Here is a 57,671-nt window from a genome sequence, read left to right as displayed (position 1 = left end):
ACTCAACTTCGAAAGGTTCCACGAATATGTTCGACAAGAAGCCAGTCATTGTCTACGGCGTTTCCGGATACACCGGACGTCTGGTGTGTGAATACCTGCGTGAGTTCAATATTCCGTTCATCGCGGCCGGCCGTGACGCTGCGCGAATCCAGGAAGTGCTCGACAAGATTCCCGGGCTCGACACAGTTGACCATGAGGTTGTCGAGGTCGAGCACACGGTCGAGGCGCTCACCGAGTTGTTTACCGGTGCACAGGTTGTCAGCAATATGGTCGGCCCGTTCATCAAGCTCGGCGCTGTTGTTGTCGAAGCTGCTCTCAACGCCGGCTGCCACTACATGGACACAACCGGTGAGCAGGACTGGGTGCTCGACGTCCAGGAGAAGTTCAGTGACAAATACCAGGAGAAGGGCTTGCTGCTCTCGCCGGGGATAGCGCAGATGTACACCACCGGTGAGATTGCCGCCAACATTGCGTTGGAAAATCCGGGGCTCGATACTCTCGATATTCTGGTGCTGTGGAAGGGTTTTCCCACCTACGCGTCGACGCAGACAATCTTCACGATCCTCAAGGCCAATTGGTACTACCTCGAGCAGAACAAGTACGTGCAGTGGGCGCCCGGTCAGACGTTCGACGTCGTAGTGCCCGGTCAACACGAAACGGCGCTCGCGCTGCCTTGGGGCGGCACCAGTCACCCGGTGTGGTTCAAGAACGATCCACGAGTCTCCAACGTCAAGGCGGCGGGCGGAGTATTCGATCGCGCGGTGATGGAAGGTGTTGTCGCGACCCAGAAGATGGTGGAAGAGCAGATCAAGACTCTCCCCGCCGATCAGCAGGAGGCCGCGCTGGCGGAAATTGCCGGTTCGGTGCAGGCCGGTATGCCTCCGCGTGAAAACCCCCGTATCAATACATCTTTGGACTCGGTGTACGCGTCAGGTCCGCTCGGTCGGGCGCACGTCGTGATCCATGGCAACTGCAACTACAAGCAGACCGGGTTGTTGCAGGCCTACGCAGCGCACTCGCTGTTGCAGCAGGCACCCAAGCGCACCGGGTTGGCGTCGGCGTGCCAGGCCTTCGGGCACCGTGAATTATTGGGTGCACTACGTAGTTTCGGTTTAGCGCTCGAACCGGAAGTGACGATCAATACCTAGACAGTTTCTATCTCGTTCACGACCCGAGGGGCTCCCGTTATGCGCTTGACCGATTATCTCGACAAGGGAGCCTCTTTGGGTTCCGCCGCTCCCTGTCTGACGATGGGGGAGCGCACGCTCTCCTACGGCGATGTCCAGCAGTTCAGCCTTCGTTTTTCTGCTTCGCTCGCGACCTCCGGAATTGGGCCCGGGGACAAGGTTGCCATCCTGTCCGGGAACGATCCGGTCTCCTTCTCCTGTGTCTTCGGTATCAGCCGGGCAGGCGCAGTGTGGTGTCCGATCAATCCGCGCAACGAAGCCGCGGAGAACCGGGACTTGTTGGATCTCTTCGATACTCGTGCTCTGTTCTTCCAGAAGTCGTATGCGTCGTTGGTGGAACAGATCAAGGATGCGCTGCCGAAGTTGGTCACGCTTGTCTGTATCGACGGCGATATTGATTTTGCCCAGTCTCTCGAAAGCTGGATGGGCGTCAACGAACTCGATATCGATCCGCCTGATGATGTGACCATGCTCGTCGGGACCGGCGGTACAACCGGTCGTCCCAAAGGTGTCATGCTGACCGGGCACAACATCGAGACGATGACAGCGATCACGCTCATGAGCTATCCGTTCGAGGGGCGCCCGGTGTATCTGGCGCTGGCACCGTTGACTCACGCGGCGGGGGTGTTGTGCTTTCCCATCATGGCGCTGGGCGGGGAAGTGGTGATCATGCCGAAACCGGATCTGGGTGCTTTCCTGGAAAATGTGCAAACCCACAAGGTCACGCATACATTCCTGCCGCCGACGCTCATCTACATGCTGCTCGAGCACCCTGATCTGGAAGACGCGGATCTTGTTTCACTGCAATGCTTCTGGTATGGAGCGGCGCCGATCTCACCGACCCGGCTGGGCGAGGCGATCGGCAAGATCGGGCCGGTCATGGCGCAACTGTTCGGACAAAGCGAAGCTCCGATGATGATTTCGACGATGGCACCGAAAGATCACTTCGGTCCGGACGGAGCTATTGCGACGGAAAGGCTGTCATCTGCTGGTCGGCCGTCGCCATTGGTGACGGTGGGGATCATAGACGACAAGGGGAACCTGCTGGGGCGTGGTGCTCGAGGCGAGGTGGTTATCCGCAGTTCCCTCGTCATGGCCGGCTATTTCAAGAATCCTGAAGCTTCAGCTGAAGCGTCGGCACACGGTTGGCACCACACCGGCGATATCGGATACCTCGACGAGGACAATTTTCTGTTCATCGTCGATCGCGCCAAAGACATGATCATCACCGGCGGCTTCAACGTCTATTCGGTCGAAGTGGAACAGGCCCTCATGGCGTATCCGGGAATTCAGGACTGCGGAGTGATCGGCTTGCCGGACGACAAGTGGGGTGAACGGGTTGTGGCGGTGGTTCAACCGCATTCCGGCGTCGTAATCGACGACGCCGAGGTCATGGCATTCGTGAAGGCGCGCATCGGAAGTGTGAAGACTCCCAAGCAGGTAATCGTCTGGGAAGACTTGCCGCGATCGAAGGTAGGAAAGGTGCTCAAGAACGAGATCAAGGAGGGACTGTTGACAGATTAAGGAAAGCTCCTTAATGTAATGTGATCTGGTTCACTGAGGTTGCATTTGAGGAGTGTTCGATGGCAGTGCTGTTTCCCACCACGATCCACCCGATTCCCACCGATCCGCTTGCTGCCTATGGCCCGTTGGTCGCCCTGCGAAACCCGGAGTCTGTAGAGCCTGAGCCGTATACAAATTTCTCCGTCAAGAAGATCACACCCACTATCGGTGCCGAAATCTCCGGGCTTCGTCTGGGCGGTGACCTATCGGACGAGGTCATGAATGATCTGCGTCGGGCGCTTCTCGAGTGGAAGGTTCTGTTTTTTCGGGATCAGGACATCGACCGCGCTGAGCATCGGGCGTTCGCAGAACAGTGGGGAGCGTTGGAACAGCATCCGTTTTTCAAGTTCTTCCAACCAGGCCAGACGGACGCCGACGTCACGACCCTGGCAAAAGATGCGATGGTCGGTGGTGTCGAAAACAACTGGCATAACGACGTGACGTGGCATGAGTTTCCCTCTTTTGCGGCGGTGCTTCGGGCCGTCGAGGTTCCCGAAGTCGGCGGTGACACACTCTGGGCGGACACGGCTGCGGCGTATGACCTTCTTCCGCAAGGAATCAAGGATCGAATTGATCCTCTTGTTGCCGAGCATGATTGGATCAATTCCTTCGGCAAGTCCATGCCGGCAGAATCTGTAGAGGCGCTGCGCCCGCAGTTTCCGGCTGTGCAGCATCCGATCGTGCGTGTCATCCCGGAGAGCGGTCGACGAGTTCTGTTCGTCAACATGACATTCACTCAGCGAATTATCGGGGTCTCGGAGGAAGAATCGAATGAACTCCTCACGTTGCTCTACCGTCACATCAACCGTCCGGAGTTTCAGGTGCGGTTGAAGTGGGAGCCGAACACCGTTGCCTTCTGGGATAACCGGGCATGCCAGCACTACGCGGCCAGTGACTATTTTCCGGAGCGTCGCGTGATGGATCGGATCTCTATCGTCGGTGATCGGCCCGTGGGAATCGTGTAGCGGTGCCGGGGTCCGGAGACGTCAGTGTCCGGACACCGACCGTTGGCCAGGCAGTCACAATCACGACACCTTCTCCGCACACGATGCAGTAGTTGCACTTGTGAACCTTTGAAGGAGAATTGTGAATTCCCGTCTTATCATTGTCGGTATTGCCGCAGCGCTAACAGTTGGGCTCTCCGGATGCGGACAGTCGGCAAGTAACGAATCGGCAGCTACCACGTCGTCGCAGTCGGCGCAGGCAACGGTCGCAGCAGCGACACCAAGACTGCTTTCTGCCAACAACTTCCGGGATCTGGCGGGGCCGGACGGCGGTTACACCACATCTGATGGACGCCGTGTTCGTGAAGGCGTTCTCTACCGCTCCAATGCTCTGATCACGAACGATGCCGACGCTGCAACGTTGGATGCCCTTGGGCTGAAGGCAGTCTACGATCTGCGAACCGAGGCGGAAATCGCCAAGGGGCCGGACCGCGTTCCAGCCGGGGCGAACTACACGAACGTGAACATCATCGGTGTCACTCCGAGCGCATCTGTCGCGTCGTCGGTGGATCTTTCCACGCCGGAAGGCGCTGGGGCGCTGCTCACCGGCATGAATCGACAGTTTGTGACCGATGCGGCGATGCGTGTGCAGTTCGGCAAGTTACTGACCGAGATTGCCGCAACTGATGGGCCGCAGCTCTTTCACTGCACGGCAGGCAAGGATCGTGCCGGCTGGACCAGCGCAATGCTCCTGAAGATCGCGGGCGTCGACGACGCGACGGTGATGAGCAATTACCTACTCACCAACGAATACTCGAAGGATTCGATCGCGGCGACCGCCGCTCAGGTGACCGCGGCGAAGGGTGAGCAGGCTGGTGCCGCAATGAAGGTAATCGCGGGAGTTTCTCCTGAGTTCCTGCAGGCCGGACTTGACGAGATCTCCACCAATTTCGGCACGTTCGACAACTACCTGACATCCGGCCTCGGACTCTCGACCGACACGATCTCGACGTTGAAGACGAAGCTCACCGTCTAACGGGGAGTGGAGTCAGGATTCCGTTGGCGGATTGTTCAATCGCACGTGTTTCGTGACGATACGGTGAATCAGTCGAGCGGCGGTACGGGCTGTGCGGTTGTCGATATCGAGTGACGGATTCAGTTCGGCCACATCGAGAACCGCCAGCTTTCCGCTTGCTGCGATGCGATCGCACACGAATTGAACAGTCTCCAACGGCACTCCATAGGCCGCCGGGGCGCTGACGCCGGGCGCTACCGATGCAGCCAGAACATCCAGATCGATAGTGAGATAGACGATGTCGACGTCATCGAGGAAGTCGGTGACAAAAGAGTCGACTCCCTCTCGATCGCCGATCCCGCATTCGTCGTCGAGCTGATACGCCACGTCCAGTTCACGAGCGGTGTCGAAGAGCGCAGTGGTATTGCTCGGCTGGCTGACGCCGATGACGCTGTAACGATGTGTAGTCTCCGCAGTGAGTTCGGCTTCCGCGATTTGACGAAAAGGTGTGCCGGAGCTGGCGATCGGATCACCGCGAAGATCAAAGTGTGCATCGAGATTCAAGATGCCCAGACGTGTGTCGGGTGTTCGCAGTACGGAATCTGCCACCCCGAGATACGTCCCGTAGGCGATCTCGTGCCCACCGCCGAGGACTACGGGAAAATGTCCGGAGTCGAGTGCTGCGCTGACAGCGGCGCCGAGGGCAGCTTGGCCGACTTCGAGTTCCTCACCCCGCACGGCGACGGTACCGGCGTCTTGAATTCTCAGGGGTTCTGTCAGCGCCATCGACGCCAGGGCGCTGCGCAGTGCGTCCGGTCCGTCGGCAGCGCCGCGGCGGCCCTTGTTGCGTCGTACGCCCTCGTCGCTGGAAAACCCGATGATCACGCAGCCGCCTGCGGGGGCTTGTTCCGAATACGGCTGCACAGCATGGTGCCAGCGAAGGTGTTCGGCGGTGGTTCCGTCAGACCGGCCGGTCCAGGGTTTCGGTGCGATATCGACAACGATGGTCTGTGACACAACAGCCTCCGGGTAGGTAGGAACTTCAGTAGGTGGTGGTGAGTTGTCCGTGCTTCCACACTTGTCGGACCAATTGCACTCCGGGGCGGTAGGCGAGGTGCAGATAGGAAGGTGCGTCGAGTGACAGCGCGTCTGCACGCATTCCGATGCTCAAACGTCCGATGTCGTTGCGCAGCAATGCCTGAGCGCCACCAGCAGTTGCCGACCACACCGCTTCTGCGGGCGTCATGTGCATTTCGCGTACGGCAAGGGCGATACAGAACGGCAGGCTGGTCGTGTAGCAGGTGCCAGGGTTGCAGTCTGCGCCCAGTGCGACAGTCACGCCGGCGTCGAGCAGTGCCCGCGCGTCGGGATAACTGTTGCGAGTGGAGAAATCAGCACCCGGCAGTAGCGTCGCGACAGTCGAACTTTGCGCCAGGGCGTCGATGTCTTCGGCGGTCACGTAGGTGACGTGGTCTACCGATGCAGCGCCCATCTCGACAGCCAACTGAACTCCGGGTCCTTCGCCTAGTTGGTTGCCGTGGACGCGGGGAATCAATCCAGCTTTGACTCCCGCGCTCAGAACGGCATGTGCTTGTTCACGATTGAAAGCACCGCGTTCGCAGAAGACGTCGATCCACTTCGCGTGCGGAGCGCAAGCCGGGATCATTTCATCGCACGCCATCGCTACATAGTCGTCGGTGCGACCGGCGTACTCGGGTGGCGGAACATGCGCGGCCAATAGTGTGACCTCATCCGTGAACTGGCCGGCGATCAGTGTGCTGCGAAGTTCGCTCTCCGTGTTCTGCCCGTATCCGGTTTTGCATTCGACGGTGGTGCTCCCCGAGCGTAGGGATTCGTCGAGTAGCCGGCGGACGTTGGCCTGTAACTGCTCGTCGGTTGCCGCGCGAGTGGCTTCGATGGTGGTGCGAATACCACCGGCCGCGTATTTTTCTCCGGCCATTCGAGCGGCGAATTCCTCGGCGCGTTCGCCGCCGAATACCAGGTGCGAATGGCTTTCCACGAAGCCGGGCAATACCGCCCGGCCGCCCATATCCTGACCGATATCGGCGGCCGGAGCGTCGGCAGAGTTACCGACCCACGCCACGACACCCCCCTCGAAGACAATTGCCGCGTCGTGGCGTAGGCCGAGTTTGCCCTCACCCAGAGTCGGGTCATTGGTGACGAGGGTCCCGATGTTGGTCAGTGCCGTGGTTCGAGAACCGTTCGTGGTCAATGTTTTTCCTCACTCAGGGTGGCGGTACGGGTTTAGTTCTCGTTCATCGGGATACGTACGCCGCGGGTGGCCGCGGTGTCGATGGCGTGGTCGTATCCGGCGTCGGCGTGACGAATGACGCCCATTCCGGGGTCGTTGGTGAGAACGGCTTCGAGCTTTTTGGCTGCCATTTCGGTGCCGTCGGCGATGCACACCTGTCCGGCATGGATGGATCGACCCATCCCGACGCCGCCACCCTGGTGCAGTGATACCCAGGATGCGCCGGATGCGGTGTTCACCAGTGCATTGAGCAGCGGCCAGTCAGCGATAGCGTCGGATCCGTCGATCATCGATTCCGTTTCGCGGTACGGGGAGGCAACGGATCCCGAGTCGAGGTGATCGCGTCCGATGACAATTGGTGCAGACAGCTTGCCCGAGGCGACCATCTCGTTGAACTTCAGGCCGGCAAGATGGCGCTCGCCGTATCCGAGCCAGCAGATGCGTGCCGGAAGTCCTTCGAACGCAACCTTTTCGCCGGCCATCTTGATCCACCGGTGCAAGTGCTCGTTGTCGGGAAAAAGTTCGAGGATGGCCTTGTCGGTGGCCTCGATGTCCTTGGGGTCGCCTGAGAGAGCGGCCCAACGGAACGGGCCGAGACCTTCTTCGAAGAGCGGACGGATGTAGGCGGGGACAAATCCGGGGAAGTCGAATGCACGGTCGTAACCGGCCTTTCGTGCTTCGTCGCGGATGGAGTTTCCGTAGTCGAATACCTCGGCGCCGGCATCCATGAATCCGACCATCGCTTTGACATGCACGGCCATCGCCTGGCGGGAGTCCTCGGTGAATTTCTGCGGATCCTTCTCGGACATCGTCTTCATATCCGCGAAGGCGATTCCAAGGGGGAGATAGGCGAGAGGGTCGTGCGCGGACGTTTGATCGGTGACAATGTCGATCGGTGCATTCATGGCAAGCATGGTCGGAAAGACCTCTGCGGCATTGCCTTCGAGACCGATGGACAGTGGCTGCTTGGCGTCTCGCGCGGCGACGGCAAGTTCGAGAGCATGCTCGATGCTGTCGGCCTTGGTGTCGAGGTACTTGTGTGCGATCCGACGGTCGATTCGGGTGACATCGCAGTCCACGCAGATTGCGACACCGTCGTTCATGGTGACGGCGAGCGGTTGCGCTCCGCCCATCCCGCCGAGACCGGCTGTGAGGGTGATGGTTCCGGCGAGGGAACCGTCGTAACGCTTCTTGGCGATTGCGCCAAAGGTTTCGTAGGTTCCCTGGAGGATGCCCTGGGTTCCGATGTAGATCCACGAGCCGGCCGTCATCTGGCCGTACATGGTCAGTCCCAGATCTTCGAGGCGTCGGAACTCTTCCCAGTTGGCCCAGTCTCCGACAAGGTTGGAGTTGGCGATGAGCACTCGGGGCGCCCACTCGTTGGTGCGGAAGACGCCGACGGGTTTGCCGGATTGCACGAGCATCGTCTCGTCGTTCTTCAGCGTCTTCAACGTGGCGATCATGGCATCGAACGCTGCCCAACTGCGGGCTGCGCGGCCGGTGCCGCCGTAGACCACGAGGCTGTCGGGGTGCTCGGCAACCTCGGGATCAAGGTTGTTCATAAGCATGCGCATCGCGCCTTCTTGCTGCCATCCCAAGCAGGTCAGCTGGTTACCTCGGGGCGCGCGGACGGGCCGGGGACCGTGTCCGGGTGTCGAGATGTTCGCCATGATGTTCTCCTTCGCTTCGTGGTGATCGCCGTGGCTGGTGTTGATAGCCGTGGTCGCGGTCCGTCCGTGTAGTCGGCGTACTTCCTTCATACCGCAGTTGTGTGCTGGCTCACGTTCGAACTCGATTAAATGTATAGTCCTGTATAGACAACTCGCTGTCAAGACGGCGCCCGATCGGGCCGCCCGGGCATCGCAATTTGTCGGGGGTCTGTCCACAACATCTACGGAAGCGAAATCGCGTCCGATGGAAGGTGCCGATATGAAAGCTGTTCCCGCCCAGATGATCACTAAGCCCACAGTCGACCTCGGGGGTGAGGAGTTCGACGACGAGACGGGATTCCCAGCCTTCGGACGCCTCTATTTCGGTGAGTCGGGCCGTCGAGTAGCGAATGCCGACGAAGTGCTCAGATGCCACTTTGCGCTCGCGAAGGAACGACTGACTGGTCAGTGTCTGATTCAAGTCCTCGGACGGGAATCGCCGATCGGTCATACCGTCCAGATCGTGACCGATGACATGCCGGGCATCGTGGATGCAGTGCTGCTCGCGATATCCCGCGTCCAGGCAGTCGCGGATGTCGTCTTACATCCGATCCTGAACGTCGAGCGGGACGCTGACGGCGTGTTGGCTTCGGTGCTGGGAGCGTCGGAGACGAGTGATGCGGTTACTTCGGAATCGTGGATTCACGTCTCGCTCCGTGGGGATATCTCGCCGGTGGTCGGCCGAGAACTGTCTGTCTGCATCGAAACTGCTCTCGCGCAGATGCGAGTGGTGAATCAGTCTGTCGGCCCGTTGAGTGCGGTTCGCGTCGACGTGGAAGCTGAACTCGGTGGGGAAGACTCGTCGCACGGTGAGCGCGTCCGGGATGCGGTGGACTTTCTTCGATGGTGTGGCAGAGGCAATTTCACTGTCATCGGATACCAACTTCGCGACGGACTCGAGCTACGACGGTCGTTGGGGTTGCTCGCCGGACATTCGTGGATCGGTGCTTCCGCTGCAACTGTGCCGGGAACCCCCGTACTTCGAGTGACGTCGATGCCCTTTCTCTCCGGTATCGAGAAGTCGGAGTACACCGCGGTCGTGACCGTCGAATGGGGTGGGCGGGAACATGCGTTCATCGGTTCGTTCACGTCGGCCGGCCGAAACGCACATGTCTTCGACATTCCGGCGATCGGTCGCCGGGTGCGTGACGTACTTGCGCGTAGTGGGCATTCCGTCGATTCCTTTGCCGGGAGGGCGATGACCGAGATGGTGCAGGCTTTGCCGCTCACCGAACTCTTCACAGCAGATCCGGACCTGCTGTATCGATCATTGACCGAAGTCTCGGGCGTCGACGGTCGCAACAACGTGCATGTGTACGTGCGCCCCCTGCCATCCGGAACCAGCGCGTCCGCGCTCGTATTTGTCCCGCGGGAGCGCTACAGCACCGCCATCCGCACAGCGATCGAAGGCGTGCTGAAATCGGAATTGGGTGCGTCTGCCCTCGAATTCTCGAGTCGAATATCCGAGTTCCCGCTTGCCGTAGTGCATTTCACGATGTCCATCGACTCCCGGGGCGAGGCGGGGATCCCGTCCGCAGTTGCAGACCGGATTCGGGAGCGTGTGGTGGAGGCCTGCCGGACGTGGGAGGACGCCTTGTCGGCCGCCGATCCCGAGCATCTTCGGTGTGACTCGTCCACTCTGGCGCACTACTGCGCAGCGCTACCAGCCGGGTACAAGCACGACTGGAACGTCGATCGTGCCATGCGTGACATCGTCGTACTCGAGCGTCTTTCCGTCGACGGGGTTGAACTGGCATTCTCCGGACGGACAGGTCTGACCCTGTATGTGGGCGGACGATCGGTGTCTCTCGGCGAAGTGTTGCCCATCCTGCAGAGTTTCGGCATCGACGTACTCGACGAGCGTCCGTACCGCGTCGTCAATACTCAGGAAATAGATTGTCGAATCTATGAATTCGGCAGCCGCTATCCGGCCTTGCCGGAAGCGATCTGTCCCGAAGACGCCGAATTCAGTCACCGGTTTTCGGAAGCGTTCCGGGCGATGTGGACCGGCACGGCCGAAGTGGATGCGCTGAACGAACTGATTTCCCGAACCGGATCGACGTGGCGCGAAGTCGTGATGCTGCGGGCGTATGTGGAGTTCTTGCAACAGGCAGGTTTCTCGTACAGTGCGGGCCACATCGCGACGGTACTGTGCGGACATCCGGAGATATCGGTGTTGCTCACCGAACTGTTCGCCGTCCGCTTCGACCCAGAGGGGGGAGGGGAAGGAACCGAGAAAGTTACTGCGGCGGTGGAATCGGCTATCGCAGGGGTCTCGGGAATGGATGCGGATCGGATTCTCCGTGCAATGTTCGGGCTGATTCGCTCGACTCTGCGGACCAATTTCTACGTGCGGGGTGACCGCTTCGGCAGCGTGGGTGAAGGCTGCGTGTCGTTCAAGTTCGATTCGGAATCCATCGACGAACTTCCCTCTCCACGGCCGAAATTCGAAATCTTTGTCTACGGCGCGCAGGTAGCCGGAGTGCACATGCGATGGGGCGCTGTTGCCCGCGGAGGGCTTCGATGGTCGGATCGTCGAGAGGATTTCCGCACCGAGGTGCTCGGTCTGGTCAAGGCGCAAGCAGTCAAGAATGCCGTCATTGTTCCGGCGGGCGCCAAGGGTGGATTTGTCGTCAAGAATCCGCCAACTCTTACCGGCGTAGGCGACCTCGATCGAGAAGCTTTGTCAGCTGAAGGGATTCGCTGCTACAGATCCTTCATCAGTGCGATGCTCGATGTCACCGACAATGTTGATTCCCGGAGCGGCGATGTGGTGCCGGCCGCGAGAGTGGTGCGGTGGGACGGTGACGACACCTATCTGGTGGTGGCGGCAGACAAGGGCACGGCCAAGTTCTCCGACATCGCCAATGCTGTAGCTGCGCAGTACAAGTTCTGGCTCGGTGACGCCTTTGCGTCGGGTGGGTCCGTCGGCTACGACCACAAGGCATTGGGGATCACCGCGAAGGGCGCGTGGTCCAGCGTCACAAGGCATTTCCGTGAGCTGGGTATCGACACTGCGCGTGACGACTTCACGGCGGTGGGAATCGGCGATATGAGCGGCGATGTTTTCGGAAACGGAATGCTTTGCAGCTCGCACATTCGTCTGATAGCAGCCTTCGACCATCGACACATATTCCTGGATCCGAATCCAGCGGCCGCGTCCTCGTTTGCGGAACGACAGCGACTGTTCAGGCTGCCCCGCTCGTCCTGGGCCGACTACGACCCGTCGAAAATCAGTGCCGGTGGGGGTGTCTACGCCCGTTCGGTGAAATCGGTGCCGATCGGTGAGCCGGTACGTCGGATATTGGGTTTGAGTGAGGCGGTGACGGAACTGTCGCCGCCGGAGCTGGTGCACGCCATTCTGAGAGCGCCGGTTGATCTGATGTGGAACGGTGGGATCGGCACCTATGTCAAGGCTGCATCAGAGACCGATTTGTCGGTGGGCGACAAAGGTAATGACGCGGTGCGGATCGACGCGGCAACAGTGCGCGCCCGGGTGGTCGGTGAGGGTGGAAACCTGGGATTCACCCAGGCCGGGCGTATCGAGTTCGCTCGAGCTGGTGGAAAAATCAACACCGATGCGGTCGACAATTCGGCTGGAGTGGATTGTTCCGACCACGAAGTGAACATCAAGATTCTGCTCGACGGTCTGGTCGGCGCGAATGTGTTGGCGGCCGCGGAACGTGATCCGTTGCTGGCCTCGATGGCAGCTGAATTATCGGCATTGGTCTTGGCAGACAACGAATCTCAGAACGAGGTTTTGGGGATTGCGCGGTCGGAGTCCGCTGCACTACTCGGTGTGAACGGCCGACTGATCTCTCGGTTGGAGAAGTCGGGAGCATTGGATCGGGCGTTGGAAGGGTTGCCGAGCAAAGTATCGATGGGGGTGCTTGCAAAATCCGAATCGGGGCTTTCCTCGCCGGAGTTGGCAGTGGTGATGGCGTATGTGAAACTCGATCTGAAACGTAAGTTGTTGGCGGGGAGTCTCCTCGACGACGCGGCATTTGTTCCGACGCTGATCGGCTACTTTCCGCAGCCGTTGCAACAGAACTACGCAGAGTCGATCGAGAGACATCCATTGCGTCGCGACATCATTGCGACGGTATTGACCAACGAAGTTGTCGACCACGGTGGACTGTCGTACGTTTTCCGGATCGCTGACGAGGTCGGAGCCGACGAAGAAGACGCAGTGCGCGCCTTTGTCCTAGCCTGTGCAGTGTTCGACCTGCCGAGGTTGTGGCGGGATATTCGTGCGGCTGACGTTGGTCCGGCGGTATCCGACCAGTTGACGCTGGTGACGCGCAGGCTGTTGGACAGGGCCTCACGCTGGATGCTCACGCGGAGGCCCCAACCGTTGGATCTGGGGGCCGAGACGGCACGTTTCCGGGACCGGGTGGCTGCGGTGGCTGATGTGGTGCCCTATTGGCTGGTCGGGTCCGAGGCCGAGCGTCTACGTGATCGTGTCGAGGACTCGATGGAACGCGGCGCGCCGGAGGCCCTGGCCCATCGCGTGCAGAGTCTGCTCGATCAGTTCGGGCTTCTCGACGTCGTCGAGATTGCGGAAACGTCGGGACGAAATGTGCCGGAGGTCGGCGAACTCTACTTCCGGTTGGTGGAGCATGTCGGTCTGGGGCGACTTCTCTCCGGCGTCTCGGGCCTGGCGCGAGACAATCGGTGGAATACCCTGGCACGCTTGTCATTACGTGACGAATTGTATGCGGCCGTTCGGACTTTGTGCTTGAACGTGCTGAGTGACGGACTTCCGGAGGATTCGGCAGAGTTGATGATTGCGGAATGGGAGGCCCGCAACAGTTCGAAGGTTGTTCGGGCGCGTGCCGCATTTGCGGAGTTCGACGCGTCGGGGCATCGGGACCTTGCGGCACTGTCCGTTGCGACTGGACTCTTGCGACGCATGGTGGCGTAACCCGTCTCCGGTCCGTCCACCGAAAATTGGTGGCCGGAAGCCATTGACGAACTTGTATATACACGACTATACATATAGTCATCGGCTGTGACTCACCACACATAAGGGCGTGCGGTTGTCACCCAGGGAACCACTCACGCAGGGGGATTCGATTGTGAAAGCCAGTACAGATGTTCTGACCAGGGGGCTGACGGCTCGACATATTCGGTTTATCGCATTGGGTTCGGCCATCGGGACCGGACTCTTCTACGGCTCCGCTGCGGCCATTCAGCAAGCCGGACCATCGGTCTTGCTGGCCTACCTCATCGGTGGCCTGGTGATCTACATCGTTCTGCGGGCGCTCGGGGAAATGTCGGTGAGCAACCCTGTCTCCGGATCTTTCGGTGAATATGCGCACCGGTATCTCGGACCCTTCGCCGGTTTCGTGACCGGGTGGACGTATACGTTCGAAATGATCATCGTGGCACTTGCGGACGTCACCGCGTTCGGCGTCTATATGGGGTTCTGGTTTCCGGAAGTGCCACGGTGGATCTGGGTTTTGGCAATCGTGTTCTTCATCGGTGCCATTAACCTGCTGAGCGTCAAGGTATTTGGTGAAGTAGAGTTCTGGTTCACCTTGATCAAGGTCACTGCCATCGTGGCGATGATCGTCGGCGGCATCGCCATCATCATTTTCGGTTTCGGTATCCATGACACCAGCCAGGGTGTGAGTAATCTGTGGTCGGGCGGTGGATTCTTCGCGACGGGGTTCGGCGGATTCATCGGGTGTTTCGCGATCGTGATGTTCGCTTTCGGCGGCGCCGAGATTATCGGAGTTACAGCCGGTGAAGCAGAAAACCCGGAGACGACCATCCCGCGTGCCATCAACACAGTGCCGGTCCGCATCATCCTGTTCTACGTATTGACGCTGGCAGTGATCATGGTGATCAACCCGTGGCAGTCGATCGGTTCGTCCGGAAGTCCTTTTGTGCAGATTTTCCAAGGTCTGGGTATTGCACCTGCCGCTACCGTCCTGAATGTCGTCGTCATCACTGCAGCGCTGTCCGCGATCAACAGTGACATCTTCGGCGCCGGCCGAATGATGTTCGGTTTGGCGCAAGCCGGGCACGCACCGAAGGTCATGGGTCAGGTCTCACGCAACGGGGTCCCCTGGATGACCGTCGTGATCATGACTGTCGCATTGTTGCTCGGCGTCGTGTTGAACTACCTGATTCCGGACGATGTGTTCCTGGTCATCGCATCGATCGCCACCTTTGCCACGGTCTTCGTGTGGCTGATGATTCTGTTGTCCCAGTTGCGTTCTCGTCGGGAATTGACTGCCGATGAGACCGCTGACCTGAAGTTCAAAGTCCCGTTCTGGCCGTATGCGCAATTCTTCGCCATCGGGTTCCTCGTCTTCGTTATCGGAGTACTGGCGTTCATGGAAGACACGCGAATCGCGCTTGTCGTGGGCGTGATCTGGCTGGTGTTGCTCGGTGTGGCGTATCGACTGTGGGTAACCCCGAAACTCGGCAACGCGGCGGCGGGAGACAAGACGGTTGACGATCAGGTGACGGTGGTTGCTGAAGTGAAATAACAGCGACAAATGTTGAAACTAGTTGTACCGATATGAATATGGAGAAGAATATGGCTACAGATACCCTTCGAAACCACGAGGAGCGGACCGTGAACGGCAAAGTTGTGGTCGGAATCGGACCAGTCCTGCCCGAAGCCGTAGTCAACGTCGCACGCCACGGCTTCAGCGTGGAACTGTCAGCAGATTCGCTGGCGATCATCGGTGAGACGCGGTTGAGGATCGAAGCTCTCGCCCAGGCGCCCGAACCGGTCTACGGAGTATCTACAGGTTTCGGCGCCCTTGCGACGCGTCACATTCCGGTCGAGTTGCGAGCGCAACTGCAGCGCAGCCTGGTTCGCTCTCACGCGGCAGGTTCAGGCCCGGAGGTTGAACGCGAAGTCGTTCGTGCGCTGATGTTGCTCAGACTGTCGACGTTGGCGACCGGCCGCACCGGAGTTCGTCCGGTCGTCGCGCAGGCGTATGCCGGAATGCTCTCTGCCGGAATCACTCCGGTGGTGTACGAGTACGGAAGCCTCGGATGTTCCGGAGACCTGGCGCCGTTGTCGCACGTCGCCCTCGCGGTCATCGGAGAAGGCACGGTACGTGACGCGAGCGGCCAGTTGATGCCGGCGGCAGACGCGCTTGCCAAAGCGGGTTTGGTGCCGGTGGTGTTGGAGGAGAAGGAGGGATTGGCTCTCATCAACGGCACCGACGGCATGCTCGGCATGCTTGTTCTCGCCTGCCATGATCTCGACAAGCTCCTTCGGCTGTGCGACATCACTGCGGCCATGAGCGTCGAAGGATTGCTCGGAACGGACAAGGTCTTCGCTGCGGACCTGCAGGCCCTCCGTCCGCAAACCGGGCAAGCTGTATCGGCAGGGAACATGCGTCGTGTACTTGCAAGCTCGGGTATCGTCGCCAGCCATGCAAACGACGATTGCACGGTCGTGCAGGATGCCTACTCGCTGCGCTGCGCTCCCCAAGTTGCGGGAGGTGCGCGCGACACATTGGCTCACGCCCGTCGCGTCGCTGAGTGTGAATTGGCAAGTGCTGTAGATAATCCCGTTGTTACACTCGACGGTCGCGTCGAGTCCAACGGCAACTTTCACGGTGCGCCGGTTGCCTATGTGTTGGATTTCCTGGCCATCGTCACCGCGGATGTTGCGAGCATGAGCGAGCGGCGCACGGATCGCTTTCTCGACAAGTCTCGTAGTCACGGTCTGCCTCCGTTCCTGGCTGCCGACCCGGGCGTGGACAGCGGACACATGATCGCTCAGTACACGCAGGCTGCGATCGTCTCTGAACTCAAGCGGTTGGCGGCTCCGGCGAGTGTTGACTCCATCCCGTCGTCGGCGATGCAGGAAGACCACGTGTCGATGGGTTGGTCTGCGGCACGCAAGTTGCGCAAATCGGTCGACGGGCTCACCCGAGTGCTGGCAATCGAGGCGCTCACAGCAGCGCGAGCTCTCGATTTCCGTAAGCCGCTGGAGCCTTCTCCGGCGACAGGCGCAGTGCATGCACTTATTCGTGAGCATGTACAAGGCCCCGGTCCGGACAGGTACCTCGCGCCGGAAATTGAGGCCGTCGTGGTTCTCGCCGAAACGGGTGCATTGCTCCAGTGCGTGGAAGAAGTCATCGGCGTACTGGACTGACACGACAGAAGAATGCGGCGAACGGACGACATCGGCGTCATCCGTTCGCCGCATCTGCCATATTCTCCGTACTCGAGCCGATAGACTGTGCCCACTGGCGACGCACTCGTCGAGGTATTCGATGGACAGGTACGTGAAGATGGCGATGGCAGAGGTGGACGCGCAGCTTGCTGTGTTGTACCGCAATAGCAGAGCTGATTCGGCGCCGGCGTACGAGCGTGTGAAGAACTTGGTTGTGTCGCAGATTAATTCAGGCCAGTGGCCCGAGGGGTATCAGCTACCTTCGGAGAATCAACTGGTCGGTGCGCTCGGGCTTTCCCGGATGACCATCAATCGTGCACTGCGTGAGCTCACCACCGACGGACTGATCGTCCGAATGATGGGCGTCGGAACATTTGTTGCTGTAGCCAAAGCGGCTTCCCCGCTGTTCGAGGTGAAGAACATCGCCGACGAAATCCAGGAGCGTGGTCACCGGCACCGAACCGAAGTGGTGTTCATTCGCGAGGAGACCACGGACGGCAAGGACTCGTTCATTCGCGATTCATTGGGGCGGAAGGTTTTCCACTCGCTTTTGGTTCACTTCGAAGACAACGTCCCCATTCAGGTGGAGGAACGTTTCGTGAACCCGGCCGAGGCACCCGGTTATCTCACACAAGATTTCACGGCAGTAACACCCAACACCTACCTCAGTGAAGTGGCTCCGTTGGTTCGAGGTGAACATGTGGTCGAAGCAGTGCTGGGTAGTGCAGAAGAGTGCAAGTTGCTGGGCATCGCCAAGTCGGAACCTTGCCTGCTGATTCGCCGACGAACCTGGTCGGCCACAGGATTGGTGAGCGCAGCCAGGCTCATTCATCCGGGATCACGCAACCGGCTCGAAGGCACCTTCGAGCGCTGATCGCACCGGGGAAAAGTGATCTGCGTCGCTCCATCCATCGTGCCGGTATCCGGTTCTGCGACTGAATATTCGGGGTGAGAGTATTGCTGAATGCGTAGCGATTTTCGTGTGTGTTTCATCGGCGACTCGTTTGTCGCAGGGGTGGGTGATCCCGACCATCGAGGCTGGGCCGGTCGGCTTGCGTCGGCTGTGCCGGGTGGTCCGATTACCAGTTACAACCTCGGGGTGCGTCGGCAGACAACGCGGGACATCGAAGCCCGCTGGTTTGCGGAAGCGCAAGCCCGGTTGCCTCGCGACTGCGACGCCCGGGTGGTGTTCTCGTGCGGAGTCAACGATACGACGGAAGAGGGCGGCGCAACTCGGGTCGAACGCGCCGAGTCGGTATCCAACCTCCGTTCGATGACGGAATTGGCGAAACTACAGGGTTGGCAGCCTTGGGTAGTCGGTCCACCACCGGTATTCGATGAATTGCAGAATGAACGAACGCGAATGCTGGACGAGGACTTCGCGGCGATGTGCGAACAGCAAAATGTTCAGTACTGCAGTGTGTTCGACGATCTTCGGGCGACCGAGGTCTGGATGAGGCAGGTGGCCGAGGGCGACGGAGCGCATCCGGGGTCAGGGGGGTATCAAGCCTTTGCACAGTTGCTGATGCCGACCTGGTTGGCCTGGATCGAGGGAAGCTCAGCGACGCCAGCCGCTGGGTCCAGCGCCCAAAACCTCGATGGAGCCGCGAATTCCGTGTGAATGCTTGGTGCGGTGCGTCATTCGCCAGGTGCCGTCGATCAGGGCCCAGGAATCGTGATAGTCGCCGAGGGTGGCGAAGTTCAGATGCGCTTTGCTGCCGGTGCCCAGGTGCATGTCGCTGACATAGGCACGGCTGGTGGCGCGGTCACCGTCGACGTCGACAAGCACGTTGCCGATCAAATGCTGGGTGGGGCCACACTCGTCGAGGAATGATCGAATTGCGGTGACTACCTCGGCAGGCCCGTTCAGAATTCCGGTACCGAGTTCGGCAGTGGCGTCGGGCGTCATGATCCGGTGAAGTTCGTCCCAATCGCGAGCATCCATTGCTCGAGCGAATTCGGAAATGGAGCGGGTGATGTCACGCTCGGCAAAAAGACTGTTGATGTCGACGCTCATCTGCTGTGCGCCTTTCTTAACGTAGGAGGGTTAATAAAGGCGCACAGCAGCGAGTCGAAAATCAGCGGTTGAGCAGCTTGCGCATAGCTTCGGCAGCGCCCTTGACCATCTTGTCGCGAGGGAATCCGCTGCGCTTCTTCGCACCTTCGTAGTTGCCGCCGGCAACCCAGATCGGACCGTCAGCCAAGTGCTCGAGGCCTTCGCGGGCAACATCTTCAGGCTCCGAGACGTTCATGCCGGGGATGTCGAAGTTGAGGCCTGCGCGGACCATAGCCGGGGTACGGGTGACACCGAGAATGAACTCGAGGACGTGAACGCCGTAAGGCTCGAGTTCGAGCCACAGGCTTTCGGCGAAGATGCGACCGAAGGCCTTCGAAGCTGCATAGATGCTCTGATGCTCGGAGCCCATGTATCCGGCCAGTGAGCCGAGCAGCATGATGCCGCCGCGTCCACGTTCCTTCATCAAGGCGCCGAAGTGGTGCGAGAGTTCGAGCTGCTTGTTGATATTGAGTTCGATAACTCCGGCAAACCCTTTCAGGTCACCGGTGACGAACTCGTGGCCGTAGCTGTTGGCGCCGGCGTTGAAGATGAGCAGGCCCACCTCGACGTCGTCGGTGACAGCCTTGATCTGGTCGAGCGCGTCGGGGACGAGCAAATCCAGTGCAAGAGTGCGTACTTCGACGCCGTTGGCGCGAGCCTTCGCCGCGGTCTCCTCGAGCGGGCCCGGCTTGCGGGCGATGAGCACGAGGTTGATGCCGATCTTGCTGAGCTCGTCGGCGAAGGACGAACCTACACCTTCGGAACCGCCGGCGATGACTGCCCAAGGGCCGTAGTACTGAGGATCGATCATTACTACCTTCTTCGAAAGATGTTGCTGGCTAGTGGAATGGAGCGGGTGCAGGTTCGCTGTCGTCGACGATCGGCTTCGGCACCGGAGCGTCGTCGAGTACCTCGATCTCGCCGGCCTTGGCCGCCTCGACGATGGACGCGATCAAAGCACCGCATTGCTTGCGAGGGGCGCCGGGGCGTCCCTCGCGTCGGCCGAATTCACGTTCGTCGGCGATCTCGAGGCAGGTTTCGCGGGCCGTGTCATTCCATTGGACAGTGGTGTGTTCCCAGCTGTTCTTCTGAACGAGGACCTGCGCCTGGCACTTAGTGCACTGAAGCGGCTGCATCTGCTTCGGCCTTCTTTGCCGCAAGGTTGTCTTCGACTTCCTGCTTCCACGCTGCGACGGGACGAGCGGTGTCGAGTTCGAACTCGAAACGCTCGGTCATCTCGGGAGCGACATCGGCGACGTCGACGTAGAACTGCTCGTACCAACGACGCAGCTGGTAAACCGGGCCGTCTTCTTCGCAGAGGAGCGGGTTTTCGATGCGAGTCTTGTTCTTCCAGATCTCGACGTCCTGCTCGAAGCCCTTGGCGATGAAGGTGCCGAAGTTCTTGGCCATCGAGTCGGCTGCGTCGCCCTGGAAACGGTCCGACTTCTTGACGATGATGCCGTACTGGAGTACGAACTTGTCCGCGCTGACCGGGTAGTGGCAGTTGATGAGTACGGAGTCGATGTTGTGATCCTCGTACTGGTAGATCAGGTCGTCGACCATGAACGACGGACCGAAGTACGTGGCTGTGGAGTCGCTGCCGAGCATCTGCGGGGTGCCGGCGGCATGCGGGCGCATGTCGGTACGGGCAGTTCCACGCATGTACTGCGTGGCGGTGTGGCCTTCGAAGACGTTCTTGAAGTACGTCGGGAAGGAGTAGTGCACGTAGAAGAAGTGCGCCATGTCGACGATGTTGTCGACGATTTCACGGCAGTTGGTGTCGACGGTCGTGGTGAACCAGACCCAGTCGCTCCACTCGTCGGAGAGTGCGCCTTCGATGCGGGGAATGGTCACGTCGGCCGGCGGCGGGTTGCCCTCGGGGTCGTTCCAGACGAAGAGCATTCCGTCCTGGTCGAGGGTGTGCCAGGCGCGGGTCTTCGCGAGCGGAGGCACGCGGCGTGCGTACGGGATCTTCTGGCACTTGCCGTTGCCGCCCCAACGCCAGTCGTGGAACGGACACGCGATGGCGTCGCCCTTGATGGTGCCCTGGCTCAGGTCGCCACCCATGTGACGGCAGTACGCGTCGAGAATCTTGACGCTGCCCTCACTGTCGGCGAACACGACGAGCTTGGTGCCGAAGGCTTCGATGGAGTGCGGCTCTCCATCTTTGAAGGACTCCGTGAGTCCAATGCAGTGCCATCCACGTGCGAAGCGAGTAGGTGCGGTTCCGGCTTGGATCTCGCGAACCTCGTCGCGGTCGGACTGATTGATCGTCACGATGAGTCCCGTCCTTTCACGGTCAGTATCTTGAAAAGTGACGCTAGGGGAGCTGTAGTGGCGAACCCCTAGGTCGTCTCACTGGGCGGGACCGCCGGGGCAAGAGTTCGCGGAGTGCAGCCGTCCCGGCCTCCGGGACGTCCGGTCACCGGAACAGTGGTTCAAGATATGGTTTCAGGGCAGCCGTTATGTCTATCTGATCAGGCCTCCCCGATCGGTGCAAGGAGTGTGTCTTCCCATGGTCAACAAGGTTCTGAGCGCTGTTCGCGATCTGCTACCCAAGATTGCCGAGCGAGCCCAGAAAGTGGACGACTCCAGGAAGATATCCGATCGTACGATTCGTGAGCTCGGCGACGCCGGGGTGTTCAAGATGCTGCAACCGAAGCGTTACGGCGGTGCCGAGGGCGATCCAGTTCAGTTCTTCGAAGTTATCCGCGCGATTTCCGCTGCGTGTGGTTCGACGGGATGGGTCGCGTCGGTGGTGGGAGTGCATCCGTGGCATCTGGCCTTGTTCGACGATCGAGCTCAAGCAGACGTGTGGGGCGATGACCCGACGACGCTCATCTCTTCGGCGTACGCGCCGGTCGGTCGATTGACGGCAGTGGAGGGCGGCTATGAACTGACCGGCAGCTGGGGATTCTCTTCGGGTTGTGAACATGCAACCTGGGCATTGCTGGGTGCGATGGTCGTGGGCATGGATGGGCGCCCCGTCGATTTCATGACGGTGTTGGTGCCCCGTTCTGACTACGAGATCCGCGACGTCTGGGATGTCGTGGGCATGCGCGGAACGGCGAGCAACGAGATCGTCGTCAAGAAGGCGTTTGTTCCGGATCATCGGCTGAAGCAAAATTACGAGACGGCCCACTTGGAGGGACCAGGCCAGGCCGTCAATCCCGGTCCGCTCTACAAATTGCCTTTCGGAAGCATTTTCACGTCGGCAGTAGCGGCGCCCTCGGTGGGCATCGTCGCCGGTTGTTACGAGGGCTACCTCGAAGTGATGCGTGAACGTGTCCGCCTCAGCTTGGGCGGTGGACGGTTCAGCGAGGATCAGTTCGCTCAGGTGGCGGTGGCTCGTGCGTCGTCGGAAATCGATGCCGCGATTTTGCAGATGGATCGCAATATTCGTGAGATGTACGAACTTGCTGTGGCCGGCCAGGAGTTGCCTTTGTCGATGCGACTGCGTGCACGACGCGACCAGGTTCGTGCGACGGAACGTTCGGTGGAAGCGATCGACATGTTGTTCAAGACGGCGGGTGGAAACTCACTTTCGCGCGGTAACCCCATCGAGCGGGCATGGCGCGACGTTCATGCGGGCAGCGTGCATGTCGCGAACGAACCGGAACGCGCGTTGGCGTTGTACGGGCGGGCCGCTTTCGGTTTGCCGGTGGAAGACAACTTGATCTGACGCTTTCGTGGGTTTCCTCCCCTTCGGGTGGGTAATCTCCGGGAGGTGACGCAAACCCCGGCGCTGGTAATCGGCTCGATCGTCGATCTCGCAGGTGTGGCGAGAGCGAAAGTAGTGCCGGCGAACAGGGTTGATGCCTTTGTTTCCAGCGGTATGGGGGCGTCGCCCAGTTGGAACGTGTTCTGCGCCGACGACGCCCTCGCATTTACCGAAAACTATTCGGTGGTGGGCGATCTTCGGTTGAGAATTTCGGAATCTGACCTCCGCGACGTGGGCGATGGCGTGTCCTGGGCGCCCGCGACGCTGCACGAGTTGGACGGATCGGTTTCGCCCGTGTGCAGTCGTGAGGCTTTGCGACGCACAACTTCGGTGCTTGCGAGCAACGATCTCGAGGCGCTGGTGGGGCGCGAAATCGAGTTCACGCTTTTCGGTGGCGTACCCGACGAGCAGTGGTCGGCGTACGGACTTGGGGCGGCACTTGCGCAGGAGAGCTTCATTCGGGAGTTGTTTGCGAATGCTCAACGCGCCCAATTGAATATCGAACAGTTCCATGCGGAATACGGTCCGGGTCAGTTCGAGATCTCGCTTGCTCCGGCATCGCCGGTCGAATCAGCCGACAACGTGATCTTGGCTCGAATTCTGATCGGTCGCACGGCGCGAGCGCATGGAATGACGGTGTCCTTCTCTCCGATGCCTACCGTCGGAAGTTCGGGAAATGGCGCGCATCAACATTTTTCGTTGACTCGGGCGGGTGTACCGATCTTTTCCGGAGGGCGGCAGGCTTACGGCATGACTGATGACGGCGCCGGCGCGTTGGGCGGCTTGGTAGCTCACCTCGGTGACCTGACGGCGGTGTTGGCGTCCTCGCCGCTATCCGGAATGCGGTTGCAGCCCAACATGTGGTCTGGTGCGTTCATCACCTGGGGCCAGGAAAACCGTGAGGCGGCAGTGAGATTCTGTGCCGAGTCCTCGGGAAATCCGCACGGTGCCAACGTCGAAGTGAAGGTCATGGACGGGTCGGCAAATCCGTACCTCGCCACGGCGGCAATTCTCGCAGCAGCTCACGCAGGAATCGTCAACCAGACTCCGCTACCTCGGGAAGTGACTGTCAATCCATCCACATTGACGGAGAGCGCGCGGGGTGAACGGGTGCCCACCGATATGGGTGAGATTCTGCAGCGACTGCGTGCGTCCGGGGTTGCGCGAAGCTCCCTCGGAGATTCGATCATCGAAGCCTTGGTGGCAGTGAAAGAGCTCGAGCATTCGAGATGCGCAGGCCTGGATGCGTCCGCCGTTGTCGAGCGTCTTCGATATGCCTGGAGTGTTTGACGACGGGTAGAAGGTCTAGTCCAGTCTGCACAAGGTTTTTCCGGTGTTGCGGCCGTTGAGCATTCCGACCAGAGCGGATGGAGCTTGCTCGAGGCCGCTGTAGATAGACTCTTCATAAGTCATGGCCCCATCGGCCAGATGCGTTCCGACCTCCGATCGCATGTCTGCATACAGGTGATCGTACGATCCGGCTCGAAATCCTCTGAGCTGCAGGTATTTAGCAGTGATCTGGAAGAGATTGGGGGGCCCGGGTTCGGGGGAGTCCGTGTCGTAGGTCGAGACGGCCCCACACATCGCGACGCGCCCGCCAGGGCGGAGATGATCGAGGGCAGCGCCGAGATGATCTCCACCGACGTTGTCGAAGTAGGCGTCGATACCGTTGGGAACGGCTTCGGCCAGTTGCGTCTTCAGGTCGCCGGCACGATAGTCGATCGCGTGCGAGACGCCGAGCACATTCCTGAGGTAATCGACTTTCTCCGGGCTACCCGCAGAAGCCACCACCGTGTTACCCCGCAATATCGCCAATTGCACCGCAATGCTCCCGACGGCACCGGCCGCTGCCGAAACCCACAGCACATCATTGGGTTTGAGCTCAAGGATCTCGAAAAGGCCGACGTAGGCAGTCAGTCCCGCACTGCCCAACGGGCCGAGGTACCACTGCGGGGCAAACTCACCTGGATCGATCTTCGTCAACGAGCCTGCACCGCCGAGAGTTTCACCGCCATCGGCGACCACCGCGTAGTCGCGGTAACCGAACATGTGCGAGACCAGTTCACCGGCAGCGAATCCGGGACTTTGAGATTCGACGACGGTACCGAGCGCCAGGCCGACCAGTGGATCTCCGGGAGTCAGCGGCGGTAGATATCCCGAAGGCGTTGCGGCACTGAGTCGCAGTCGAATCGATGGGTCTATCGACAGCCACGTGTTTCGGATCAGAACCTCACCCGGCGCCAAGGGCGGAACTTCGGCGTCGACGATCGCGAAATGATCTGGCACCAGACGGCCGGATGGACGCGAGGCGAGGCACACAACTCGATTGTGAATGGCGATGACTGGACCCTTTCGCACAGCTGGGATTTGCCGCCCACCGGAAAGTGAACCCAGTGCGACGTCGATAATGCCGAAACTATCACGAAAATCACCTAAACTGAATTAAGTTCGTCTTATCGTTTGTTGATCGAGAGGGACACCATGGATAGCGATCGTCCAGTGAGTATCTTTGCGCCACTGCGCATCAGGCGCCTACGTATGATGCTGGGTTTTCAACTGTGCGCAAGTGTTGGAGTATGGATCCTGGTACTCGCGGTGCAGTGGACGTTCACCGAAACCGGCGAGTCTGCCACGACGGTATCGATGGTGCAGTTCGCCGCCAGCTTGCCGTTCTTTCTGTTGGCATTGCCGATCGGCGCGCTGGCCGAGTACGTCAGCCATCGACTACTGCTCGTCGGTACCGCACTGGCGTTGACGGCGTCGACGATTCTGCTGACCGTACTGCAGCAGTTGGGCTTGGCGAAAACTCCGATTCTGATGCTCGCGGTCTTCATCGCCGGAGCAGGTCTGGCCTCGGTCGCCATCGTCTGGCAGGCATTGCTGCCCAACTTAGTCAGCCGCGAGATGATGGCGGTGGTACCTGCGATCGACGGCGCCGTCTTCAATGGCGCTCGCGCGGTCGGGCCGGTCATCGGCGGCGCCGTACTCGCCGGCTGGGGATCAACTTCGGCTTTCGCCTTGACTGCCGCACTGTTCGCCATCTGTGTCCTCGTAGCGGCGCGGACGTTACCCGCATCGACCGGCCGGGTCGAAGCACACAGATCGATAGGCCAGGCAGTGGCAGGAAGCATGCGATTCATTCGCCATTCCCGCTGGACCAGGCGATTGCTGCTGCGGCTGAACATGTTCGGGATCCCGGCGAGTTGCCTGTGGGGGCTACTTCCGCTAATCGCGCACGATCGGTTGAACGTGAGCACGTTCGGTTTCGGAATCCTCTCCGGCGCAATTGGAATCGGCGCCGTGCTCGGCACGATCCTGCTGATGCCGCTGCGCGCGCGGATGAGTTGGAACCACTTCGTGGCGCTAGGCTCGGGTGCATATGCACTCGTCCTGGTCGGTTTGGCCGTGATCCCGTGGATCAGCGCGATGTTCGCCGTTCTCGTAGTCGTCGGCGCCGCGTGGGTCGGGGTCCAGAGCACCTGGATGATCGCCGCTCACGCCGTGGTTCCCCGGTGGATCAAGGCGCGTGTCATCGCCTTCATTATGTTGATGTTTCAGGGGAGTCAGGCGATCGGCGCCCTGTTGTGGGGCGTCCTCGCTGACTCGCTCGGCCTCGTTCCTGCCGTGCTCCTGGCCGCAACGTTGATGTTCGTTTCGGTGTTCGAAACCCTTCGCCACGGGATCATGCCGAGTGAGGCGATTGCCCCCGAACTGACCGGCGCACCGGATCCCTTGGCCCCCAATGCCGAATACGCCGGTCTACGCGTGATCGTCGAGACCACGTACCACGTACTCCCGGGCCGTACGGAAGAGTTTCTCGACAACGTGCACGAACTCAAACTCTCGCGGCGCCGCCTTGGTGCACTGCGATGGAGCGTGTCGCGATCGGCGCGCGAGCCCGACATCTACGTCGAGCACTGCACGTTCCGCGATTGGTCTGAGTACCTCGCCCAGGAGACCGAGCGACTGACCGTTCCGGAGAACCGGGTGCGGGCGAAATTGGCCGAATACCTTGCCGCCGTTCCGCAAACCCGAGTACTCATCGAGCCGAAGTTGTTTTGACATAGCGCGATGCCCGGTGTTGCACGTCTTGGGAAGACCTGCAGCACCGGGCATTTCGATGGAACTGGCCCCGATCAGACGGTGAATCTGCCACCGTTGCTCAGCAGCACGGCCCCGACGACGTTGGCAGCACCCGGCGAAGCCAGATACAGGATGTTATCTGCCAACTCCTCGGCGGTTGCGTAACCGCGGAACCCGTCCTGCGTCATCGCAGCACGAAGGTTGGCCGGAGTGCGACTGGCCATCCCCGTGTCGACCGGTCCCGGAGCGATCGTGTTGACACGGATGCCAAAGGGCGCAACCTCTTTAGCTACCGCCTGGCTCACCGCATGAACCCCGGCCTTCGAAGCCGAGTAGTGCGGGTAGCCGACGAGCGTGTCGAACGCCGAGGATGAGCCGACCGTCACGATGGCGCCGCTACCGGCCGGCTTCATCGCCCGAACCGCTTCGCGGAGTATGAAGAACGTACCGTCGAGGTTGATCGACATGACGCGTCGCCAATCTTCGTCCTCGAGGTGAGTGAGAACGTCGACAGGCTCCTTGCGCTCGGCGGCCTCGTAGATGCGCTGCTTGCTCTTCGGATCGTCGATGCCGGCGGCATGGACGACGACGTCGACCCGCCCCTGTTCGGCGATCACTCGGGTAAATGCCTCAGTCACCTGTGAGGAATTGCCGACATCCAGACCGATGGCATGCCCGCCGACGACGGACGCGGCCACCTCGGTCACCCCACCTTCGTTGATGTCGCACAGGTAGACCGCTGAGGCGCCCCGGTCAGAGAGTAAACGCGCTGTGGCAGCGCCGATTCCGGAACCGGCGCCGGTTACCAAAGCAACCTGACCCTCGAACTGCCGATCAGACATCGAATACACCTTTCAGTCCGTCGATCCGCTTGGCGGTCGCGGGCAATGCGAGTAGAACACGTGAACATGGACCGTTATCAGTTGAAGAGGGCTTCGAGTTCGTCGCGGTAACGCGCGGCTCCGTCACCGGTAGTCACCGCGGTGTTCTGATCGGGAACCTCTTGTGCAACGGCGAGCGAACCTTTGATGTCAGGCAGCACCGAACTGTAGCCCACCGATGTAGCCTCCTGGCCTGGGCGAGTCACCATGAAGTCCGCCAAGACCTGGGCCGCATTGGGGTGGGGTGCGGTGCCGAGAGTCAGACCGTACCAACGCGCTCCCCAGATATGTTCTCCGGCGGACCATTCAACCGGTGCTCCAGCCTCCTTGGATGCCAACATCGGATCGGCCATCATGCCGGCTGCGATCTCACCGGAAGCGAGTGCCTGAGCGAGCGGCTGATTGCTTGGATAGATGCGCGGGTTCTGGTCGGCAAGCTTTTCCAGATACTCCCGACCGCCGTAGTACTTCTCGATGTGGGAGTAGAAGTCCAGGTACGTCGGTGACGTTGATGGACTGACGATTCCGACCTTGCCCTTAAGTTCCGGAGCGAGCAGATTCGCGGGCGAAGAGACACCGCCGGGCAGCAGGCCGGTATTCCAGCCGAATCCCAGGATGACTGCCCCTTCGAGGAAGTACTTGTCCGAGACGATGCTTGTATCTCGGCGATAGTCCGGGTTGTCGAAGCTCGGCCCGATCGGCTTGGTCGCCTTGTCCGTATCCTTACTGGCATTCATCCACGGCACGTCGGTGATTACCGCGAGGTCTCCGATTCCTTTGCCGGACTTGCTTTCGGCATCGATTTTGGAAAGCAGATCCGAATCGACTCCGCGAACGACCTCGAGATCGATTGCCGGGTAGGCCTTTTCGAACGCAGTTTCCAGAGCTGCGAGTCGGGGCGCCGCCTGTGTCGAGTAAATCGTGACCTTTCCCTCGTTATTGGCTGCGGCGACGACGTCATCCCACGAACCCGAAACCGGCTCGGACGGGGCAGATGGAGCGCTGCTACATGCGGTCAACGCGAGTGCCACCGCGGCGAGTGCCACCGTTGTTCTGAAAACCTGGGGGATCATGCGAGCTGCTCCGTTTCTGGTACTCGCTGGCGCGAGATCAAACCTAATTCAGTTCACCTTAGGGTGACTCAGCCCACAGCGCAAGAGTCATGTTGCCGGCGCCACCGATTGACGCACTCCTTGCCGCGCTTCTACTGTAATCAAATTGAGGTCAGTTCAATTAGTACGAAAGGCGCTTTCCCGGCGCCGGACGATTGGAGCCAAGTTGAGTAGCAATGAATACGATCTGCTGGTAATCGGTGCGGGAATGGCCGGATTGACCGCTGGTGCAAAAGCGTCCGCCGCAGGCAGACGAGTGTGCTTGATCGAGGTCAGTGGCGACGTCGGAGGTTCGGCACGATTTGCTGGATACGCCTGGACTGCACCGAATCACGACGTCATGGCCGAGCACAACCCGAACGGCGACGAAGCTCTCAAGCGCCACCTCATCGCCAGCTTCGATGCCGGTGTCGACTGGATTCGCTCCATCGGCATCGATGTCGACCCGGCGCAGCCCATTCTCAGCTTCGGCCGCGGGCACAGGTTCGATACCAACCACTACGTCGACACATGCAAGCGAATTGTTCTCGACGCCGGCGGGTCGGTCGTGTTCAATACCGCGACCGAAACGCTCCTGTTCGAGGACGGTACCGTCCGCGGTGCGGTGGTACGCACGGGTGCAGAGCCCGCGCGCGAGATTCGAGCCGGACAGACGCTACTGGCAACCGGCGGATTTCAAGGCAACAAGGAATTGCTCGCTCAGCACGTCCACCCGGACGCAGGCCGTATGGCCTTGCGCTCGAATCCCCACAGTTGCGGCGAAGGTTACCGCCTTGCAATCGAGGTTGGCGCGTCGACTGGGGTCGAGAATGCCGGCTTCTATGGGCATCTGATTCCGAGCGGTGTGGAACTGGCCGATCCCGCGGACTTCGTCGACATGTCGCTGTACTACAGCGAGCATGCTCTTCTCTTCAATCTCGACAACGAGCGGTTTGTAGACGAAACGCTCGGCGATCACCTCACCACGATGGCTCTCCTCGAGCAGCCCCAGGGCAGAGGCCTGCTGATTGCCGATGCGCGGGTGCACCGTGACTGGATGATTGCATCCTATGTCGAAGGTGCTGTGGCTGTTGACAAATTCGAACTCGCGAACAAGCGAGGTGGCCGGGTCGGCATGGCCGAGGACCTCGAGGAGCTCGAGTATTTGCCGGAGGAATGGGGATACGACGGCGCGGCAATCGCTGCGGCGATCACGAAGTTCAACGAGGCGGCCACCAAGGGTGCGGAACTGGTGCCGGGCCGCAAACTCGACCACGCTCCCTTGCTCGAGGGGCCCTACTATGTGATCGAAACGGTTCCCGCAGTTACCTTCCCGTTTCACGGGATTCGGGTCGACACGCAAGCTCGGGTTCTGGACACTGTCGGACTGCCCATCCCAGGACTGCTTGCTGCTGGCTCCGACACCGGCGGATTGTGGAACCGGGCGTACGCGGGCGGCCTCGCCTCGGCCCTGGTGTTCGGGCTCACCGCGGCGGCCGGCGACAGGTGAGTTTTTGCGACAACGGAATCGGCACCGCTCCCCGGGGTGATCGTTCGAGGCGGTTCGGGCATCGGGATGCTGGCGGTATCGGCTTCGCCTGAATGATTTCTCAGGCCTCACAAGTTCGTGATTGACATCACAAGCTCGCCCTACTACCTTCGAACTGACATCAGTTCAGTTTGTAGGCGGGACGTCGACAGTTCGGCAGCATCCCGCCCGAGACCATCACGCGATCACAGTGCGCGCGCAGCGGTCAGCTTCAGAACTGCTGACGCGAGAACAACTCTCACTGGTGTGCCAACGGCACGTCGACCCGGTCGACGCTCGGTGGTGTGACCGAAAGGAAGCCATGAAGTCATTCGTCCGCACGCTGGTGGCGCTGAGCGCCGCCGCAGCGATGGTCGGAATCTCGGGATGCAGCAGTTCCGAACCGTCGTCACACGCTGTCGACGGCAGCTGGGAAGAGGTGGTTGCTGCGGCGAACAAGGAGGGCAAGGTGATGCTCTACTCGAGCCAGAAACCGGCCAACCTCGACGCCTTGAAGGTGGCATTCCACGCCGAATATCCCGAGATCGAGCTGGAGTACGTCCGCGGCACCGACCCGGACATCAACCCTCGGGTCGAAACCGAGAACAAGATCGGCAAGGGCACCGCAGACGTCCATATGCTCACCGACGCTTCCTGGATTCAGACGGCCGCCAAGTCTGGCGCATATTCGAGCGAACTCGTCGGGCCGGCACTCCAGGCCCCCGAATTCGATGCCGAGGCAAGCGTGCTCGACAACCGGTTCTTCCTCACGAGTGCCGCGGTCTTTGCCATCGGCTGGAACACCGATGCGGTGCCGAACGGATTGACGTCGCCGCAGGACATCATCAATCCGGCATTTCGAGGCAAGATCGGCATCGTCAACCCGGTAGGAATCGCCTCGTATGTCGACATGTACCGGCACTTCTCGAGCGTCTACGGCGAGGACTACTGGGACAAGCTCGCCGCGCTGCAACCCCGCATCTACCCGAGCGCCCTCGGCGTGGCCCAGGCGTTGACGTCCGGTGAAATCGTCGCTAGCCCCTCGGTGCAACCCTTGGTGACCGAGGTAAATGCCGACGCTCCCGTCAACTGGGTGCTCCCGGCGCGGCCATGGGGAACTCCGTGGTACACCCATGTTCTGAAAACCGCGCCGCATCCGAATGCCGCCCAAGTGCTGGCCAATTTCCTGGTCACGGTTGAGGGTCAGACTGCTCTCAACGACGGATACGCTGCCGCACTTCCCAATATTCCCGGCGCGGTCGCCCGGGCGCAGGACATCGCACTGCCCAACCCCGAAAATCTGACGCCAGCCAAAGTTGAGCAGTATTCCCAGCAGTGGCAAAAGCTCTTCCAGTAGAACCGAAACATGGCTCCGCAGAACATAAGCGACAATCAACAAGCGGAAGGGCTGAACTTGAATCACCTCACAGATTCGATGCGCGGGACGAACGTACTCGTCACGGGAGCATCCGGGGGTATCGGCGGGGCCTGCGCCGAACTGTTCGCCGCGCACGGGGCGACTGTCTATCTCACTGATGTCAACGACGACGCCGGAGCTGCGCTCGCCGAGACCTTGGGTCCCGACGCTCACTACCGCCACCTCGACGTGACGAGTGAAACAGAATGGTTCGAAGCAACTTCCGTGATGGCCAAGAACGGCCACGACATCCAGGTGCTGGTCAACAGTGCTGGAGCTGCGATGAAGGCAACTCTGGCGGACACCACATTGGATCAGTTCCGACGAATGATCGACCTGAATCTCGTCGGCACATTCTTGGGACTGCAAGCGGCAGCGGCAGCCATGCACGGCGGCGGCTCCGTCATCAATCTCGCGTCGTTGCGCGGCGTGCTGGCCACTGCGGAGTTGGGTGCATACGGAGCAGCAAAATTCGGAGTTCGGGCCCTGACCAAGGTGGCCGCACTCGAGCTCGCCGATCGGGGAATCAGAGTCAATTCCGTCTGCCCCGGCAGCATCGAAACTGAAATCACCTCGGTCGCGGACTTCGCCAACGACGACGTCGAAGCTTACGTACGCAGCATTCCGATGCAGCGGCGCGGCGCGCCGGAAGAGGTAGCGAAGGTAATTCGGTTCCTCGCCACCGACGACAGCAGCTACATGACCGGAACAGATCTACTCGTGGACGGCGGCACAGCTGCCGGTGTCCGCACCCCAAAAATTTCGAACGAGAAAGAATAAGAAATGGCATCACAATTCGCAGTTACAGGTCTCACGAAGACCTACGGATCGAACGTGGTAGTCGACCAACTCGATCTCGAAATCGAGCAGGGCGAGTTCCTTGTCCTGCTCGGCCCGAGTGGTTGCGGCAAGACCACAACGCTGCGGTGCCTGGCCGGATTGGAAACCCCACAGGGTGGTTCCATCTCGTTCGGCGGCAGGCAGGTCTTCGACGCCTCCACCAAAACCGATGTGCCCGCCCACAAGCGGAACATAGGCATGGTGTTCCAGTCTTATGCGCTCTGGCCGCACATGACGGTCCGGGACAACATCCGTTACCCGCTCAAGGTTCGCAAGCTCAAGCAGGCCATCGCCGACGGCGCGGTGGAGAAGGCCGCCGAGATGGTCGATTGCGGCGCGCTGCTCGATCGGTACCCGTCGCAGCTCAGCGGTGGGCAGCAGCAGCGAGTTGCCGTCGCCCGTGGCCTCGTTGCGCAACCGGATCTGGTCTTGTTCGACGAGCCCCTGAGCAACCTGGATGCACGCCTCCGCGACCAGGTTCGCTCCCAGATCCATCAGCTACACCAAAGCCTCGGTTTCACCGCCGTTTTCGTCACGCACGATCAGGCAGAGGCGTTTGCTCTCGCCGATCGGATCGCAATCATGAAGTCCGGCAAGATCGAGCAGTACGACGCGCCGGAACACGTATTCGAGAATCCGGTGTCCGAGTACGTCGCCGCATTCATCGGCATGGGTAATCGACTGGAACTGCGTCGCGGCCATGACGGGTGGATCACCAGCGCCAACGACATCATCGATCTCAGCAACGCCGTCGTGCGCGATCAGGCCGACGAAGGCAACGCCGCAGTGGCGCGGTTCCGCCCGGACGACGTGCAGATGCACGCATCGATGGACGACGTTCCCGCCGGCAACGTTGCACTGCACGCAGAACTGGTGACGTACGAGTACGCCGGCAGGCATTTCGACGTGTTGGTCAAGACCGGTACCGAGCAACTGTCGTTGCGCGCCGGTGCCGCCGAGCACAGTGCCACGTTGCGCGCCAGCGCGCCGGGTACCCCCATGGTGATCAGCTTCTCCCCGTCCAGCCTGCGGGTTTACGCCCATCCGGATGGCGCCAGGGTGACCGTGCCCGAGCTGGTCGCACCAGGTGTGGGAGATCGATCTTGATGGCAACCGCAACCGCAACCGCAACCGCAACCGCAACCGCAACCGCAACCGCAACCGCCGGCGGATCGGTCAAGTCTTTCTCGATTTCACGGCAGTGGCAAGCGCGCATCGGCTACACGATTCTGATCGCCGTTATTGCATATCTTGTAGTGCTGCCGATGATTCGACTGCAGATGTTGGCATTCGAGGACGGCGGCGCCGGCTACCGTACCCAGTACGGACGCTACGACGTTGCCGAGGCCATCTGGACGACGATCGCGCTGGCACTCGGCTCACTGGTGATCGCGATGGTCCTCGGTACCGTCCTGGCCTTCGCAGCCAGCCGACTCCCGGAGAAGCTGGGGTGGCTTCGCATCGTCCCCATTCTCCCGATCGTCATGCCGGCTGTCGCGAACATCGTCGGCTGGGCATTCCTGCTCTCCCCCGGTCCTGGCTACCTCAACGTGATTTTGCGAAAGCTCCCATGGTGGAGCGGAACTGACACCGGACCCATCGATGTGTACACAATTCCGTGGATCGTGATCCTCACTGGTTTCGGCCTCACCTCGTTTGTCTACCTATTCGTCAGCGCTGGGATGCAGAACATCAGTTCGGAACATCTCGAAGCTGCTCAGGTGAGCGGATCGTCAACGGTCGGAATCTTTTTCAAGATCGTGCTCCCGTTGCTGCGGCCTTCGCTCATCTACGGAGGCGGAATCGCGCTTCTGCTCGGCCTGGGACAGTTCACAGGTCCGCTACTGCTGGGCCAGAATTCGGGCGTCAAGGTCCTGACCACGGAGATGTACCGTCGTGTGTCCGAGTCTCCTTCGGACTTCGCGGCCGCGGCAGCTGCAGGTTCGCCACTGATCATCTTCGGTCTGGTGCTCGTCCTGGTGCAGAAGGTCCTGCTGGGCAACCAGACTCGGTTTGTCACGCACGGCGGCAAGGCATTTGCCTCATCCACCGGACGCGCAACCTGGGCAACGGCCACCGTGGTGATCTTCTCGATGTTCGCACTGGTCATTCCGCTGATCGGGCTGATCATCGTCTCGCTGACCCCGTACTGGTCCGGATCGCTGTCCTGGGGTCTACTGACCCTGGACAACTTCCGGGAACTCTGGTCGACCAATGCGATCATCGAATCCGTTGTCACCAGCGTACTTACCTCACTCGGTGCGGTGATCATCTGTATTCCGATCGGGTACGCGCTGGCCAACCTCCTTGTCCGCGGGCGACGCTTCAAGATCCTGTCATTGCTGGCCGATCTGATGACCGCCCTGCCACTCGGCATCCCCGCGGTGATCTTCGGCGTCGGCTTCCTGCTGACGTATACGGAGCCGCCGTTCATCCTGTACGGCACCCGCACGGTCATCATCCTGGTCTACATAGTCCTGATGTTGCCATTCGCCACACGAATGCAGATGACAGCCATGCTCGCGCTCGGAAACACATACAACGAGGCTTCGGCCACCAGCGGTGCATCCCCCTTCGTCACGACACTGCGAATCATGCTGCCGCTCATGCGTCCGACGATTCTCAGTGCCGTCGCGTTGATGTTCATCCTGCTCACGCACGAGTTCGCCGCCTCGCTGCTGGTGCGCGCTTCCACAACTCAGGTTATGGGAACGCTGCTCTTCGACATGTGGCAGAACGGTTCGTATCCGATGGTTGCCGCAATGGCTCTGCTAATGACCGCGGTGACCACGATCGGCGTTGCCATCGCCATGCTCGTCGGCGGCCGCAACGTCCTGAGCAAGCTGTGACAGAAAGAGAATCTGCAACGATGTCGGTAGGAAATACGCGTTTGCAAGAGAAGGTAGTACTGGTAACCGGAGCCACCGGCGGTATCGGCGTCGATATCGTCGGCCGGCTCGCGGCCGAAGGTGCATCGGTGATCGTCACCGACATCAACGGTGACGCGTGCGCCCAACTGGTCGAGAAGCAAGATCGCCCCGACCGACATCAGGCACTCGCACTCGACATCGCCCGAGAAGAGCAATGGCAGAGCGTCCTCGAGGCCGTCGCCGAGCGGTATTCCCGACTCGACGCCGTGGTGAACAACGGTGCGATCGGTAGTGTGGCTTCCGTCGTCGACGAAGACCTCGATCGGTACAACAGAGTCATCGAGGTCAGTCAGACCGGAACGTGGCTCGGTATGAAACATGCTGGGGCTTATATCGAAAGCACCGGCGGCGGTTCGGTCGTCAACATCTGCTCGATCCTCGGTACGGTCGGCGGGTTGGGTAACAGCTTTGCCTACGCGGCCGCCAAGGGCGCGGTGCGCACGATGACGAAAAACGCCGCATTGCACTGGGCTCCAAAGGGTGTACGCGTGAATTCGGTGCATCCGGGATTCATCGAGACCCAGCAATTGCTGCAGCGTTACGAGGGCAGCGAACGACACCAGGCGATGATTGCGAATACGCCGATGGGTCGATTGGGTCGAGCTTCGGAAGTTGCTGCCGCTGTGGCCTTCCTGGCGGGCGATGACTCGACGTTCGTCACCGGAACCGAACTGTACGTCGACGGCGGTTGGACCTGCGCCTGACCGACCGTCGAATAAACGGGGTGGATCTCTTCAGTTCGAACTGAAGAGATCCACCCCGTTCCTGTTCTGCACGGACAACTGTCCGCGATCGACGAGCACGTCGAGGTGGGCCAGTGTCTCGCACGTGGCTACCATCTGGTTGAACGTGTCGAGAGAATCGAAGCCGCGCTCGCGCCGTGTCCAGGTCAGTACCTCGGCCACCTGCAGACCTGAGGCGTCGCCCAATTCACTTACCACAGAAGTGGTCTGACCCAGCCGATGATCGTGGTGCGCCAACAACTCGCGGCACCGCGACTGCAGACTAGTGCCGGCGCCGCCGTGTGCGGGCATCATGATCCGGTCTCGGTCGTCGAGCATCATCCCCAACGAGTGGAGATACGCCCCGAGTGGCAGTTCCCAATTGCCGAGTTCGAATCCGATCGATGGCGTGATCGTCGGCAGTACGTGGTCTCCGGTAAAGGAGATGTCCCGCCCGAGATCATGAAAAACCATGTGGCCCTTGGTATGTCCGGGAGTATGTACTGCGGTGAGTCGATGACCCGGAATGTCGAGAGCGCCGGCGGAGAGCCAGTGATCGGGCGCCTCCCAGTCCGATATCTCGAACGGTTCGTTGACTGAGTCCCGATAGACCTGCTCGGCGATTGCCGCTGCGCCGGATCGATACAACTGGAGAATCGAGCTCTCCGGAACATTGCTGCCTAGCTTGGCGATAGCGGCAATCCCGGGAGATTCAGCTGCACCCAAGTGGATTTGCGAACCATGCCGTCGACGTAGCTCAACGGCAAACGTGTAGTGGTCACGGTGGACATGCGTGACATAAATGTCGTGAATCTCTGCCGGGCTACGACCGATCAGCGCCAGGGCGTCGGACAGTTCGGCGTGCGTGCTCTCCCGATGCCAGCCGCCGTCGATCAGCGCCAGTCCGTGCGTGGTCTCTAGGGCGTAGACATTGATGGCGCGCAGGCCGTCCTGCGGCATCTGCAGTGGGATCCGGAAAACGCCGTCGGCGACGCGGTAGCAGCCGGGCCGATCCCAGGAATCGGTCATTCCACGCTGACGACGAGCGGCACCATGGTCTTTTCGTCGCCGTACCACATCATCCGGCGCCCGCCCATGGTGCCGACATGATCAACGGCGGCCTGCCACTGCGGACTCGCCAGGGCGGCTTCGAGTGCTTCCCGCGACTCGAAACTCAAGACGGACAAGCCGTCCCACCCTTCCGACTTGCCGCCGAAAGCTTCGAGCAGTTCGGTGTGCTGCCACCGCAGCAGGCCTGGCAGAGGATAAGTGACGTCAGCGTGTTCGCCGCGCCACCACGTGATGAACTGCTCATGGGTCCAGTCGGTGGGGCGGGATGCGACGAGAACGAGATTGTACATAGTAGCTCCTAATTGAATTCACTTTAGTTTGGATGGGCAGGCCGAACGGCTACTCGCCGCACTCGGAGCGACCTACGCGCTCACCATCCGCAGGGCCGCGTCGGTCACTCGATCGGCGATCTCGGTCAGGCTGAGCTTTCCGTCCGGCCGGTACCAGCGCCACACACTGATTACGAGGGCCAAGACGAGTCGGCCCATCAAGCGAGGATCGGAATCGGCGAAGACGCCTTCCTTGATTCCGCTCGCGATCAGATCCGTCCACTGCTGCTCAATTTCTTGGACGAGTTCGCGTGACTTGAGACGCTCGGCTTCTTCGTTCGACGACTGACGCTCCGTGGCCAGTAGTTCCATATGATTTTGCAAGATCCGACGCTGCAGCGCGTCGCGAGGCGAGGCTGCGAGAGAGGCCATCACGGCGGTACGCAACGCTTCCTCCGGCGGAGATACACCCTCGGTAGCGTCGACGAACCGCTCGAGAGAATCTGCCAGCTCAAGCCGCATGATGGTGAGCAAGCAGTGCGCTTTGGACTCGAAATAGTGATAGAGCGCAGTCTGGCCGATACCGACCTCGTCCGCTATCGACGCCCATTTGGTGTGGTCGTATCCAACCTTGCCGAATTGATCGACGGCGACAGAAAGTATGAGCGTCCGCTTCGACCGCGGGCCTTCGCGGCGCGCCTGGGCATCTGTAGTCATGAAGGTCCTCTGTGGTACGACAAGTGTGAGTTCTTCAAACCCTACCTGTTTTGAGGTGAATTCGGATCAGTTTGCGTGGCCAAACCGGACGCGATCCGCACCGCATCCAGACGTGACAACTTTCCGACACGATTCTGCGGAAGGTCGTCGACGGCGAAGAGGTACTCGGGCCACTTGAACTTCGGGAAGCCTTTTTCGCCGAGTTGAGCAGTAGCCTCCGCCAACGTCAGCGGCGCACCGCCGGTGACGACGAGGGCCGCCGCTCGCTCGCCCAGAAGGTCGTCCGGCACCGGCACCACGCAGACCTGAACCACTGCGGGTAGCGAAGCGATCGCCGATTCCATCTCGTTGATGTCGATATTGCGGCCGCCGCGGATGATTATCTGCTTCTGGCGCCCCATGACGCAGATCGACCCGTCTTCACCGACCTCGACGAGATCGCCCGTCGGCAGGAAGCCGTCAGCGGTGAGCTCGGGCAGTACCGGAACACCACCGCGCGCATAACCGACGAACAGTGACGGTCCCTTCACCTGGGCATCACCGATCTCGCCAGCGACGAGCAACGCTCCGGCGGCGTCGACGGCCCGAACGACGGTGCCCGGGAACGGACGTCCGTCTCGCCCAAGTCGAACGGCTGGCGGATCGTCCAGACATGGGGTGGTGTGACCCAGACATTCGGACATACCGAACACTCGCAGGAAAGTGGTACCCAGCACGGTTTCAGCGTTCCCGAGTGTGCGCTCGTTCATAGGTCCGCCACCAACCGTCAGGGCGCGCATCGCCGAGAGCTTGCCGTCGGCCTGCTCGGTAACCGAGAGTTGCAAGGCCATGGTCGGCACCAGCATCGTCCAGGCGACCCTGTGCTGCGCCATTGCCTCTAGTGCCACCGCCGGCGACCACTTGGCGATCGAAACCATCTGTCCGCCCAGGAAAGCCGGCAGATACATCCCGAAACAGAAAGCTGCGACCGACGACAGCGGCACAAAAGCGCCGACCGCCTCACCCTGCTGCAATCCGACGGTATCGATGGTGCTCCGGCAGGCGTAGCGGATTGCCTCCTCGGATTGGACGACACACTTCGGGCGACCGGTAGACCCGGAGGTCATCGCGATCGCGGTGCCACCGCGCCACCGCTCGACCGAGGCGAAAACCCCCGGTCGAGACCTGAGCACTCGCGTTCCGAAAGCGGTTGCGGAACCGGCAAACTGCTCGTCCTTGACGCCCCAACGGGTCAGTGCGTCGGCATCGGCCACCACGAGATCCGGTTCGATGTCGTCGATCGCCATCTCGAACTCGGCCCCGGTCGCGTGCGGGCTGAAGACAGCAACCACGCCGCCGCGAAGTCCGATCGCCAGAGCCGTAGCCACCGTCTGCCACGTATTGTCGGCCTGAATGAGCGCGGTCGGTGCCCCGCCGTCGAGCGAAGCGATGGTATCGGCCAGCGAGCGAGCCGCCTCGACGATCGAACCGATTGTGTGAGAACCTAACTCGTCGATCACCGCAATCTCGGCCGGATTACCTTCCGCCCGGGTGAGCATCTCCTGTGCCAGCAACTTCACTGCGGCGTCCCTCTTCCGTCTTCGAGTTCCATTGTGTGTTGGATGTTTACAGCGATGAAGTGGCTGTAGGAATCAGGACGGCGCGACCGGACAGATCACCCGAACGCAGCCGATCGTAGGCCTCCAGCGCGCTGCCGAACGGGAATGCGGTCACCTCGGCATGCAGCTTTCCGGCACCGGCGAGCGCGACCACCTGACGAAGGTCCTCGATCGTGCCCCAGAACGGAGCCCGAACCTGCCAGCCATTGACCAAGCCAAGGCTCTTGCCGACGGTCAGCTGCCCGCCTGAACTTCCCACGACGACAACCCGGCCGCCCGGAGCGAGAAGCGCCGGAGCGGGTTCGACGGTCGCCTGGGCCCCGACGAAGTCGAAGACCACGTCGGCACCGCCGAGGCTCACGACATCTGCGGCCGCTTCCGAGAGCGTCGAAAAACATGCGCGTGCTCCCGATTCGAGAGCGAGAGCGTGTGTCTGGGTTCTTGTTTCGACGGCGATGATGTTGGTGACGCCGAAAGAACGCAGTATCTGCACCGCCAGATGGCCGAGACCGCCGACGCCGATCACCACCGCGACCGTGTCCGAGTCGATGAGGTCGCTATTGGTTCGGATCGCATGATATGCGGTCAGGCCGGCGTCGGCGAGCGGAGCAGCCTGCTCGGGGCTCAGTGAACCGGTGCGAACGAGAACAGCTTCCGAAGGCACCAGCAGGTATTCGGCCAGCCCACCTGGATGTCCCAGCCCGTTTCCGATCGGACTGAGTCGCCCGTCCGCGCGTGGGACCTTCTCCAAGCAGTAGTTCTCGCGCTCGCGCCGGCAGTTGCGGCACCGGCCACACGGCCAAATGCCGTGAACGACAATGCCTTCACCGATCCACGAGTGATCGGCGAGCGGCCCGGCCCCGACGACGGTACCGGCAACCTCGTGACCGAGTGTCAGCGGCAACGGGTAATCGAAATGCCCGGCCGGCGAATCCATGACGTGCAAATCTGAGCGGCACAGGCCAGCGGCACCGACTTTGATCAGCAGTTGCCCGTCGGCGGGTTCGGGTACAGGGATCTCACGCACCTGCGGTGGCTGACCCCACGCCGTCAGCTGGACTGCCAACATCAGCGGGCCGTCCATCCGCCGTCGACGACCAGCGCTTGGCCGGTCATGTACGAGGAGGCATCCGAGGCCAGAAACAGTACTGCGCCGTTGATCTCGCCTTCGACGCCGCCGCGGCCGAGCATGGTGTTCTTGCGCACCCATCCCGCCGATTTGTCGTTGCTGAACAGTCCGTCGGTCATCTCAGTATCGAACCACCCGGGCACGACGGAGTTGACGCGGATACCCCTGCGTCCCCACTGGCCGGCCAATTCCCGGGTCAGGCCGAGCGCTCCGGCCTTGGATGCTGCGTAGCTCGCGCCGCCAATGGGGGCGGTGGACACCAGCCCGATTACCGAGGAGATGTTGATGTACGACGCGCGTTCGTTCTCGGGTAGTCGGGTCGAGGCGTAGGTCGCCAGGTGAAAGCCGGACACCAGATTGAGTTCGAGCACGGAATTGAAACCTGTGATGGTTTCGTCCTCCGCGTTAGGTGGACCCGGCATGCCGGCATTGTTGACCAGGATGTCCAGGCGCCCGGACTGCTCGTAACACCCGTCGATCAATACGCGCCGATCGGCGTCGTCGGTGATGTCGCAACGAACCGGAACGATTCCCGGTACCTCGGCTGCCAGGTCCTGCAAACGGTCGAGCCGGCGGGCCGCGGCGTAGACCGTGGCGCCTGCGCCGGCCAGCGTGCGGGCAAATCCCATCCCGAGACCCGAAGACGCCCCGGTTACGATCGCCACGCGCCCGGTCAGTCCGAACATCTCGGTCAGCATCTGTCCACCTTCGAATCCGTTGTCTGTCATGACTTTCCTGTCGATCTCAGTTCGCAGCAGCGTCAGTGCGCAGCATCAGTACACGGCGGTTCGGCCGCCGTCGACCGGGATGAGCGCGCCGGTTGTGTAACCGGCCGCATCCGAGGCCAGATGCGTTACGAGACCGGCGATCTCCTCCGGCCGGCCGAGCCGCCCGGCGGGCAGGCGGTCCACGATCTTTCCAATGAACTCGTCATCCCAGTTCTCGGCCATATCGGTAGCGAAGCCACCGGGCATCACACAGTTGACCCGCACCGTCGGTGCGTACTCCTGCGCAAACGCCCGGGTGAGCGCATTGAGCCCGTTCTTGGCGGCGGCGTACATCGCTTCCGGGGGACTGGGGCGCTCTGCGCCGATACTGGAAATGTTGATGATCGAGCCGCCGCCGGCCGCTCGCATCCGGTCTCCGGCAACGGCCATCAGACGGAATGGTCCCTTGACGTTGACCTCGATGGTTTTGTCCCACAAGCTTTCCGATACGGAGAGCAGGTTTTCGGCCAGCGGTGCGATTCCGGCATTGTTGACCACGATGTCGAGGCTGCCGAACTGCTCGATGATCTGATCGACGGCGGGCTCGATACTGTCCCAGTGCCCGACGTGCAGGGCGAAGGGGTGCGCGGTTCCCGGCCCGGCGTCACCGAGCGACGCCACCGCATCGCGGCAGGATTCGAGCTTACGGCTCGACACGATCACCGTCGCGCCCGCGTCCCGGAGCCCGCGCGCGATGGCAAGTCCCAAACCGCGGCTGGCGCCTGTCACGAGCGCGACCTTACCGGTCAATTCCAGAGTTCTCATTTGTGCTTCTTCAACTCGAGGCGGGCAATGGTGCGTAGATGAACCTCGTTGGGGCCGTCAGCAATCTGCAGGGCACGGGTAATCGCGTACAGCCGAGCCAGGATCGTGTCGTTGCTGACTCCGGCGGCGCCGTAAGTCTGCACCGCACGGTCGACAACTTTGTGTGCAACTTCCATCGCGGACACCTTGATGGCGGCCACCTCGGAGCGCGCAGACGCGTTGCCCTGGGTATCCATCAACCAGGCCGACTTGAGGACGAGCAACCGGATTTGGTCGATCTCGATGCGGCTGCGGGCAATCCATTCACGCACGACGCCACGATCGGCAAGGGGTCCACCGAATGCTTCCCTTTCGAGCGCACGCTTGCACATCATGTCCAGTGCCCGTTCCGCCATACCGACAGCGCGCATCGCGTAGTGCATCCGGCCGGGGCCCAGACGTCCCTGCGCGATAGCGAATCCGTCGCCCTCGGCGCCGAGCATGTTTGCTGCCGGTACCCGAACGTCGGTGAACTGAACTTCGCCGTGGCCCAGTCGGTCCTGGAAGCCGAACATCGGCAGATCCCGAATGACCTCGACACCAGGTGCGTCGGCCGGTACCAGGATCATGCTCTGTTGGCGGTAGGTCGGACCTTCGGGATCCGACTTGCCCATGAAGATTATGAGCTTGCAATCGGGATCGAGAATGCCGGAGGTGTACCACTTACGGCCGTTGAGCACGTATTCGTCACCGTCACGTTGGATGGTCGATCGGATATTCGTCGCATCCGAACTCGCCACGGCCGGTTCGGTCATCGCAAAAGCTGAACGAATACTGCAGTCCAGCAACGGCTTCAGCCACTGTGACTTCTGCTCGTCGGTACCGAACATGGCGAGGATCTCCATATTTCCGGTGTCGGGAGCCGAGCAGTTGATCGTCTCGTTGCCGATGATGGAACGGCCGACGATCTCGGCTAGCGGCGCGTACTCGAGATTGGTCAGTCCGGCACCGAGTCCGTCGTGCGTCATAAACAGATTCCACAGGCCCAATTCGCGGGCTTTCTCCTGCAGGTCGCGCATGATCTGCGGCTGCTCGTGTGGGTTGTCGTTGTCAGCGACCTGGGCGTCGTACACCGATTCCGCCGGATAGACGTAATCGGCCATGAAAGATTCGAGCTTGCCGAGTAGTTCCTCGGTACGTGGGGAATAGGCGAAATCCACGGTAAGACTCCTTAAGTGGTTATCAGGGACGCAAAAGATCAGGGACGCAAGAGTGCGGTACCGGTCTCGATCAACCGGTTGATGGTGTCCGGCAGCTTCTCCTGGTCCGGATCGTGATGGCGACCCTCGCGGTGTCGACGCAGGTTGTGGCCCATGATCGCCGCCATTTTCAACCGACCGAGTGCGTCGAACCAGTTAAGTTCGGGAAGTGTGGGACCGTCACCGGTGTACAAGGCGACCAACTCTTCGGCACTCGGCAGTCCTGGGACTTCCCGGCCGACGCCGGGGAAGTTCGAACCGTCGGCGAACACCAGAAACCAGCCTAGCTCGACTCGGGGATCTCCGGCAGACCAGATTTCCCAGTCGATGAGTGCGACCGGCTCCAGGCCGTCGGAGATGATGTTGCCGAGACGGTAATCACCGTGCACCAGTGTGGGTTTGACAGGTTCGGGAATGTCGGAGCGCAACAGTTCCAGCAGATGATCGGCGCCGACAACCAATTCCGGGGGCACTGCGCCCAATGTCTTGGCCCAGCGCTCGAGCTCGTCTGCCGGCGTCAGGGGATTTGCGAGTCCTGCAATGGTGGCGAGGTCCACCTCGTGCAGTCGCGGTAGGACTGCCGCTGCACGACGCATGCGATTGGCAGCTAGCACCGGATCGACGGCGGGGTCGTCGAGCACCGGTTCGAGTGACTCGCCTGCAACAAATTCCATGGCAAACCACGCTGGTTCGATCTCGTCGACGACAACTACGCGTGGCACCGGAACTTCGGTGCCGGCCAGCGCCTGCAGAATGTGAGCCTGTCGCAACATGTCGTGCCTGCCGATGGATCGCTGGCCTTCCGGCACCGCCTTGATCACTACGTCACCGGTCGAGGTGGTGGCGCGGTACGTCAGCCCGGAGTGCCCACCGAGCAGCGGCTGGAAGTCGGTCAACGTCGCGCCGCAGTCCGCCAGCAGTTTGGCGGCGACCCGGTCTTGCAGAGACGAACTGGTCACGGTCGCGGCTCCCTCGGTAGACCGAGCACGCGCTCGGAGATGATGTTGTGCTGAATCTCGTCGGTACCGCCGGCAATTCGGTATCCCGGGGCACCGAGGGCGTGTTCGGACCACGCGAACGTTCCCCAGCGGCCGGAATCGGCGGTCAGTTCACGGCCGAGCAGCAAACGGGCAACTTCGGACGTCCGGGCCATTGTGTCGGTAGCCAACAGCTTTCCGAGTGACGCTTCCGGACCCGGCTCGTTGCCGGCGAGCATCGCCCCAGCCACCCGCATATTGCTCACACGCTGCAGATAGCTCCTGGTGACCAGGTCGGCGACCTTGTCCTTCTCGATCTCGGTCAGCTCGCGGCCGAGGTTCTGCGCGAGTGCGATTGCCTGATCCGCGTTGGCCAGACCGAGATTTCCGCCGTCGAGACGTTCGGCCGCCAGTACGGTCAGCGCAACCTGCCAACCCTTTCCGACAGGGCCGAGTCGATACGTGTCTTCGAGTTCGACGCCGTCGAGGTACACCTCGTTGAACGAGCTGCCGCCGGTCATCTGCCGGATCGGGCGGATCGTCATGCCAGGCGCGTTCATCGGGACCAGGAACATCGTGAGCCCGGCATGTTTCGTGACGGTGGCGTCGGTACGGCACACTGCGACTCCGTAGTCCGCGACCAGAGCGCCGGACGTCCACACCTTGTGTCCGTCGATGGTCCACGTGCCGGCTTCGCTGCGTACCGCCTTGGTGCGGACGGCAGCCAGGTCTGATCCGGCCTCGGTCTCGGAGAACAGTTGGCAAGCAATGATGTCCGTGCGAAGCATCGCGCGCACGTAGCGTTCCTTCTGCTCGTCGGTGCCCCACTGCTCGATGGTCGGCGCGATCAATTGTTGTGTCACCGAGAACATCTCGGTGCGACGCGGCACGTCGAACGATTCCTCGGCCCGGCGGAATGCCAACACGTATGACAGCGGGAGATTGCGACCGCCGCGTTCGGGGGTCCAACTCAATGCTCCCCAGCCGGCATCGAACTTCGCCTGCTCGTAGCGCGAAATCGCGTCGGTGTGCTCGCGCTCCTGCTCGGCGGTCCAATTCTCGAATACGGCCACTGAATCTGTACCGACGCCCCACACCGATTCGGTGCGAGGTGCCGCCACGCCACGCAACCATGCGATAGCTTCCTCGGTGAACGCGTCGAGACCTGGAATCGTTTGTGGTGTCACTGATCTGCCCTCAGCCATCTGCGCAAACTCATACGGACAATACGGTGCAGGCACTGATGCCCGGTGCGCCGTATACGTGGGTGAACCCGATCCGGGGAGTGCCGGGAACCTGACGGTCACCCGCCTCACCGCGGAGTTGGGTGACTATCTCGTGCACCTGCCGCAGACCCGATGCGCCGATCGGCTCACCGTTGGCGATGCATCCACCGTCGGTGTTGATCGGGATCCGGCCGCCGATCTCGGTCTCGCCGGCCGCAATCATCGATTCCTGTTCGCCGGGTTCACAGAACCCGCATTCGGCCATGTGCATGATTTCCGCGCCGCTCTCGGTGTCCTGCACCTGAGCCACGTCAACGTCGCCGGGGGAGACGCCTGCCTGCTCGAACGCCGCTCGTGCGGCGTCCGCACTGACACTGGTCGGTTCACCGCTACCTTGTACCGCAGGACTGAATACCTCGAACGAGCCGAATCTTCTGGTGCGGTGGGTGATTGCCCGGAGCGTTACCGCTCGCGCGCCGAGCGACTGGGCGGCGCCCTCGCTGGCAACCACGATCGCCGCTGCACCTTCGCCGGGTGAGCAGAACATGTAGCGAGTGAGGGGGTCGTTGACCATGTCGGCCGTCGCGATGGTCTCGGCGGACATCGCCTCGCGGCGCCAGGCATTCGGATTGAGAACGCCGTTGCGGTAAGCCTTCTCGGCTACCAGCGCCAACGTGTCGGCCGAGATGGTGTGCTGGCGCATATAGCGCGAGATCTTGGCCCCGAAGAATTGTGTGGTGACCATCAGGCCGGCCTCGCCGTACCCCGGTGGCAGGCCCCAATCCTCCGGTCGTGGGTCGAATGCGCCGCGCGGGTGCTTGTCGAAGCCGACTGCGAGTGCGATCTCGGCTGCTCCCGAGCGCACGGCGTTGACTGCAGAGAAGAGTGCACTGCCACCGGTGGCGCAGCCGTTCTTGACGTTGGTGAAAGGTATTCCGGTGAAACCGAGTTCGGCTACCAGGGTGTCGGCCAAGCCGGAGCCGTCGCTGCCACCGAAGGCGACCTGGACATCCGGCCACGTGATTCCGGCGTCACCGAGGGCGGCGCCGATCGCGGTGACGGCCATGGCGCGGCCGCTGACACCCGGCTGCCTGCCGAACTTCGAGAGTCCGGCTCCGATTATCGAAACAGGCTGCGTCACTTGATTTCTCCTTGTTTCGCGAGGCGATCGACGGCGAACCGGGGCACCGGTGAGTTGGCGACCAATGTCACCGGTGCCTGATCCAGTCCGTCGAAATCTTCACAGTCGATGATTGCCTCGACCTTGATTCCTTCCGGGAGTTCGATGTACCCGACCGCGAAGGGGGTGAACCCTCCGGCGGGTGGTACATACGGCGGCGATTTCGGAGGAAAACGTTGAATCGTATACGCCCACACCACGCCTCGTGTACTCAGATCGAGAGGTACTGCCGTCGGCGTTGCGCACTTGCTGCACATGACGCCGGCCGGAAAGGCCACCGTGGCGCACGCCGTGCACCGGCTGCCTTCGAGCACGATTGCCGTCTTCTCTGCCATGCCTATCCCTTCAGGTCTCGGGGTGAATCAGATCAGCGGCCGACCCACACCGGATCGCGCTTCTCGAGGAATGCGGTGACGCCTTCCTTGCCGTCTTCCGACTGCAGTGCGTTGCCGACGGCCAGGTGCTCCATGACCATGAGCGACTGGATGTCCGCGTCGAGACCCTTGTCGATGCACATCTTGGTGAGCTTCATCATGAACGGACTCTTGTCGGTCAGACTCGCGGCGAAGTCCGCCACGGCCTGGTCGAGCTGATCGGCCGGTGCCGACGCGTTGATCAGGTCGAATGCAGCTGCTTCCGTGCCCGAGAGCAGCTTGCCGGTGAGCATGAGCTCCTTGGTCTTGCGGATACCGATCATGCGGGGCAGGCGGTAGATGGGGCCTGCGCCACCGAAGAGCGCGCGACGGATGTGGAAGTCGCCGATCTTGGCGTCGTCCGATGCGATCGCGAAGTCGCACGAGATCATCAGTTCGAAGCCGCCGGCGGTGACATAGCCTTCGAGTACTGCGATCGAGGGGGTGTTCATCGAGTAGAGACGGTCGCAGACCTTGGCCGAGAGCACGGCGACGTCCATCGCGGTGGTGCTGCCGATGAAGTCGGAGAGCAGCTCGTCGAGGTCGAAGCCCGAGCAGAACGTGTTGTTGACGCCGCGTAGCACCAGAACCTTGAGGTTCGGATCGTTGTCGACCTCGACGATGATCTCGTCGAGGCGGTGCAGCAGTTCAACGGTGACCGCGTTCTTCTTGTGCGGGCGGTTGAGCCAAACCCGTGCGACGTCTCCGTCTTTCTCCAACAGGATGTGGTCGGTCTCGATCATCATGAGCCTTTCGTTTATCTTCAAATTGAACTGGATTCACTTCAGTATGCATATCGGGTGACGTCTCGTCAATACCCGGCGGCAGTTACATCTTTCGAACGGTCAAACACCGATCAGTTCTGCGATGCGGGCGCGATGAGTGCGCGAATCGCCCTGGACTGCTTCGTTTCCCAATGCCCGACGGAAATAGGAGTGCGCCGGGTGTTCCCAGGTGAAGCCGACACCACCGTGCAATTGCACGGCCTCTGCCGCGGCGTCGATCGCCGCATCGGTGCAGACAGCACCGGCCACCGCGATCGCCAATCGAGCGGTGTCCGGGTCCTCGTCGAATATGGCGGCGGCGTATCTACTCGCCGATCGAGCGCGCTCGAGCAGTACGAGTACGTCGGCCAATCGATGTTTGACGGCTTGAAACGAGCCGATCGGGCGCCCGAATTGCTGCCGGGTTTTCACGTATTCCACGGTCATCTCGAGGAGCGCGTCGACGATTCCGGTGTTCTCGAAAGCGATTGCGAGCGTACGTAAATCATGAAGCCGAGTACAGATCCGGGCGCAATCGTCGGCGCCGACCAGGGGGACTGCCGGCACTTCCGCTACGGTCAGATCTGCCTGCCTGCGGGTGGGGTCGACGACTTCACGCTCGCGCCAGTGCGCCTGACCATCGGTCTCTATCGCGAATATCTGCCGTCCAGCGGCGGTATCGGCGGAGGCGATGACGATATCGGCAGCAGCGCCACCCACGACGGCCGAAACCTCACCGCTGAGAACCCAGCCGGATTCACTTTCGACGCCGCTGAGTCGGTCGGTCGCGGCAGTCAGCGAACTGAGACTTGCCACCGCCGACCCGGCGAGAACATCGACCAGCAGTTCGTCGACGGGATACGTGGCCGCCAACACCGCTTGGACGCCGAGGACCGCCGAGGAATACACCGGCTCACAGACCAGGCTCCGCCCGCACTCTTCGAGAATGATGCCGAGTTCGACCATGCCGTAACCCAGTCCACCGCGATCTTCCGGTGCAGCGAGCGAAGTGACCGACATGTTCTCGAGCAATTGTTTCCAGAGTTCCGGCGAGTAGCCCTCGGTCGTGTGCGAAGCCGACCGAGCCTGCTCCACTCCGCCGTGTTTTCCGAGTAGCGCCCGAATCGCATCACGAAGCTCTAACTGTTCTGGACCAGGATTGAGAGCGGCGGGCTCGGAGCGCGGCCAGGCGGGCTCCACCTGGGAAGTCGACGGTTTCATATCACTCCAATTGACTTGAGTTCAGTTTGGTTAGTGAATCGAGACTAGCGCGTTTGGGCCTCGACAAGAAGGGGTGAACCGAACTAAGTTCATCTTATGAGTTCTGTCATCGAGACCTATTACGCAACCGTCGACGATGGTCGACTAAAAGATGCCGTGGCCTTGTTGGCCGAAAACGTGGAGTTCGCCATGGTCTTGCCCGCCGGGGCCAACTACGGGAATGGTCGCGCGGCAATGCTCGACTACCTGTCCGGTCGCCCTCCGGTGGATCGCAAACACAAGGTCCTGCGCGTCGCAGCCGACGGAGATCTGCACTTCCTGCACGGGTCCGTGACTGAGAATGGGACCAAGACCACGGGCTATTTCGTCGGCGTCATGCACGTCGATGCCGCCGGTCTCGTCGATCGCTACCAGGTGTCCTTCGACGCAGAGTTCAGTTTGCTTCCCCCCGATTCGTCCGCCAAAGGAGTTCGCTGATGAGCGAGACCAACCAGACGCCAGTGCTCACCCAGTGGTTCGAGTACATGGATTCCGACGACCCCGACCGCGTGCTGACGATGATCAGCAAAGACTTCGTCATGTCCGTTCAGTTCTCGAAGGGCGACGGCCAGTCGGCCGAGTTCGTCGGCGATCACGACGGCCTCGTCGCTTACCTGGCGCAACGCGAGAAGAGCGTTCTGATCCATCACATCGACGCCGGGGCATTCGTCGACGGCGTCGAGTTGTCGCTCGGCCGCACTACCCGCGGCAGCGAGTTCGAGGCGTCGTTCAATGCCACCGCGCAACTCGACAGCGCAGGCAAGGTGCGGCGCCTACTCATCGCCCGCACGCCCGAACTGTCCTTCTCCTGATTTCAGCTCCATCCAGGCCGACCTCGGGTACCGCGCAGCCTTCCCACGCTGCCCGGGGCCGCCCCATTTCTCCCGCGATCTCCAACTCCTCCGCGACCATCGCAGACGCGCGCCGCCCTCCGGCTGGCGATCCTCACTACTTTCCGGCCGAAACAACTGAGCCGTCATGATCAAAAGGAATCCCTGTGAGTGAACAAGCATTTATTTACGAGGCCATTCGCACGCCGCGAGGCAAGCTGCGAAAAGGCTCATTGAACAGTGTCAAACCTGTCGACCTGGTAGTCGGACTAATCAAGGAACTCGGAACCCGTTTTCCGGCAATGGATCCCGCAGACATCAACGACGTAGTGCTCGGCGTAGTCTCCCCGGTCGGCGAACAGGGTGCCGTCATCGCACGCACCGCGGCCCTGCTCGCGGGATTGCCGGATTCGGTGCCGGGCACGCAGGTCAACCGCTTCTGCGCATCGGGCCTCGAGGCAACCAACCTGGCGGCCCAAAAAGTTGCGTCCGGCTGGGACGATCTGGTGATCGCCGGCGGTGTCGAGTCGATGTCCCGAGTCCCGATGGGTAGCGACGGCGGCGCCATCTTCACCGATCCGGCGACCGCATACGACCTGTACATCGCCCCACAGGGAATCGGCGCCGACCTCATCGCCACCATCGAGGGATTCACCCGCGAGGACATCGACGGTTACGCCGCTCAGTCCCAGGATCGTGCGGAAAGTGCTTGGAATGCAGGTTATTTCACCAAGTCTGTAGTTCCGGTCCAGGACATCAACGGCGTCGTACTCCTCGATCACGACGAGCACCGCCGTCCAGGAACCACCGTCGCGAGTTTGGGAAAACTCAAGCCGGCATTCGAAACGCTAGCCGCTACAACCGGTTTCGACGAAGTTGCGCTGCAGAAGTACGTCAATATCGAAAAGATCAACCACATCCATACCGGCGGCAACTCTTCGGGCATCGTCGACGGTGCCGCACTCGTACTCGTCGGCAGCGACACCGCGGGCAAGCGCGCCGGCCTGACGCCACGCGGACGCATCGTTGCCACCGCCCAAACCGGTAGTGAACCGACCATCATGCTGACCGGACCGACCTCGGCCACCCTACTCGCCCTGAAGCGGGCCGGACTGACGGTGGACGACATCGACGTCTTCGAACTCAACGAGGCCTTCGCTTCCGTGGTCATGAAGTGGATGAAGGATCTGAAGATCCCGCACGAGAAGACCAACGTCAACGGCGGGGCCATCGCGATGGGACACCCGCTCGGCGCTACCGGCGCCATGCTGGTCGGCACTGTGCTCGACGAACTCGAACGTACCGACGGGCGCTACGGCCTGATCACACTGTGCATTGGCGGCGGTATGGGTGTCGCCACCATCATCGAACGCGTCTGAGCCCGCTCCTTCCTCGGTCCGCTCCCCCTCTGTTGAAGAGAAAGAACCTACAGAATCAATGACTGACAACATGATCGGCTGGGCGCTCGATACCGACGGTGTCCTCGTACTCACGATGGACGACCCGAATCAGGGCGCCAACACGATGAACAACCTGTACACGGCGTCAATGGCTGCGACAGTCGACCGACTCGAAGCCGAGAAGGACAGCTATGTCGGCGTGGTACTCACGTCGGCGAAGCGGACGTTCTTCGCCGGTGGTGACCTCAAGGATATGCAGGCGTGGGGCCCGCAGGCGGAGAACCCGGTGTCGGCCACCGAGATCACCACCCATCTCAACGCACTCAAGCAGGTTTTGCGACGCCTCGAGGTGCTGGGCAAGCCGGTGGTGTCCGCCATCAACGGCGCCGCACTCGGCGGTGGGCTGGAAATTGCGCTGCACACCCATCACCGAATCGCGGCCGACGTGCGCGGCAACCAACTGGGCCTGCCCGAGGTCACGCTTGGACTCTTGCCCGGCGGTGGCGGAATCTCCCGTGTCGTAAGGCTGCTCGGCATCCAGGCAGCCCTGGCGAGTGTCTTGCTTCAGGGCCCACGGCTTAGCCCCACGCGCGCACTGGAATTGGGCTTGATCGACCGGATCGTCGGCTCGGTGGCGGAATTGCTGCCCGCGGCCAAGGCCTGGATTCACGACCACGCCGATGCCGTACAGCCTTGGGACACCAAGGGGTTCGAGATCCCCGGAGGCGGACCGGCCGAGGCGAAGATGGCCCAGGCACTACCCGTCATCCCGAGCCTGCTACGTAAGCAACTCAAGGGCGCACCGATGCCCGCGCCGCGCGCGATCATGGCTGCCGCCATCGAGGGCGCATACGTCGGCATCGACACTGCCGACGAGATCGAGACCCGCTACTTCGTCTCGCTCGTGACCGGCCAGGTTGCCCAGAACATGATCAACGCCTTCTTCTTCGACCTGCAGGCCATCAACGGCGGCGCATCCCGGCCGGACGGCTACGACAAGTTCACCGCCAAGAAGGTGGGCGTCATCGGAGCCGGAATGATGGGTGCCGCAATCGCATACGTCTCCGCCCAGGCCGGAATCGACGTGGTAATCAAGGACATCTCACTCGAGGCCGCAGAGAACGGCAAGCAATACGCGGTAGCGCTCGAGGCCAAGGCGCTGGCTCGCGGCAAGACTACCGCGGAGAAGTCCGAGCAGCTCCTCGCCCGGATCACCCCTACTACCTACGCCGCCGATTTCGCGGGCGTCGACCTCGTGATCGAAGCCGCATTCGAATCAGTCGAGGTCAAACACCAGGTGTTCCAGGAAATCGAGAACATCGTCGAACCCGATGCAGTGCTCGGATCGAACACCTCGACCCTGCCGATCACCATTTTGGCCGAGGGGGTCGACCGCACCGCTGACTTCATCGGAATCCACTTTTTCTCCCCGGTGGACAAGATGCCTTTGGTTGAAATCATCAAGGGCGCCAAGACGTCCGACGCCGTACTGGCCAAGGTCATCGACTACACGCTGCAGATCGGCAAGACTCCGATCGTCGTCAATGACAGTCGCGGCTTCTTCACCTCCCGTGTTATCGGTAAATTCCTCGACGAGGCGATGGCAGCGGTCGGCGAGGGTGTGAACCCCACATTCATCGAGCAGGCAGGCGCGCAGGCCGGATACCCGGCACCGCCACTGCAGTTGATGGACGAACTGACACTCACACTGCCGCAGAAGATCCGCAAGGAAACCGAGCGCGCGCTGCTCGCCGCAGGCGAAACCGTTCCGCACCACGGCTCCAACGCCGTCATGGACCGCATGGTCGGCGAACTCGAGCGCACCGGGCGATCCGGCGGCGGCGGCTTCTACTCGTACGACGAAAGCGGCAAGCGGGTCGGTATTTGGCCTGGTCTGCGCGAAGCGTTCAAGTCCGGGTCTACCGAAATCCCCTTCGAGGACATGAAGGAGCGAATGCTGTTCGCCGAAGCGCTCGAAACGGTGCGCTGCTTCGACGAAGGAGTCTTGGAGAAGGTGGCGGACGCGAACATCGGATCGATCTACGGAATTGGCTTCCCGGCCTGGACCGGCGGCGTGATCCAATACATCAATCAGTACGCTGGCGGCCTGCAGGGCTTCGTCGATCGAGCACGTAACCTGGCGTCGAAGTACGGCAGTCACTTCGAGCCGCCGCAGTCGCTGGTTGACAAGGCCGCTGCCGGTCAACAGTACTGAGATAGTTCAGAGTCGACGTGGCCTGCCTCGGCTCGAGGCAGGCCACGTCGAAGAACTAGCGCTGGAAGCCCCGTTCCCACTCTTCCTGGAACTTGGCGGTCAATTCGGGAGTCAGCGACGCGGTGTCCGGCAGCGCAATGTCTTGCGCACGCCCGACCGAACCCGAGATGTCCGGCAGCGCACTACCGTATCCGTACGAGAGCGCTTTCTGCCCTGCTTCCGTGACCAGGAAGTTGGCCAGTACCTGTGCGGCATTCGGATGCGGTGCGGACGCAAGTACCAGGGAGTACCACGGCGTTCCCCAAGCCGGCTCCGGTAGCACCCAGTTCACCGGGGCACCTGCCGCCATCTCGCGCACCAGTGGTTGCACCATCGGAGTGGCAACTATCTCGCCCGAGCTCAATGCTTGTGCGATGCCCAGGGAACTCGGATAGATCCGCGGGCTCTGGGCTGCCAGTCGCTCGTTGAAATCGCCGGTTCCCCAGTTTTTTTCGAAGAACTGGTATTGATCGACCACGGCCGCGAATCCGCCGGGGTTTACGACCCCGATTTTTCCCTTCAACGCGGGGTCGAGTAGGTCGTCGGGGGATTGAAGTCCTTGCGGCACAGCGTCGGTGTTCCAGCCGAGCGCGAATATCGCCGCGCTGGTCAGGAAGAGCTGGTTGTTGATGACACTTCGATCGCGCTCGTAGGCCGGATCGTCGAAGGCTGGACCGACGATCGCGGTCGAGAAGGCACCAGATGTGGACGTATTCCTGATCCAGGACGGATCTGAAGACATGTGAACGTCGCCGACGCCCTTACCTGTTCGATTCTCGGTTTCGATGCGAGGATTCATCTCGACATCCGTCCCGCGAGTGACCTCCAGGGTGATCTGCGGGTACTGCGCCGTGAATGCAACCCGCAGGGCCTCCAAGTTCGCGGGATGCTGGGTCGAGTAAAGGCGTACGGAACCTTCGACATTGGCGGCGGCGACAACGTCATCCCAACTGCCGGCAACCGGACTGGCCGGAGTCTCGTCACTGCTACACGCCACAGCCATCAACAGTGTGGCGGTTGCAGTCACCGCTATGACCGACCGGGGGAAATTCTTCATGGACGTGCCCTTCTGGCGCTCGTATGGCACAGGTGATCTTCGGGAATCTTGTTGTCGAACCGCGAAAGGTATTCGAGAACAGGCAAATTCAGCCGTTGGGAAATACCAACCTGAATTCGGTTTAACTTACGCCGGCAGCATACAACGATGTGCCTCAGGTCACAATATGTCTTGTCGCTCGGTTGTTCGGTTCCGCAGCGCTGAGCTAAACTGAATTCAATACAGTCGGAGTCAATCGCTCTACCAGTTGCCGCAAGCAGGGAAAGAGAGCACTCATGGGTAACGAGTTTCCCCACCTATTTTCTCCGTTTGTACTCGGCGGCATGACCATCAAGAATCGGTTGGTGGCATTACCTGCCGGAACGAGCATGGCCGAAAACGGTGTGCCGACACACGGGGACACCGAGCATTTTGAGCGACTCGCAGCAGGCGGGGTTGGCATGATCATCGGCGGCGCGACAGTAGTGCACCCCACGACCACGTTGCGTTCACGGAAACTGGTCGAGGCGTATATCGACGAATTTGTACCCGCGACTGCGGCTAAAGTCGCCGTGATACACCGGCACGGCGCAAGGTTCATCGGCCAGTTGTGCCACCTCGGACGTGAATTCATCGGCGGCGAATCGGATGCACCACCGTCCGCACCTTCGCCGATCAAAACTCCCCGTGACGCCTACCCACCCCACGAACTCACGATTGCCGAAATCGAAGACATTATCGAAGGCTGGCGGATCTCGACCGCGAACCTGGTCAAGGCGGGCGCAGACGGCGTGGAAATCCATGCCGCGCACGGTTATCTGCCGGCTCAGTTCATGTCTCCGTTGACCAACCGGCGCACCGACAGTTTTGGCGGATCGTTCGAGAATCGAATGCGTTTCCCCCGCTTGGTGATCGAGGCAATGCGCTCCGTCATTCCCGCCGGATTCGTACTCGGCGTGCGACTGAGCGGTGAGGAGGAAATCCCCGGCGGAATGGGGATCGACGACTGCGTGCGCATTGCGGAGAATATGGCCGAACTCGGGGTCGATTATTTCTCCATCACGCACGGCACCCGCGGCAAATACGTCAAAGACTCCACCAACCCGGACGCGGTCGCGATCCCGTCCGCCGCGAAGGTGCGGGCCGCCACCGGCATTCCCACTCTCGTCGGCCAACGCATTCGCGACGCCGCCACCGCCGATCATGCGATCAAGTCCGGTCACGTCGACATGGTGGGGATGGCTCGGGCGCTGATCGCGGATCCCGACTTGCCGATCAAATCGCAGACCGGTCGGCTCGGCGAGATCCGCGGTTGCCTGGGGATCAACCAAGATTGTCGGGCTTTCGACCCACATCTGCACTGCGCGGTCAATGCCGAAGTCGGGCGCGGCCGGCATCCGGGGATCGGTGTCATCGCCCCGCGCACCAAGGAAGTTTTTGTCATCGGCGGCGGGCCGGCCGGACTTGAGGCCGCACGCGTCGCTGCGGGCCGAGGGCACCGTGTCACCCTGTTCGAGCGGGACACCGTTCTCGGTGGCGCCGTCCGCGTGGCCGCGGCTGCCCCGCATCGCGCCACCCTGATCGACATCGTCGATTACCTTGCGAGAGAACTCAAGCGGCTCAAGGTCGACGTCAACCTCGCTGCCGGAATCGACGTTGACGACCTCAAAGACATCCACTCATCGGCCGATTACGTCATCGTGGCCACCGGATCACGGCCGGCCGCACTACCGATCGAATTGTCGGGTCGAGCGTCCGCCACGGTCGACGACGTCCTGTCCGGTCGTGTGCCGGAGTTGGCAAGTCGTCGCGCAGTGGTTTTCGACGAGGGTGACGGATTCTGGCCCGCATACAGTGCCGCCGAAGCGCTCGCTCAACAGGGCTGGCACGTCACGTTCGCCACTCCTCTTTCTGCGCTGGTCTCGCGGATTCCCGCCGAAAGTGCGGGCCCGCTGCTCGGTCGACTCGGCGACGCCGGAGTGGAATTCAAGATCTGCCATACCTTGGTGGTTCCGGAGGATTCCGCGTTGCCACTGATTCTGCGGCCCGTCTTCGGCGGCGGAGACATAACGATCGACGACGCGTTGACGGTCTGGCACCAACCACGGGTTCCAACGTCGAGTCTGGGGCTCACTCCTGGCGAGACCATCAGCGTCATCGGTGACTGCGTCGCGCCTCGTCGGATCAGCCACGCCATCGCGGAGGGATATCGCATCGGCGCAGAACTATAAGAGTAATTCCTCGGAGGTCTATGACGTCATTGCTCCCTCACGATGAGACGAGCGTGATCGCGGGACGATGGCGGCATATTTCGGTCGCGGTCTTGCGACCCGAATCGAGATTCCGGATTGATAGGAGTACGTGTGCAATCCTGAAGTTGCCAGATTTGAATTCTACGGTGTGGCGTTCTTTCCGTTCGTGCCAACAGGATTCGCTCTGATTGTGGCCGGTTTTGGGTAACGTCCCAACCCCGGCCAACGCTGACGGGCGCTAGTAGAGCGCACCATAACCAGGTATTTTCTTTTCTCGAGCAGGGAGCAAACGAAGTGGAAATCAAGGGAACCGCAGCATTGGTCACCGGCGCAGCGTCGGGCCTCGGCGCAGCTACCGCCAAACGCCTGGCCGAGGCCGGAGCCACCGTCTTCGGCTTGGACCTGCCCGCCTCC

At 61.2% G+C, this 57,671-nt stretch carries 49 protein-coding genes; 24 read left to right on the top strand and 25 right to left on the bottom strand.

Annotated features, from left to right (window positions below; genetic code table 11):
* The first annotated feature begins 26 nt into the window (after positions 1-26).
* The 4 genes from MTX36_RS25670 (at position 27) to MTX36_RS25655 (ending at position 4,730) form a co-directional block, all read left to right on the top strand.
* Positions 27-1,148, top strand: a complete 1,122-nt coding sequence (locus tag MTX36_RS25670; protein ID WP_243622454.1) for a DUF5938 domain-containing protein — start codon at positions 27-29, stop codon at positions 1,146-1,148.
* 39 nt (positions 1,149-1,187) lie between these two features.
* Positions 1,188-2,711 carry an AMP-binding protein gene (locus MTX36_RS25665; protein WP_243622452.1) on the top strand — a complete coding sequence of 508 codons (1,524 nt, stop codon included), beginning with the start codon at positions 1,188-1,190 and terminating at the stop codon, positions 2,709-2,711.
* A gap of 59 nt (positions 2,712-2,770) precedes the next feature.
* A complete protein-coding gene (locus MTX36_RS25660; protein WP_243622451.1) occupies positions 2,771-3,715 on the top strand; it encodes a TauD/TfdA family dioxygenase in 945 nt (314 codons plus the stop codon).
* Between the two features lie 121 nt (positions 3,716-3,836).
* The gene (locus MTX36_RS25655) at positions 3,837-4,730 is read left to right on the top strand and encodes a tyrosine-protein phosphatase (RefSeq protein WP_243622449.1); all 894 of its coding nucleotides are present in this window, start codon (positions 3,837-3,839) and stop codon (positions 4,728-4,730) included.
* Positions 4,731-4,742: 12 nt separating this feature from the next.
* On the opposite strand, the gene hutG is transcribed toward MTX36_RS25655, so the two are convergent.
* Genes hutG through hutU form a run of 3 tightly spaced genes read right to left on the bottom strand, consistent with a single transcriptional unit; the run spans position 4,743 to position 8,651 of the window.
* Positions 4,743-5,726, bottom strand: coding sequence for a formimidoylglutamase (gene hutG, locus MTX36_RS25650; protein ID WP_243622448.1), 984 nt, complete (start codon positions 5,724-5,726; stop codon positions 4,743-4,745).
* 25 nt (positions 5,727-5,751) lie between these two features.
* Complete coding sequence (gene hutI / locus MTX36_RS25645; RefSeq protein WP_243622446.1) at positions 5,752-6,942, bottom strand: imidazolonepropionase; 1,191 nt, start codon at positions 6,940-6,942, stop codon at positions 5,752-5,754.
* Between the two features lie 32 nt (positions 6,943-6,974).
* Entirely contained in the window at positions 6,975-8,651 is a 1,677-nt protein-coding gene (hutU, locus tag MTX36_RS25640; RefSeq protein ID WP_243622467.1) for a urocanate hydratase, read from the bottom strand.
* Positions 8,652-8,910: 259 nt separating this feature from the next.
* Here hutU and MTX36_RS25635 point away from each other — a divergent pair, with 259 nt between their 5' ends.
* From MTX36_RS25635 to MTX36_RS25615, 5 genes are all read left to right on the top strand, one after another.
* Positions 8,911-13,614: an NAD-glutamate dehydrogenase gene (locus MTX36_RS25635; RefSeq protein ID WP_243622445.1), complete on the top strand. Its 4,704-nt coding sequence runs from the start codon at positions 8,911-8,913 to the stop codon at positions 13,612-13,614.
* 154 nt (positions 13,615-13,768) lie between these two features.
* Positions 13,769-15,190 carry an amino acid permease gene (locus tag MTX36_RS25630; protein WP_243622444.1) on the top strand — a complete coding sequence of 474 codons (1,422 nt, stop codon included), beginning with the start codon at positions 13,769-13,771 and terminating at the stop codon, positions 15,188-15,190.
* A gap of 50 nt (positions 15,191-15,240) precedes the next feature.
* Positions 15,241-16,821 (top strand): histidine ammonia-lyase, encoded by a 1,581-nt coding sequence (gene hutH / locus MTX36_RS25625; RefSeq protein WP_243622442.1) that lies wholly within the window; start codon positions 15,241-15,243, stop codon positions 16,819-16,821.
* Positions 16,822-16,942: 121 nt separating this feature from the next.
* Positions 16,943-17,716, top strand: a complete 774-nt coding sequence (gene hutC, locus MTX36_RS25620) for a histidine utilization repressor (RefSeq protein ID WP_374230543.1) — start codon at positions 16,943-16,945, stop codon at positions 17,714-17,716.
* Between the two features lie 90 nt (positions 17,717-17,806).
* The gene (locus MTX36_RS25615; RefSeq protein WP_243622441.1) at positions 17,807-18,463 is read left to right on the top strand and encodes a GDSL-type esterase/lipase family protein; all 657 of its coding nucleotides are present in this window, start codon (positions 17,807-17,809) and stop codon (positions 18,461-18,463) included.
* Here the strand turns inward: MTX36_RS25615 and MTX36_RS25610 are convergent.
* From MTX36_RS25610 to MTX36_RS25595, 4 genes are all read right to left on the bottom strand, one after another.
* Positions 18,401-18,859 carry a nuclear transport factor 2 family protein gene (locus tag MTX36_RS25610; RefSeq protein ID WP_243622440.1) on the bottom strand — a complete coding sequence of 153 codons (459 nt, stop codon included), beginning with the start codon at positions 18,857-18,859 and terminating at the stop codon, positions 18,401-18,403. The genes MTX36_RS25615 and MTX36_RS25610 overlap by 63 nt on opposite strands.
* Before the next feature lie 61 nt (positions 18,860-18,920).
* The gene (locus MTX36_RS25605; RefSeq protein ID WP_243622439.1) at positions 18,921-19,709 is read right to left on the bottom strand and encodes an SDR family oxidoreductase; all 789 of its coding nucleotides are present in this window, start codon (positions 19,707-19,709) and stop codon (positions 18,921-18,923) included.
* 28 nt (positions 19,710-19,737) lie between these two features.
* Positions 19,738-20,034 carry a hypothetical protein gene (locus MTX36_RS25600; protein WP_243622438.1) on the bottom strand — a complete coding sequence of 99 codons (297 nt, stop codon included), beginning with the start codon at positions 20,032-20,034 and terminating at the stop codon, positions 19,738-19,740.
* Positions 20,012-21,175, bottom strand: coding sequence for a Rieske 2Fe-2S domain-containing protein (locus MTX36_RS25595; protein ID WP_243622437.1), 1,164 nt, complete (start codon positions 21,173-21,175; stop codon positions 20,012-20,014). The genes MTX36_RS25600 and MTX36_RS25595 overlap by 23 nt, the downstream gene beginning before the upstream one ends.
* 238 nt (positions 21,176-21,413) lie before the next feature.
* On the opposite strand from MTX36_RS25595, the gene hsaA reads away from it, so the two are divergent.
* Both hsaA and MTX36_RS25585 read left to right on the top strand, forming a co-directional pair.
* Positions 21,414-22,580 (top strand): 3-hydroxy-9,10-secoandrosta-1,3,5(10)-triene-9,17-dione monooxygenase oxygenase subunit, encoded by a 1,167-nt coding sequence (gene hsaA / locus MTX36_RS25590; protein WP_243622436.1) that lies wholly within the window; start codon positions 21,414-21,416, stop codon positions 22,578-22,580.
* A 45-nt stretch (positions 22,581-22,625) separates the two neighbouring features.
* Positions 22,626-23,909 (top strand): glutamine synthetase family protein, encoded by a 1,284-nt coding sequence (locus MTX36_RS25585; protein WP_243622435.1) that lies wholly within the window; start codon positions 22,626-22,628, stop codon positions 23,907-23,909.
* A 15-nt stretch (positions 23,910-23,924) separates the two neighbouring features.
* Here the strand turns inward: MTX36_RS25585 and MTX36_RS25580 are convergent, their stop codons facing one another.
* On the bottom strand, positions 23,925-24,938 hold the full coding sequence (locus tag MTX36_RS25580; RefSeq protein ID WP_243622434.1) for an NADP-dependent oxidoreductase: 1,014 nt from the start codon (positions 24,936-24,938) through the stop codon (positions 23,925-23,927).
* A 180-nt stretch (positions 24,939-25,118) separates the two neighbouring features.
* Here MTX36_RS25580 and MTX36_RS25575 point away from each other — a divergent pair, with 180 nt between their 5' ends.
* Positions 25,119-26,681 carry an MFS transporter gene (locus MTX36_RS25575; RefSeq protein WP_243622433.1) on the top strand — a complete coding sequence of 521 codons (1,563 nt, stop codon included), beginning with the start codon at positions 25,119-25,121 and terminating at the stop codon, positions 26,679-26,681.
* Positions 26,682-26,755: 74 nt separating this feature from the next.
* Here the strand turns inward: MTX36_RS25575 and MTX36_RS25570 are convergent, their stop codons facing one another.
* Both MTX36_RS25570 and MTX36_RS25565 read right to left on the bottom strand, forming a co-directional pair.
* Positions 26,756-27,544: an SDR family NAD(P)-dependent oxidoreductase gene (locus MTX36_RS25570; RefSeq protein ID WP_243622432.1), complete on the bottom strand. Its 789-nt coding sequence runs from the start codon at positions 27,542-27,544 to the stop codon at positions 26,756-26,758.
* A gap of 77 nt (positions 27,545-27,621) precedes the next feature.
* Entirely contained in the window at positions 27,622-28,656 is a 1,035-nt protein-coding gene (locus tag MTX36_RS25565) for an ABC transporter substrate-binding protein (protein ID WP_243622431.1), read from the bottom strand.
* Positions 28,657-28,861: 205 nt separating this feature from the next.
* Here MTX36_RS25565 and MTX36_RS25560 point away from each other — a divergent pair, with 205 nt between their 5' ends.
* From MTX36_RS25560 to MTX36_RS25535, 6 genes are all read left to right on the top strand, one after another.
* Positions 28,862-30,184: an FAD-binding protein gene (locus MTX36_RS25560; protein ID WP_243622430.1), complete on the top strand. Its 1,323-nt coding sequence runs from the start codon at positions 28,862-28,864 to the stop codon at positions 30,182-30,184.
* Between the two features lie 340 nt (positions 30,185-30,524).
* Positions 30,525-31,559, top strand: coding sequence for an ABC transporter substrate-binding protein (locus tag MTX36_RS25555; protein ID WP_243622429.1), 1,035 nt, complete (start codon positions 30,525-30,527; stop codon positions 31,557-31,559).
* 78 nt (positions 31,560-31,637) lie between these two features.
* The gene (locus tag MTX36_RS25550) at positions 31,638-32,399 is read left to right on the top strand and encodes an SDR family NAD(P)-dependent oxidoreductase (protein WP_243622464.1); all 762 of its coding nucleotides are present in this window, start codon (positions 31,638-31,640) and stop codon (positions 32,397-32,399) included.
* A 3-nt stretch (positions 32,400-32,402) separates the two neighbouring features.
* Positions 32,403-33,566, top strand: a complete 1,164-nt coding sequence (locus MTX36_RS25545) for an ABC transporter ATP-binding protein (RefSeq protein WP_243622428.1) — start codon at positions 32,403-32,405, stop codon at positions 33,564-33,566.
* Positions 33,566-35,308, top strand: a complete 1,743-nt coding sequence (locus tag MTX36_RS25540; protein ID WP_243622427.1) for an iron ABC transporter permease — start codon at positions 33,566-33,568, stop codon at positions 35,306-35,308. Before MTX36_RS25545 ends, MTX36_RS25540 begins: the two co-directional genes overlap by 1 nt.
* A gap of 20 nt (positions 35,309-35,328) precedes the next feature.
* On the top strand, positions 35,329-36,093 hold the full coding sequence (locus MTX36_RS25535; protein WP_243622426.1) for an SDR family NAD(P)-dependent oxidoreductase: 765 nt from the start codon (positions 35,329-35,331) through the stop codon (positions 36,091-36,093).
* A 30-nt stretch (positions 36,094-36,123) separates the two neighbouring features.
* Here MTX36_RS25535 and MTX36_RS25530 read toward each other — a convergent pair whose 3' ends face one another.
* The 14 genes from MTX36_RS25530 to MTX36_RS25465 form a co-directional block, all read right to left on the bottom strand.
* A complete protein-coding gene (locus MTX36_RS25530; RefSeq protein ID WP_243622425.1) occupies positions 36,124-37,140 on the bottom strand; it encodes an MBL fold metallo-hydrolase in 1,017 nt (338 codons plus the stop codon).
* Positions 37,137-37,472, bottom strand: a complete 336-nt coding sequence (locus MTX36_RS25525) for an EthD domain-containing protein (protein ID WP_243622424.1) — start codon at positions 37,470-37,472, stop codon at positions 37,137-37,139. Before MTX36_RS25525 ends, MTX36_RS25530 begins: the two co-directional genes overlap by 4 nt.
* 72 nt (positions 37,473-37,544) lie before the next feature.
* Positions 37,545-38,168 (bottom strand): TetR/AcrR family transcriptional regulator, encoded by a 624-nt coding sequence (locus tag MTX36_RS25520; protein ID WP_243622423.1) that lies wholly within the window; start codon positions 38,166-38,168, stop codon positions 37,545-37,547.
* 41 nt (positions 38,169-38,209) lie between these two features.
* Positions 38,210-39,706, bottom strand: coding sequence for a class I adenylate-forming enzyme family protein (locus MTX36_RS25515; RefSeq protein ID WP_279395018.1), 1,497 nt, complete (start codon positions 39,704-39,706; stop codon positions 38,210-38,212).
* A gap of 67 nt (positions 39,707-39,773) precedes the next feature.
* Complete coding sequence (locus MTX36_RS25510; protein ID WP_243622421.1) at positions 39,774-40,835, bottom strand: NAD(P)-dependent alcohol dehydrogenase; 1,062 nt, start codon at positions 40,833-40,835, stop codon at positions 39,774-39,776.
* Positions 40,835-41,623, bottom strand: coding sequence for an SDR family NAD(P)-dependent oxidoreductase (locus tag MTX36_RS25505; protein ID WP_243622420.1), 789 nt, complete (start codon positions 41,621-41,623; stop codon positions 40,835-40,837). The genes MTX36_RS25510 and MTX36_RS25505 overlap by 1 nt, the downstream gene beginning before the upstream one ends.
* Positions 41,624-41,668: 45 nt before the next feature.
* Positions 41,669-42,427 carry an SDR family NAD(P)-dependent oxidoreductase gene (locus tag MTX36_RS25500; RefSeq protein WP_243622419.1) on the bottom strand — a complete coding sequence of 253 codons (759 nt, stop codon included), beginning with the start codon at positions 42,425-42,427 and terminating at the stop codon, positions 41,669-41,671.
* Positions 42,424-43,626 carry an acyl-CoA dehydrogenase family protein gene (locus tag MTX36_RS25495; RefSeq protein WP_243622418.1) on the bottom strand — a complete coding sequence of 401 codons (1,203 nt, stop codon included), beginning with the start codon at positions 43,624-43,626 and terminating at the stop codon, positions 42,424-42,426. The genes MTX36_RS25500 and MTX36_RS25495 overlap by 4 nt, the downstream gene beginning before the upstream one ends.
* A gap of 38 nt (positions 43,627-43,664) precedes the next feature.
* Positions 43,665-44,624, bottom strand: a complete 960-nt coding sequence (locus MTX36_RS25490) for a phosphotransferase family protein (protein WP_374230542.1) — start codon at positions 44,622-44,624, stop codon at positions 43,665-43,667.
* The gene (locus tag MTX36_RS25485; protein WP_374230544.1) at positions 44,621-45,814 is read right to left on the bottom strand and encodes an acyl-CoA dehydrogenase family protein; all 1,194 of its coding nucleotides are present in this window, start codon (positions 45,812-45,814) and stop codon (positions 44,621-44,623) included. Before MTX36_RS25485 ends, MTX36_RS25490 begins: the two co-directional genes overlap by 4 nt.
* 43 nt (positions 45,815-45,857) lie before the next feature.
* The gene (locus tag MTX36_RS25480; protein WP_243622416.1) at positions 45,858-47,009 is read right to left on the bottom strand and encodes a thiolase family protein; all 1,152 of its coding nucleotides are present in this window, start codon (positions 47,007-47,009) and stop codon (positions 45,858-45,860) included.
* Positions 47,006-47,383: a Zn-ribbon domain-containing OB-fold protein gene (locus tag MTX36_RS25475; RefSeq protein ID WP_243622415.1), complete on the bottom strand. Its 378-nt coding sequence runs from the start codon at positions 47,381-47,383 to the stop codon at positions 47,006-47,008. Before MTX36_RS25475 ends, MTX36_RS25480 begins: the two co-directional genes overlap by 4 nt.
* 32 nt (positions 47,384-47,415) lie before the next feature.
* Positions 47,416-48,204 carry an enoyl-CoA hydratase/isomerase family protein gene (locus tag MTX36_RS25470; protein ID WP_308198254.1) on the bottom strand — a complete coding sequence of 263 codons (789 nt, stop codon included), beginning with the start codon at positions 48,202-48,204 and terminating at the stop codon, positions 47,416-47,418.
* A 102-nt stretch (positions 48,205-48,306) separates the two neighbouring features.
* On the bottom strand, positions 48,307-49,446 hold the full coding sequence (locus MTX36_RS25465) for an acyl-CoA dehydrogenase family protein (protein ID WP_243622413.1): 1,140 nt from the start codon (positions 49,444-49,446) through the stop codon (positions 48,307-48,309).
* 96 nt (positions 49,447-49,542) lie between these two features.
* On the opposite strand from MTX36_RS25465, the gene MTX36_RS25460 reads away from it, so the two are divergent.
* The 4 genes from MTX36_RS25460 to MTX36_RS25445 all read left to right on the top strand — a co-directional run bounded on the left by MTX36_RS25460 (position 49,543) and on the right by MTX36_RS25445 (position 53,930).
* On the top strand, positions 49,543-49,923 hold the full coding sequence (locus MTX36_RS25460; RefSeq protein ID WP_243622412.1) for a nuclear transport factor 2 family protein: 381 nt from the start codon (positions 49,543-49,545) through the stop codon (positions 49,921-49,923).
* Positions 49,923-50,297 (top strand): hypothetical protein, encoded by a 375-nt coding sequence (locus MTX36_RS25455; protein WP_243622411.1) that lies wholly within the window; start codon positions 49,923-49,925, stop codon positions 50,295-50,297. The genes MTX36_RS25460 and MTX36_RS25455 overlap by 1 nt, the downstream gene beginning before the upstream one ends.
* A gap of 185 nt (positions 50,298-50,482) precedes the next feature.
* Complete coding sequence (locus MTX36_RS25450; RefSeq protein WP_243622410.1) at positions 50,483-51,694, top strand: acetyl-CoA C-acetyltransferase; 1,212 nt, start codon at positions 50,483-50,485, stop codon at positions 51,692-51,694.
* A gap of 58 nt (positions 51,695-51,752) precedes the next feature.
* Positions 51,753-53,930, top strand: a complete 2,178-nt coding sequence (locus MTX36_RS25445; RefSeq protein WP_243622409.1) for a 3-hydroxyacyl-CoA dehydrogenase NAD-binding domain-containing protein — start codon at positions 51,753-51,755, stop codon at positions 53,928-53,930.
* Between the two features lie 55 nt (positions 53,931-53,985).
* On the opposite strand, the gene MTX36_RS25440 is transcribed toward MTX36_RS25445, so the two are convergent.
* Complete coding sequence (locus tag MTX36_RS25440; RefSeq protein WP_243622408.1) at positions 53,986-55,026, bottom strand: ABC transporter substrate-binding protein; 1,041 nt, start codon at positions 55,024-55,026, stop codon at positions 53,986-53,988.
* 275 nt (positions 55,027-55,301) lie between these two features.
* Between MTX36_RS25440 and MTX36_RS25435 the strand changes: the two genes are divergently transcribed.
* Positions 55,302-57,236 carry an FAD-dependent oxidoreductase gene (locus MTX36_RS25435; protein ID WP_279395014.1) on the top strand — a complete coding sequence of 645 codons (1,935 nt, stop codon included), beginning with the start codon at positions 55,302-55,304 and terminating at the stop codon, positions 57,234-57,236.
* 315 nt (positions 57,237-57,551) lie between these two features.
* Positions 57,552-57,671: SDR family NAD(P)-dependent oxidoreductase (locus tag MTX36_RS25430; protein WP_243622462.1), on the top strand; the 120-nt coding region annotated here is incomplete at its 3' end.

Origin of the sequence: Rhodococcus sp. ARC_M6 (assembly GCF_022810305.1) — a bacterium.
Classification (GTDB): domain Bacteria; phylum Actinomycetota; class Actinomycetes; order Mycobacteriales; family Mycobacteriaceae; genus Rhodococcus_F.
This window is presented reverse-complemented; position numbering and strand designations above follow the sequence as displayed.

Bases quoted from the DNA above. Each gene is read 5' to 3' on its own strand.
- MTX36_RS25670 (WP_243622454.1), top strand. From the start codon at position 27: ATGTTCGACAAGAAGCCAGTCATTGTCTACGGCGTTTCCGGATACACC.
- MTX36_RS25665 (WP_243622452.1), top strand. From the start codon at position 1,188: ATGCGCTTGACCGATTATCTCGACAAGGGAGCCTCTTTGGGTTCCGCC.
- MTX36_RS25660 (WP_243622451.1), top strand. From the start codon at position 2,771: ATGGCAGTGCTGTTTCCCACCACGATCCACCCGATTCCCACCGATCCG.
- hutU (WP_243622467.1), bottom strand. From the start codon at position 8,651: ATGGCGAACATCTCGACACCCGGACACGGTCCCCGGCCCGTCCGCGCG.
- MTX36_RS25635 (WP_243622445.1), top strand. From the start codon at position 8,911: ATGAAAGCTGTTCCCGCCCAGATGATCACTAAGCCCACAGTCGACCTC.
- hutH (WP_243622442.1), top strand. From the start codon at position 15,241: ATGGCTACAGATACCCTTCGAAACCACGAGGAGCGGACCGTGAACGGC.
- hutC (WP_374230543.1), top strand. From the start codon at position 16,943: ATGGACAGGTACGTGAAGATGGCGATGGCAGAGGTGGACGCGCAGCTT.
- MTX36_RS25615 (WP_243622441.1), top strand. From the start codon at position 17,807: ATGCGTAGCGATTTTCGTGTGTGTTTCATCGGCGACTCGTTTGTCGCA.
- MTX36_RS25610 (WP_243622440.1), bottom strand. From the start codon at position 18,859: ATGAGCGTCGACATCAACAGTCTTTTTGCCGAGCGTGACATCACCCGC.
- MTX36_RS25605 (WP_243622439.1), bottom strand. From the start codon at position 19,709: ATGATCGATCCTCAGTACTACGGCCCTTGGGCAGTCATCGCCGGCGGT.
- MTX36_RS25600 (WP_243622438.1), bottom strand. From the start codon at position 20,034: ATGCAGCCGCTTCAGTGCACTAAGTGCCAGGCGCAGGTCCTCGTTCAG.
- hsaA (WP_243622436.1), top strand. From the start codon at position 21,414: ATGGTCAACAAGGTTCTGAGCGCTGTTCGCGATCTGCTACCCAAGATT.
- MTX36_RS25570 (WP_243622432.1), bottom strand. From the start codon at position 27,544: ATGTCTGATCGGCAGTTCGAGGGTCAGGTTGCTTTGGTAACCGGCGCC.
- MTX36_RS25565 (WP_243622431.1), bottom strand. From the start codon at position 28,656: ATGATCCCCCAGGTTTTCAGAACAACGGTGGCACTCGCCGCGGTGGCA.
- MTX36_RS25555 (WP_243622429.1), top strand. From the start codon at position 30,525: ATGAAGTCATTCGTCCGCACGCTGGTGGCGCTGAGCGCCGCCGCAGCG.
- MTX36_RS25550 (WP_243622464.1), top strand. From the start codon at position 31,638: ATGCGCGGGACGAACGTACTCGTCACGGGAGCATCCGGGGGTATCGGC.
- MTX36_RS25545 (WP_243622428.1), top strand. From the start codon at position 32,403: ATGGCATCACAATTCGCAGTTACAGGTCTCACGAAGACCTACGGATCG.
- MTX36_RS25540 (WP_243622427.1), top strand. From the start codon at position 33,566: ATGGCAACCGCAACCGCAACCGCAACCGCAACCGCAACCGCAACCGCA.
- MTX36_RS25535 (WP_243622426.1), top strand. From the start codon at position 35,329: ATGTCGGTAGGAAATACGCGTTTGCAAGAGAAGGTAGTACTGGTAACC.
- MTX36_RS25530 (WP_243622425.1), bottom strand. From the start codon at position 37,140: ATGACCGATTCCTGGGATCGGCCCGGCTGCTACCGCGTCGCCGACGGC.
- MTX36_RS25525 (WP_243622424.1), bottom strand. From the start codon at position 37,472: ATGTACAATCTCGTTCTCGTCGCATCCCGCCCCACCGACTGGACCCAT.
- MTX36_RS25520 (WP_243622423.1), bottom strand. From the start codon at position 38,168: ATGACTACAGATGCCCAGGCGCGCCGCGAAGGCCCGCGGTCGAAGCGG.
- MTX36_RS25515 (WP_279395018.1), bottom strand. From the start codon at position 39,706: ATGCTCACCCGGGCGGAAGGTAATCCGGCCGAGATTGCGGTGATCGAC.
- MTX36_RS25510 (WP_243622421.1), bottom strand. From the start codon at position 40,835: ATGTTGGCAGTCCAGCTGACGGCGTGGGGTCAGCCACCGCAGGTGCGT.
- MTX36_RS25505 (WP_243622420.1), bottom strand. From the start codon at position 41,623: ATGACAGACAACGGATTCGAAGGTGGACAGATGCTGACCGAGATGTTC.
- MTX36_RS25500 (WP_243622419.1), bottom strand. From the start codon at position 42,427: ATGAGAACTCTGGAATTGACCGGTAAGGTCGCGCTCGTGACAGGCGCC.
- MTX36_RS25475 (WP_243622415.1), bottom strand. From the start codon at position 47,383: ATGGCAGAGAAGACGGCAATCGTGCTCGAAGGCAGCCGGTGCACGGCG.
- MTX36_RS25470 (WP_308198254.1), bottom strand. From the start codon at position 48,204: ATGATCGAGACCGACCACATCCTGTTGGAGAAAGACGGAGACGTCGCA.
- MTX36_RS25465 (WP_243622413.1), bottom strand. From the start codon at position 49,446: ATGAAACCGTCGACTTCCCAGGTGGAGCCCGCCTGGCCGCGCTCCGAG.
- MTX36_RS25460 (WP_243622412.1), top strand. From the start codon at position 49,543: ATGAGTTCTGTCATCGAGACCTATTACGCAACCGTCGACGATGGTCGA.
- MTX36_RS25455 (WP_243622411.1), top strand. From the start codon at position 49,923: ATGAGCGAGACCAACCAGACGCCAGTGCTCACCCAGTGGTTCGAGTAC.
- MTX36_RS25445 (WP_243622409.1), top strand. From the start codon at position 51,753: ATGACTGACAACATGATCGGCTGGGCGCTCGATACCGACGGTGTCCTC.
- MTX36_RS25440 (WP_243622408.1), bottom strand. From the start codon at position 55,026: ATGAAGAATTTCCCCCGGTCGGTCATAGCGGTGACTGCAACCGCCACA.
- MTX36_RS25435 (WP_279395014.1), top strand. From the start codon at position 55,302: ATGGGTAACGAGTTTCCCCACCTATTTTCTCCGTTTGTACTCGGCGGC.